Raw genomic sequence first — 57,016 nt, 5'->3', positions numbered from 1 at the left:
GATGAAAGGATTGAACGTTTCCTGATTCGCATCTGTCCACGTGCCATAAGTTTTTCTCCGATCGCCCAATAATTCAGTCCATTCTTCCATTTTACAATGTAGGTTGGTCAATGACACACGCCCTGATTATTCCCAAACAGCTATAGCAGAGAAGGAGTCAGTTAGGACAGTTAGGTTATGGTTTGAGGCAATAGGCAATAGGCACGAATCGCAATAGAAAATGTCCTAAATCTCCTTTTTTCAGCCATAGAAAAATGCCTTCAACCCGATACTTTAGACAGTGAAACGATTTTACCAGGGTTTACCTTAGGGGTGGGCAATATGTGGGCTAAGTCTGATTAAACTCTATGGGTAATGATTCACTATTGATCTGTATTTCCTCTCTCGTCAACCCCTGATATTGACGAGAGAGAAATCATCACTTTAAGTTTAGACCTCTTGCATAATTGTGCAGAAAATAAATGGCAATGGAGTAATCCTGCATTCTTACCCCTATTCCCTATTCCCTATTCCCTATTCCCTGACTTCTGCAAGAAGTCTTTTAAAGAGTAGTAGAAATGGCTTGGACGGGACAAGCAACGATACATTGTTCACAAACGACACAGCGCGATCGCATAAAGGATAGCTTAAATGTCTCTGGATTAAGAGTGAGTGCTTGAGTCGGACAAACTCCAGTACACAGTCCACAATCAACACAGATTTCTTCATTAACAATAATCTCGCTGGTAGCTTGAGAGACTTGAATATTTTGCGATCGCATCCATTCAATTGCATCCTCGAGTTGATCGATGTCTCCAGAGAGTTCTAGCACCAGCTTTCCCACTTGATTGGGAGCCACTTGAGCGCGAATAATATTGGCAGCGACATTAAAATCCTTAGCCAAACGGTAGGTAACTGGCATTCTTACCCAACGCTGGGCAAATGTAAGGGTGACTCGTTTTTTCACTGCTTTACCCCCTAATTTGGTAGAATTTGACTGTTTATATCCGATAACAAATTTTTTTTAACTGTATCATTTCTAATCCCTTATGGCGATCGCAATCGATTTTGGCACTTCTAATACGGTCATTACCCGCTGGAATCCAGTGACTCAAACCCCAGAAATCCTCAAAGTCCCTGGATATTCCCTACAACAGGCTCCCAATCCTCCCCTAATTCCCAGTCTCGTCTATGTGGAAAATGCTGAGTTGGAACAAGTGATTATTGGCCAACCCGTGCGCGATCGCGGTTTAGATCTGGCTCAAGACACTCGATTCTTTAGTCACTTTAAGCGCGGGATTGGAACCCCTATTCAGGGATTTTTACCCCAACTCGATGGAGTGACGATTCAGTTTGAACAAGTGGGCACTTGGTTCCTAACTCATTTGTTTAATCAAATTAATCTGGAAGAGTCTCTAATTGTGACTGCACCAGTCGATGGTTTTGAAACCTATCGTCACTGGTTAGGGCAAGTTTGTCAAACTTGGTCGGTGGATAAAGTCAGGATGATTGATGAACCGACAGCAGCAGCATTAGGCTATGGCGTGGGCGATCGCAATTTAATTTTAGTCATAGACTTTGGCGGCGGCACATTAGATTTATCGCTAGTTCAACTGAATACCAATGGGATTAAAAGTGAAGAAAAAGTGGCGAATCCCCTAGGATTTGTTCTCAAATGGGGGGGGAAATCGTTTGGGGAAAAATCGGGTCAACAGGTGAAAACCGCGCGGGTGATTGCTAAAGCGGGTTTGAATTTAGGGGGTTCAGATTTAGACCATTGGATTACAGATGAATTGATTGCCCAGTATGACTTAGTTCAATCTTTGTCTTTAACTCGATTAGCGGAAAAACTGAAAATTCAATTGTCTTCCCGTACCACAGCAACAGAAGTTTATTTCGATCGGGATTCTCTAGAGAGCTATGAGTTAAAACTGACTCGTAAACAGTTTCAATCGATTTTAGAAGACCGTAAATTCTTTAGTCAACTTAATACGATTATGGCTCAAGTGCTGCAACAAGCAACCCGTGAGGGAGTGAATAAATCCCAAATTGATTCGGTGTTATTGGTGGGTGGAACTTGTCAAATTCCAGCGGTGCAAGATTGGATTAAGGGCTATTTTGAGGAAAAACGGATACGTTGTGATAAACCGTTTGAAGCGATCGCTGAAGGTGCGCTGCAATTGGTTCAGGGAATTGAATTACAGGATTTTCTCTATCATAGTTATGGTATTCGCTATTGGAATCGACGCACAAAAGGTCATGGTTGGCATCCGATTATACCCGAAGGACAGCCCTATCCCATGTCTAAACCGATTGAGTTAATGTTAGGGGCTTCCGCAGAAAATCAACCTAAACTTGAGTTAGTTTTGGGAGAATTAGGCGCACAAACCGGAGGAACAGAGATCTATTTTGATGGAGATCGCCTGATTACCCGCATTTTGACCGGCGATAAGCGCTCGGTAACACCCTTAAATGATACAGAAAATGCCCGTACTATTGCTAACTTGAATCCTCCCGGTATTCCTGGAAGCGATCGGATCAGAGTATTGTTTCAAGTCGATCGAGAGCGATTTTTAAGAATTACGGTGGAAGATTTGCTCACCAATCAAACTTTGCTCAATAATCAAGTTGTGGTTCAATTAAGCTAGATTGGGTAATGGGTTATAGGTAATAGAGGGAATTTCTATCTCATGTCTTTGAACACTTTTCCGGTTGGCGATCGCCAAAAAATCAAACTTTTAGTCTTAGATATTGATGGCACGATCTCCGGGATCTCAAACCAAGTCCGTCAACCGGTGATTGAAGCCATCGCAAAGGTAAAACAACAGGGAATTCCAGTAGCGGTGGCAACAGGACGCATGTTTTGCTCGGCTTTACGCTTTTATAAGGCGATCGGTGCGGGACTTCCTCTGATTTGCTACAATGGAGCCTTAATTCAAGACCCAGAAACGAACAAAGTTCACCACCATTTTCCTATTTCTATTCCCTTAGCGGGACAAATTCTCGACTTTTTAGAACAACCCCAATATCGAGATCAAATGACGGTTCATTTCTATATTGATGATTGTTTGCATGTGCAAGATATGGGAGAAGATACCCGCAAATATCTCGACCGAACTTCTGCACCGATTCGGGTGGTAGACAGCTTAAGAGAACGGCTGACAGTGGAACCGACCAAAATTTTAGCCCTGAGTGAGAATCTGGAGTTAATTGAAGAACTTTCAGCGGATATATGTGCGACTTTTCCTCAAGATAAACTGCATTTTACTAAATCTTCCCCCAATTTTTTCGAGATTACCCATCCCTTAGCCAATAAGGGATTTGCAGTGCAATATTTGGCAGAAACCGTATTGGGATTAAAATCAGAAAATGTGATGGCGATCGGCGATAATTTTAATGACTTAGAAATGATCGAATATGCTGGAATTGGTGTTGCCATGGGAAATGCTCCTGCTCCAATTCAGAGGATTGCAGATTGGATTGCTCCCTCCATAGAAGAGGATGGTGTGGTGACAGCTTTAGCTCAAATAATGAATGGAGGGATCCGGATTGATGGTAGATTAGGGCGCTAAAACGGTTGAAGTTGGACTCTCCGACAAAAGGGGGGCATCAACAATCTGGTCGAGTTCCACTTGAGGATGAGTAAGGATACTTTTCCAATCGGTCGTTGCTTGAGCTTGTTCTTCGCTCGATGTGGTTTGGCGCAACTGAGCTAAAGCCATGAGTAAATCGTACCATACACCCGCTTGGGCATAGATTTTAGCGCGATCGCGATCGGATTTTGCCTCCTCCAATTTGGCTCTTAAGGTGGCTTGTTCTTCTGTATTTGTGGCTACCTGAATCCAGCCCTGGGCATAGTCGCTAAAGGTATTATTACAAACGAGCTGAAAGGCCCACAAATAAATTTTTCCCGCTTCCAGTTTGGGGATCTCAGGATGTTCGCCCAGGGAAACCCCTAAGATTCCTGATTCTTGATTTAGGGATACAGGACTCTTGAATTCAGCTTTCAAAAATTGATCTTGATTGTGATGAGCGAGATTGGCTAAAGTTAAGCCAGATTGAGCTAATTTTTCTTGGTCTAATTCTTGCAAAATCAGTATCCCTTGATCTGTGGTATGCTGAGGCAAATACACAAATAGAGTAGGGGAATCTTTGAGGGTACGACCGATATTAAATTTAGGAATAATGGGTAAGAGTTGACCGCTTTTATCGGTAATACAGGGGCCGCGGGTTCCACCTGCTTGACGGCGGCTCGGTAATCCAATGTCTTCTGGAAGGTCTAAATCTTCTAGGGCTAGACTGGGTAAGGGGAATACCGTCACGCCTAAAGCTAAAAGGGTCGCTAAAGTCCCTTGAAGACGAGGCCAGGAAATGGAAGGTAACCAGGAAAATAGCATAAACAATCGATCCTCATCAGAAAAAAACAAGACGAAAAACCACTATCCGATCTCCTTTTAGTTTAACTTCAGTTTTGGTTAAGCGATCGCTATTGCTTGCGGTTGGAAGTCTCGGATATGGTTCCTTTGCCTTGCGCCTTGTTGGTTAGTCTGCCAAACCTCTCCCGTATTCACATCTAGAGCCGTTAACCATCCTTCACCACAGGCCCAAGTATCGATGCAAATAGCGTGACCTAAATTAACCGGTTGACCATTTTTTTGGCTCGTATGACCGCAGATCATCACCTTACCGGACTGATGGGGACGAGGCGATTTAAACTTTTGCCAGAATAGATTTTCATAAGGTTGTTGATCGAGGGGAAGATCCGGATCGGCAGTTGCGTGGAGGAAGAACCAATCTTCGGTTTCCCAATAGTTTAAGCAAGTTTGGGCTAAAAAGCGGTAGTGGCGATCGGGAATATCTGTGATGTTGATGGGTTCCCCATTCTCTTGAGTGCCATAGGAAGCCAGGGTTTCTGGAGTAATGCGATCTTGAGCAACCTTCTCTTCAGGAAGCGATCGCGCCAATAGGAACATTAAATCATGATTGCCTCGAATCGGCACTAACTGACCCCGTTCGTGAAGCGCAATCAATCGATCTAACACTCCCTTCGTATCCGGACCCTTATTCACGTAATCTCCAAGAGTAACAATTACATCATAATTTTGGAGATGCACCCAATTTAATAAGCTATCCAAAGCAGTGGAGCAGCCATGAATATCACCTATAGCTAAAATTCTCATATCACAATTCCATGAGACAACAGGTTCAACTCAAGCACCTCTATAATTTTATAACAAAAATTCTGAGTAATTTAGTCGTCAAGTGAGTTGATAAGCCAATCCTACTTTTCTGTATTTTTAGGGGCGGGCAAGGTGGGCGAGCGATCGTAGGGCATCGGAATATACTGAACACTGGGTCGCCGATTGGTTGGTTGAGGATACAAATCCATTAACCCATAAATCTCTTTTGGTAACCCCGTCACCACAGGTAACCCCAAGGCTTTCGCTTCGTCTGGGGGGATGGGATAATCATGGGTGACTTTACCCGTGGTTAATTCCTCAATAATCCGATTGATGTTCTCAGGAGCGATCTTTTGCTGGGGAATATCATCTTCTAATAATTCGCGCACAAACCGTTTGACTTGTTGAATGGCTTTACGGGATAAATCCGCCATAATCAACGTTCGATCGTCAATTTCTCCTAAAGGTTTATCTTCTATAACTTTGAGAATACTAGCAGCCGGGAAATTCCCCAGTTGCGGATCGACGGGTCCTAAAACTGCATTTTCATCCATAACAATTTCATCGGAAGCTAAGGCTAACATCGTTCCTCCACTCATGGCATAGTGGGGAATAAAAACTGTAACTTTGGCTTGATGGCGAATCAGGGCGCGGGCAATTTGTTCAGTGGCTAAAACCAAGCCTCCTGGGGTGTGTAAAATTAAGTCAATGGGAACATCAGGAGGCGTTAACCGAATGGCTCGCAGAATTTGTTCTGAGTCTTCAATACTGATATAACGAGACAGGGGAACGCCGAGTAAATTAATCGATTCTTGACGGTGAATCAGCAAGATCGCTCGACTGCCCCGTTGTTGTTCAAAGGCGGTTAGGGTTTGGATCCGCCGGCGGATAATTTGCCGTTGTTGCCAAGCGGGTTGTATGGAAATCAGTAGAAGGACAATGAGGATGATATCGAAGAAGGTGAAGGACATAAATTAGTTAAAAATTAAAAATTAATGATGGTAAGATTCAGTTAAAATTGGGCGCGGACGGTGAAGGTGTAATCACCGCCCGGTTCTAATTGATAATCTCGTTGTTCTAAAAATCGCCCCAGGGGTTCTTGAATGAGAGCGCGTCCTAGGGAGGGTTTAACGAGGAGTTGTCCATGGCGAAAGAGCCATTGAAATTCCCATTGATATCGATCGGCTAAGACTTCTCCTTCTAGTTTGCCTTGTTGCCAAGAGTGGCGCAATACGCGGACGTAAACGGTGGTTTCGGGTAGGCGCTGAGAACTCATATCAATTCAACATTAAAAATTTGATATCGCGATCGCTCTTCACTATGCAGCAAACAGTCGGTTGTTATACAAGTTCATGGCTTTTTCTATCCCTTGTTTGAGGCTGATTTCTACAGCATCGGCTGCTCCTGGAAGTACATCATTGATGATTTTGGCTTCTGATGGGGAAAATTTGCCTAAAACATGGGATACGGTGTCTTTGCTTCCGGTGTCTGGAGATTTGGAGGAGCCGATCCCCACTCGCAGACGCGGGAAGTCTTGGATTCCTAAGTGGGCGATCGCACTTTTCATGCCATTATGACCTCCAGCGGAACCGGATAGGCGCAGCCGTATCCGTCCCACGGGTAGATCCATATCATCATAGACAATGAGGACTGAATTGGGCGGCAGTTTATACCAATCTATGACTGCGCGAATTGATTGCCCGGAGCGGTTCATATAGGTGGAAGGTTTGAGCAGGCGCAATTTCTGCCCGTTGGCAAAGGGCGCTTCAGCAAACCATCCATGAAATTTTTTGTTGGCACTCCCGGAGGCATTCGAGCGCCGGGCTAATTCATCGATGATGTCAAAGCCGATGTTATGGCGAGTGCCATCGTATTGAGTGCCCGGGTTGCCTAAACCGACAATCAGTTGGGGGATCGCAAGAGCCGGTTGCGGTTTGGGATTTGGCGATCGCTCGCTATTCATGGTTCTTCGTTAGCTAGTTGAGGTAGAATTATTACTTGCTGTTGACGTTTCTGGAGGTTCGCTTTCAGGGGTTTTGCTCACTTCAACACTCGGTTGAATGCTAGGTTGTTCTTTTACCGAGGCTTCAATTTGGGCAGCTTCGCGCTTAAATTCCTGTTCAAATTCTTTCGAGGCTTGCTGGAAACTACGGATGGTTTTGGCGATCGCCTTGCCCATTTCTGGTAATTTCTTTGGCCCAAAGATCAACAGAGCGACAACCATGATCACAGCCATTTCCGGTAAACCAATGCCAAAAATATTCATGCTCTTCTGTTCTCCTAAATTAACTCGCGTGAAAAACGGTTTTCCCGTTACCTTTCTGCCGCGCAAAGCGCTGTAAAAAAACCCGGTTTATCAACTAAACCGAGTTTTCAGGAATCACTAAACGTTCTGAGTAAACGTTGGTTACTGTATTATGATTGCCGTATTCTACCGACCGAGAGTTGTCCAGTCTACGTCTAATCCTTCCAGAAGAAGGGATGAGTTGTAGATTTGGAGAATAATCAGCAGAAAGACTAAGAACAGTAGCATAAACACTCCCATTAGGGGGGTTGTTCCCCAGCCGGGGGCTACCTTACCATATTCCGAGTTCAGGGGTCTGAGGATGTCTCCTAAACGGGTACGTTGTGCCATGGGTCTCCTATATTCCGTTTCAATTTTCTGATTTTACACTGGTGTGGGTCTGGCAGAACTGCGAATCCTTAAGGAATCTGGCTCAACCCGATCGCCCCCAAATGTAAATTTTTGTAATACTATATTTAAGGATAGTATATCTTAGTTCAAAAACCTATGGAAACTGCAACGGTTCTTAATATCGGCATTGTAGCGATCGTCTTGGCCTTAACTGGTGTTTCGTTATATACCTCGTTTGGGCCGCCCTCGGAAGCCCTAGACGATCCCTTTGAAGATCATGAAGATTAGGAAGATATAGTTATAGAACCGATTTGAAATCTTGTTAACCAGATGCTTTGGTACAGTTAGAACTGTTCACTCCTGAGAGAAATCTTGGGGGTGTTCTTGTGTCTTGTCATTGGAGACAACACCCTGAGTCATTTAAGCGCCAACCAAGAAACCATTGAACAACAAAAAGATTATCTCTAGTATGGCGACTTCTTTCTGTCCCCTGTCTTTTTCTGGTGCTAAATTGGTTTGGTGCGAGATTATGTGCGAGTTCCCTGCCTTAAAAGCACGATGCGCAGTGGCTGGATTCAGTATTATAAAAGGCTAAAGGTGAATGGGCGGTACCGGGCTCGAACCAGTGACATCCTGCTTGTAAGGCAGGCGCTCTACCAACTGAGCTAACCGCCCCCATTTGACTCACAAGAACCTATTGTAGCAAACTGGATTAGATAACGCAAGCTTTTTGTGAATTAATTTTTATGCCTTCTGGTGCTACCCACGATCGCATTACCCTATGGAGTCTCCCCCTAGTGACTGGAGCAACTTTAGCGATCACCCGCAGTAGTGAGTTAACTCTATGGGTAGCGGGGGGATTTCTGTTTGGAGGATTGATCCTCAGTCCGGATCTGGATTTGCGATCGCGCCCCTTTCGGCGTTGGGGATGGTTTCGCTGGCTGTGGATACCGTATCAAAAGAGCTTACATCATCGCTCGTTTATCTCCCATGGTGTGCTGATTGGAACGGTGGTGCGGGTAATCTATTTGCTCTTTTGGATCGCTGTGTTCGGATTTCTCATTGGGGCGATCGCCGTTCAATTCTCTGCTATCGCTTGGGGTTGGACGGATTTAGGTGAATGGATCTGGAGGACTTTAAAAGAACATCGCTGGTCTGGATTAGCCCTATTTGTGGGATTAGAGCTAGGATCGATTAGCCATATTTTAGGCGATCGTATCGGTTCCACTTACAAACGCTATCAAAAATATGGCTGGTCTGGCCTATGGAAAAAACGCCCCACCCGTAAAAGTGCCCCCCGTCGTCGCTCCACCGCTCGTAAACCGACTAAGAGAAAACGGAAATAGTTTATGGTAGTAGGGGCGGGTTCTCCTAGATTTAGGTAACTCATCAGTTACTTTGGTAAACCCGCCCTAATTCCCATTACCGATTACCGATTACCGATTACCGATTACCCAAACATGAGTAATTCCGAATCATCGACCGCCTCCAGCTTAGAAGCCATGCAACGGCTGATTGAAGTCATTGCCCAGTTGCGATCGCCCTCTGGAGGGTGTCCTTGGGACTTAGCACAAACGCCCCAATCCCTGATTCCCCATGTGATTGAAGAAGCCTATGAAACCGTAGATGCCATTCGGGGAGGAGATCAAAAGGCGATCGCCGAAGAATTGGGGGATTTACTCATGCAAGTGGTTTTGCAAGCCCAAATTGCCCAAGAAAACGGAGACTTTACCTTCAAAGAAGTCGCTGATGGCATTAGTGACAAACTGATCCGTCGCCATCCCCATGTCTTTGCTGATATTGAAGTAGAAAGTGTCGAAGACGTTAGACAAAATTGGGAAGAGATCAAAGCGGCTGAAAAAGGAAAAGCCCCTAGCTTATTGACAAAACTTGAGCGATATGCATCAACTTTACCGCCCCTAACCGCAGGCATGAAAATCTCCAAAAAAGCAGCTTCTGCTGGTTTTGAATGGGATGATATTGAAGGGGTTTGGGGTAAATTTGAGGAAGAACTAGCTGAATTGAAACAGGCTGTCGCCCATGAGGATAAAGCCGCTCAACAAGGAGAACTCGGAGATGTGCTATTTACCCTGATTACTCTCGCTCGTTGGTTAGAGTTAGATCCATCGGAAGCGTTACACGGAACCTATGGCAAGTTTTTGAAACGCTTAACCATCGTTGATGCGATCAGCGATCGCCCCCTATCCGAATATACCCTAGACGAACTAGAGGAACTCTGGCAGCAAGCGAAAAAGAGTGAGGGAATAGGGAATGGGCAATAGGCAATCGGATTGTATCTACTCAAAGGCGGTAGAATAGCTAGAGACCTGTTCACTTTTGGCACTCTAAACTCGATCCCATGGGAGACTTCTTTCAGAACGTATCGCGCTATCCTCGGTACTTAATTACCTTCACGCTAGGCATTTTCTTCTTTTTATTCAAATCTGTCCAGCCACTCTTTCGCACTCCCCTAACGGCGATCGCCACTTTGGGACTTCTAGTTTCCAGCTTAGTCTTCCTAACTCTGACATTACGGGCTATGCTAGGATTAGCTTCGGTGTGAAGATCGCATCAAACAAGATTCGGACTTTAGACCCGAGAAAAAAATAACCGCTAATCACCCCAAAATGTGGAGGAAGTCTTATGGCTAACAGTCGTCGTGTCTCTCGCGTGTCCTCCCAAATTAAACGCGAAGTCGGCCAAATGTTACTTCATGGCATTAAAGATGACCGAGTAGGGGCGGGTATGGTCAGCGTTACCGATGTGGATGTCTCTGGAGATCTGCAACATGCTAAAATTTTCGTCAGTATTTACGGTACGGAAGAAGCAAAAGCCGAAACCATGGAAGGATTGGAGTCTGCAACGCCCTATGTTCGGTATGAACTCGGCCATCGGATGCAGTTACGGCGCACTCCAGAGGTGGTATTTTTAGAAGATACCTCTTTGGAAAGAGGCGATCGCCTTTTGCATCTGATTAACCAGATTTCCCACGAGCATCATCCCCTCGAAGATGAGGACTCAGAAAGGATTGTCTCCGCTGAAGACAATGAGTAAAGCGGTCAGGCAGGTGTAGAGCAATGGTACATTCAACTTATTCTTTTCATCTGCCCGATCCAGCTTCTCTTTCCTTAGAACAACAGGTTGCCCAAATGGTAGTCATTCGGGCAAGTGGCTATTTGTTCGATCATCAAATCCGCTACCCCGATTGGGAACCGCCCAATGACACCCTAAAAGCCTGGATTGCTCAGTGGGGCGTGGGTGGTGTAATTTTAGTCGGTGGAAGTGCGGCGGAACTGCACGATCGCATTAACCGTTTGCAGAGTTGGGCAACGTTTCCCCTATTGGTGGGTGCAGATGTGGAGGAAGGAGTGGGACAACGCTTTAGTGGCGCTACCCATTTTCCGCCTCCCATGGCACTGGGGGCGATCGCCGAAAAATCCCCCCAAGCAGCTCGCCACTATGCCCAACAGATGGGGGAAATGACGGCAAAAGAGGCGATCGCGATCGGCTTAAATTGGCTCTATGCGCCTGTGGTGGATGTGAATAATAATCCCCAAAATCCGGTGATTAATGTGCGAGCGTTTGGGGAAACACCGCAACGGGTGAGTCAATTAGCTGCCGCCTATATTGAAGGAGTTCAACCCTATCCGATTTTAACCACAGCTAAACATTTTCCCGGCCATGGAGATACGGCGGTAGACTCCCATTTAGAACTGCCGGTGCTTCCCCATTCGGAAGGGCGGTTAGTCGAGATTGAGCTACCCCCGTTTCAGGGGGCGATCGCCGCTGGAGTCGATAGTATCATGAGCGCCCATTTGCAGATTCGGGCTTGGGATGAGCAATATCCTGCCACATTATCTCCCACAATTCTCACCCAGAAACTGCGCCAAGAATTAGGCTTTACCGGTTTAATTGTCACCGATGCTCTGGTGATGGGAGCCATTACCAAGCATTATGGCAATAACGAGGCAGCCGTTTTAGCCGTGCAAGCCGGTGCTGATATTCTGCTCATGCCCCACGATCCCCCAGGAGCGATCGCCGCCGTCTGTGCCGCTGTCAGAGCCGGAAAAATTGCCCCTGAGCATATCCAATCCTCCGTAGAACGCATTTTTCAAGCGAAACAAAAGGTTAAACCGAGACCAGATTCTCCGCAATTTCCCCAAACTCTGGGCAACCCAAAAAACCGCCAATTAGTGCAGTGTCTCCTTCGAGATGCCCAGGAAACTGGTGGAAATCTGCCCCCCAATTCCCAAGGAGGATGTAATTTAATTGTTGTCGATGATGCCTTAGATTGTTCCGTATTGGCAAAACCCGCGCCTGCCATTCTGATTCCAGCAGCTAAGGGATATCGGTTGCAACTTGTAGACCGTCATACTCCCAGTTTATCCTCCCAAGGTCAAGAGCCAACCTTGTTACAATTGTTTGTACGTGGTCATCCCTTTCGTGGGAGTTCCACGCTGAATGAAACGGCGATCGCCTGGTTTGAAGCCTTGCTTAAAACCCATCATCTGCAAGCCTTGGTTATTTATGGTAGTCCCTATATCCTGGAAGTTCTGCGTCCCCAACTGCCCGATAATGTACCTTATGTGTTCAGTTACGGACAAATGCCAGACGCACAGGCGATCGCTCTCAAAACCCTAGGCTTTTGAAAGATCCCTCTTTAGCGAAACGGCGAGAAGCCCCGCCCTCTACTCTAGCGAGTAGAGAGTCGGGATGAGAGACGAGAGAAGAAAGGAGTTCGATGCCCCTTATCGAATCCGTAAAGCCATGTACCACAATCCTATTCCCCATTCCCCATTCTCTACCCCAAAGCGCTATGTCGCATGATTACCCAAAACGCTTATTTAGCTTTGTTTACGCAGCTTTGCACCAGCAAACATTAAACCGACGAGAGCTAAACCAGTGAGTGCAGTGGGTTCGGGAACCGGAACAGTAGCGACTTCTTCAAAAATACCTTCTATAGCCATCCCATCATTGGTGCATTCAGCAAACAGATGAGCCACAAACTCACCGAGCATTTCTGGGGTTCTGGTGAAGCTAAAGCCAAAGGTTGTAGCTCCCAGCTTATTGTTACCAACTCCAAAAGCACCCCCAAAGTCTAAGCCTAAACCGCTCAGTTGACTCTGATTCAACAGTTGGAAATTATCGTTTTCGACTTTAGTTCCAGACTTGATGGAGGTGGGAGCGCCACGGTTAGCCGTATAGAAAGAAGTTTCAGAGGCTTCTAGATCGCCGAAAGACTTGATACCCGCATTGCGATCTTGAATATTCTGACTGCGATTTTTGGTCTGATTGTAATGTTTTTGGATGGTTTTCCAACCAGAGTTTCTAGCACTGACATTTTTGGTGGTAATGTCTTTATACAGACCTAGAGGATTGGTTCCCTTCGCAGCATCCTGAGTGGCATTCTTGAGTCCCCGTCCAAAAGAATCGTTGGTTTCGGCGAAGTGAATACCATACTGCTCCCCACCGACGCTGAAGAGAAAGTCGCCCCAACCGATGTTTTTGTCTTTCGCGCCACCATGATATCTTCCATCTAACGCTAGGTTGGCGTTAATTCCAACGGTGATAGTGTCTCCCTCTTGGTGAACTGCCATGCCATGCATTTCATAGCCAGATACTTTGCGCCCATCAACCCATGAATATCCTCCGGTGCCATCATTGGAGTAGTCACGAGCGTAGTTCCAACCGTTGTAGAAGGTTCCCGCTTGGGCAACTCCAGTCATACTCAGCAGACAAGCGGTAGTTGCAGCAGTACCGATAAGAGTTTGAATAGAATTAAGTTTCATGAGGTTTGCTCCTTCTGTTCTGTGTTATCTGGTGTTGCCCACTTAAGCGCCGTCTTTAACATTAATCAAGATGAATGATTATTTTTGCTTCAACAGATGCACGCAAACTTCACGGCGTTTAGTAGGCTTTGTTTTTACCCTATATTCAGCATATGCCAGTTCCTCAGCCATGCCATCGGCAAAGCTGCTGAATTTAGATTGCGTCTAAAATGAAGACTGTGTGAAGAATGCTGTTCTTAACGTGAAGGAAGAGTTAAGAATCGGAAGGGAAAGAGGCAATCTCCCCAAAAAACCGTATTTTTAAGACTAGGCTTTATTTATCTGACTAACAAATAACCAAATCTACGCACGTCCTCACCTGTTTTACCCAGAGGTAGGAAAGGCTGCCTGAAGTGGTCTAGGGTAGCAACACTTTCGTCAGCAGCCATTCCAGAGAGGAGCGAAAGAAACCCGTTTTGTACCAGAAGTTGGCAGATGAACAACAAAGTTGGCCAGAAACCGAGTGTCTAATCAGGTTGGCAAATATTCTAGAAGTTGTTCGCTCTTTTTCCCGTTCCCTGGCGAGTGTTTCTTAGTACAAGTCAGACAATCTGATCCTTTGTTTTTCGGCAACCTGTTTCATCTGTAGTTCAATGTCTGGAATGGCTGGAAATCGCAACCATTCTTCACGCAACAGGAGAACTTTATAGACCTCTACGTCCATATATTTCTCAAGGAATTTCCGGGCTAAATTTGGGATCTCTTGGGTCTAAAAGTAATTATAAAATCTTGCGTAAAGCCAAATTATAGTGAATTCGATTAACAATGAGACATTGTTGTAGAGGCGAAAAATTTTTCGCCCCTACAGATACCTCTGATGATTATTGGGTAATATTATGCCTGTTCTTCCTCCAGGGAGACCAGTTTCTCATCGATCACCAGAGAAGGACGCAGGAGGAAATAGACGACCAGACCAAAAAAGGGAATTAGGCGGGTAATCCACAGCAGAGTAGAATTGTGCCATTGGCGACGAGCCATATCATCATTCACTAGCCAAGATTGAAACAGGGAAAAGAAGAGCAAATCGATCGCAAAGGAATACGCCAGGCGATCGCGACTAATAATCTGCATCAATTCTTGCGATCGTTGCCCAATATCACCAAATTCGGGTCTTGCAAACATCGCCCAACTTATAGAAATCAGGACAATTACACTTAAGAAAATACCCCAACCACGACTTTCTGTAACTTGTTCTAATCGCGATAGGGGGCGATCGCCTAATTCTGGATTCCTGCGTCTAATCCCTAACCAAGGCAAATAAAACACATTCGTCAAAAAGGCAATACCCACTAAAAACGGAAACATCGGCCACCGTTGACCTCGACCATCCACCAGGAAGCCCCATAATAATAAAGCCCAAGCCACAACAATATTAAATAACCCTTCTAAGGTAGGATGTAAAACCGGCGCTTGTTCAGGTAAAACCAGGGGAGTAATAAACCAAAAGTTTAAGCTTAAATCCCAGACTTCTTGCAGTAATTCTGAATTAATATGCAGCAAAGAGGGGCCAGGGGGCAGGTCAGAAAACAAAAGATAAACCACATAAACCAACCAGATTGTCCAAATAAAAATTTTCCCCATCACCATTGCTCGTCTTTGAAACTTTCATTCTTAAAGTCTACCTATTCCCTAGCGTGTAGCGCTATATTAAGCCACCTGATGAGAACATTGACATTTCGGCAACTGATTGAGTAATTCACTGTCAACATCACCGACTGGGGGAAGGGTTTCACCGGGTTCTAAAACTGCCCGATCCGCAGGAATTTGTTTTTCATTCGCTTGGAGCAGCTTTTGTCTAATGGTATTCAAGGCAGCTTGATTATTCACAGGCGATCGCGGTAAGGGTAAGTCTAAATTGGGCCAACTTGATAAACGAATACAAGGACAATTTTTAGTCTCCATGCTACCAATAGTCATAGGAACGGGCATCACACACCGACAGCACAGAATTATGTCCCATTTGGGCGTGAGTAATTCGGCAATAGTCTGATCTGTATCTTCTAAATAACAGTCACCCGATTGATCGGAAAGTAGGGTTTGCCAACAGTCTTCAAAGGCTTTACTATAGCGATTTCCTTCAATGACGGGATGGGGAGAAAGAGTGCGATCGCCATTATGAATATAAATTTTACGCCCTAACTGGAGCCAGTGGGCTAAATATTGTCTAACTTGGTCTGCGGATGCCATAAATAATCTAACCTAAATACAGCTTATGAGTTTTGAAAACAGAGATCATACGTTGAGAGATTGGCTGATCATGCCTAGTGCTAGTCAGTTCACGATCGAGGGGTCTGGAGAAATTGGCGCTCGGCTCTGTCTAAAGATCTTGGTGGTAAGGACAGCAGAAAGGGGAATTGCTTGAGTGCGCTAGTTCCTATTCCCGATCTTCTCCTATTCCTATCTTAACCTCAATCCCCTGTATCTTATCTCCATCAAACACAAGAAATTGAGCGATCAAAGCTTATAAAACTCTAAAGATTGGTGATTGAATTTAAAGGAGTACCTAACTCAGTTAAATTGAGGATATAGCCTCCCGTCACTAAGTACACTGGGTTAGCGATCGCTCCTAAATGACGAACCAAGTTCCCCAGGCGATCGCGAAAGGTTCGTCCCAAAAGATAGGCTGGAACCACCCCCCATCCCGTTTCTTCCGCTACCAAAATCAGATCTGCTTGTGTTCGTTCTACCGCCAATAACAACTCTTGCTCTATCAACTCCCATACTTCTTGATCGTACTCTAGACAGTTCGCTAACCAAGTTCCTAAAGAATCAATTAATAAACACTCCCCTTCCTGTCCCCCATCCAGACATTGGCTCAACTCTTTCGGAACCTCCCTCATTTGCCATTGTGGAGGTCTACGCTGTTGATGTCGTTCAATACGCTGTTGCCATTCTACATCGCTTGGATCGAGTTGCGCTGTAGCAACGTAAACCACTGCCTTTTCCGTCTTTTGGGCTAACCTTTCTGCCCACTCACTTTTTCCCGATCGCGCTGGTCCCGTCACTAATATAACGGTTCCTGGACGAGAAGAATCCGTTCTCATACTCAATTGTTCAATTCCCTATGAAAAAACCAGGTACGTTTAGTGTACCTGGTTAATAGATTTCTGAGCTGTATCTTTTATACGGCTGCGAAGTAAACTTTGGATTTTACAGGATCGGGATTCATGGTTTTTTCACCCGGTTGCCAACCCGCAGGACAAACTTCGTCGGGGTGAGTTTGAACATATTGAATGGCTTGCAGTACGCGCAGAGTTTCATCAACGTTGCGACCAAAGGCTAAGTTGTTGATGGTGGCATGTTGAATGATGCCTTCTTTATCAATGATGAATAGACCCCTCAGAGCAACCCCAGCATCGGGATCGAGGACGTTGTAAGCAGCACTGATTTCTTTTTTGATATCGGAGACTAGAGGATAGTTCAGATCGCCAACACCACCAGATTTACGGTCGGTTTGAATCCAAGCTAAGTGAGAAAATTCACTATCTACAGAAACGCCTAGGACTTCGGTTCCTAACTTCTTGAATTCTTCAAAGCGATCGCTAAAGGCAGTAATTTCAGTCGGACACACAAAGGTGAAGTCTAGGGGATAAAAGAAGATCACCACATACTTACCTTGGTAGTCTGATAGTTTAATCGTCTTAAACTCTTGATCGACCACTGCGGTTGCCGTAAAGTCAGGAGCCGCCTGTCCAACGCGGATACATCCTTCAGATTGAGTCATGTCTGCTTTCTCCGTTACATATTGTTACGAATCATATCATACTCATAGTCGTTATGACTTCTTTTTTCCAACTTTCCCTAATCTTCAGTGGTCAAGGAAATAAAAATCGCCTAGATCTAGGCGATACAGACGGTTTTGGAAACTCTATAAATATTTATATGGCTCGGGGCAGATTTGAACTGCCGACCTTGGGCTTATGAGTCCCCTGCTCTAACCAACTGAGCTACCGAGCCAAAACCACAGCTTCGCCATTGTAACCTAATTTCAATCCAAAAAGCAAGGGAGATCGGAAAACATTTTTCCGATCTCCCTTATTAACCATCCAAATTTAGCGGTTAGGTAAATAAGCCATAGGGTTAACTGCGCCCTGTCCAGCCGGATGAATTTCAAAATGCAGGTGAGGGCCGGTACTGTAACCGGTACTCCCCATTTCAGCAATTTGCTGACCTTGGCGAACTTTTTGCCCCTTGCGGACTAACAGGCGGTTATTGTGGGCGTAGCGAGTCAGACTTCCATCAGGATGACGAATATCCACCAAATAGCCATAACCCCCCGAATTCCAATCCGAATAATCCACGACCCCTGGAGCAGCCGCGAAAATTGGTGTACCAATGGGCCCAGCAATATCAATACCCCGGTGCATTCTGCCCCAGCGCCAACCATATCCAGAGGTGAAAACTCCTTGTGCTGGCCAGATATAGCCATTCATGCGATCGCCAGGAAGATAGCGTTCACTCGGAGCCAATGGCGGCACTTCCGGCGACACCATTTCTCCAATAGGCAACTTACTGGGGTCGTAAGCATCTGGTCCGAGAGGAGCAACCGCTACATTTTGCCCTGCTCCAGAAGCAGGAGTCTGTGGAGTAGAAGGACTTGAAGAGCGGTATTTTTCCTGTAAACGCCGCAAGTCTTCTTCCAAGTTGCCTGTAGAGCTAGAAGTAGAAAACTCAGAATTTACCCGCTCTACAGGTCGAGCTACGGAAGTCACTGGCTGTTGTACTGGGGTTAAGGGTTGAGTCAGGGGTAAAGTCACGCTTGCCGGCTGATTTTGATACTGTTGGCGAAGCTGATTCAGTTCTGTCGTTAACCCTTCCACATAGGTACTATAAGCACTCTCTTCAGTAGGATTAGGGGTAGACTGCTTCTGGGATGACGAGTCATTATTGAAACTGACTAAGGGAACCGGCTGCTGAGAATCAATAGCAGCAGAACTAATCTCGGTGGTATTGATCCCTGGAATTGCGGGAGTTGCCGTTATCGAGTCTAGGCTTTGGCTCTTAGGAATCTTTAAGTTCTGATTGACTTGAATCAAATTGGGATTGGTAATGTGATTCACTCGGATTAACTCAGATCGCGTTACGCCATAGCGACGGGCGATCGAATCTAAGGTTTCCCCTCTTCTAACTTGATGCAGTACGGGTTGAGGAAACACCGAGTCTCTCGGAGAGAACCGAGACGCTACAGAAGTAGAATTCAAGGAAGGCGCGATCGTCAAGCTCGGTAATTCCGGCTCACTCCCACTCATTTCCTTAAGTTGCTCTTTCGGTTGCCCCGATAACTCTTCAACTTCTGTATGAGTAGGTTCGACTAGAGGAGTAGTTTCTTGTAATTCTGGAGCAACTCCTGTTTCAGTTTCAGCTTTCAGAGTTGGGTTGGCTAGAGTCTCTGTTGAGGCAATCTCTGGAGATGGGGTAAATAGTTTCGGGGTGCCATCAAACTCTGGCACAGGTTGTAAGTTTTCCTCTACTTTCCAGGGTAAAGACGGCGCTACCGCAGCAGAGGATATCCCTGATGTGGAATTTTCAAATCGAGTTACTGCCAAGGACTGATCCACTTCCAGTTGATCTGGATTACTCAGTTGATTGGCTTCAATGAGCGCTGATGAGTCCACACCATGGGTTTTGGCAATAGTGTTGACCGTATCTCCCGACTGAACTTGATAAACCTCTAGGGTGATTTTCTTGGGTGTCGCATCCACTTGAGACTCAGTGATTGGCTTAACTGTCCAAGTGGAATTAACGGGTCCTACTCCCTCTGTTTCACTTTGCATCTGCTGCCAAGAAGGTTTAACTGCTGTAACTTCTTCTGCTTTGGTTTCTTTTGGTAGGGTCACAATCACCGATTCTGATGTCACAGGTGATTCCTCTACAGGTGCAGGCAGACTTGGGAACTTGGGGGCAGTTTTTCCAGAGGGCAGAACGGTTAAGGTTCGGGATGACTCTGGGTTGACTGATTCTAATACCGCTACATAGCTAACGGCCTCATCTAAGGCTGCTTGCTCTTGTTCTTTCTGCTGTTGAGCCACCGGTTGGTTTTCATTCAATGCATCAGATGCATCTATGAACTCTGGAGTCAGAATAACTGGAACTTCTGGCTTTATTTCTTGGGTTGAGAGTTCAGAGGTTGAGAGGCTCTTTTCCTCTAAGGCTGTTTTAATTAGCGGAGGCTGTGATGTCAAGAATGGGGATTCTGGGCTTAAGATTTCCGCCCTGGAAAACCCTTCACTTTCTGGCATCACAGGCGAATTTCCCAGAGAAGCAGTTGCTGCATTGAACCCTGGAGAAACTACTGTAGTTGATACTCCCCGACCGGTTAAATTTGATTGGGAGGCTCGGTTGGTAGTTTGAGTGGGGTCAAGCGTTGCTGGTTCTGCTGCTCTAGCCGCTTGCTGACCTTCTGGGAATAATAGGTTTGGTAAACCCATGGAAATCGCAGCCAAGCCAATCATGGCTGCTGATGTACACACCCTACGGTTGCTATCGGGGGAAACCTGCTTCGAGTGACCTAATTCTACATGGAATACAGCGGTGGGAAGCAGAACCGATTGATTATCTTTCTGGGAATTTGCTCGTTTCAAAGAACGACCTCCTAATAGACGAGCGCTTAACAGTGTCTGAGTTAATATAACCTAACTTTCGTGATTGGAAACACTGAAGTTCATAGATCAAGATCACAGACTGTTAATAGGCTTAGGCAAGACTACCTTGCTTTTCCAATTCTGACAAGCGTTAATTTTTGTTTCAATGATTTTAGCTCTGACTCTTCAAATTGTCATCTTCTTCTACTACCTAGATTATCTGGGGTTTTCAGGAGGTTTGATGGGGATCAATCCACTTCTGATAGAAATTTCTTATTTTTGATCGCGATAAAGACTATCGATTAGGGTTTTAAAGTTGATCGAGTTTTCCGAGTTGCCGACAGGCTTCAAAGAGACCCAAGGCTGTACTGACTGAGAGATTCAGGCTACGGACTCCGGGTTGAACCATGGGGATTTTGACCACACAATCACAGGAATCGAGGGCTTCCGAGGGCAGGCCTTGGGTTTCACTACCAAATAGGAGCCAATCATTGTGACCGAAGGCAAAATCGATATAGTTGGTTGTGCCCGAGGTACTAAAGCCGATGCATCGCCCTCCTTGGTTTTGTTGATGGGTGGTAAAGGTTTCCCAATCTAGATGATAAGTCAGATCGACAAATGGCCAGTAATCCAGCCCGGCCCGTTTCAGATAGCGATCGCTAATTTCAAAGCCTAGGGGCCCCACCAAATGTAGGGGAGTAGAGCTTGCTGCACAGGTTCGAGCAATATTTCCGGTATTTGGAGGAATTTGGGGATGAACCAGAACCACCCTAACCATAAACTTTAATAATATCAGAAATTTTAATCAAATCTAGCCCTCGGATTGCTTCAACTGAGATGATTATTTGCTGAGCGAAGACTAAGCGACTAAGGGATGACAGAGCTGCTCGGCCATCTCTCGTTCTTCTTGTTCGGTGGCAGCGATCGCCTTTTGCATGACCTTTTCTAGATTACCATGGACTTGATAATCCTTTAACCATCGTAAACTTTCATTTCCCTGGCGCAAAATCTTTTTCACGGGGGAGAGGAAACAACTAAAGCCTTTTTCTTTGGCTATAGGCAAAACCCGATCGTAGAGTTCTTCTATCCACTCCCTTGCCAAAATAGAGCGTCCATCTTGCCAATGGGTTAATCGAGCATCCAAACTCGACTGAGCTGCTGCTTGTTCATTTTCAGCCGTTAAATGCAGCAATTTTTGAGGATCTCCCCTATATATATGTAGGGGGTCTAACCCTCGATCGCTCATCAATTGCCATAAACGAGCCTCTAACAGCGCTGTGATCGCCAAAAGGGAGATCGCATCAGTGACCAGATCGCAAATTCTCAATTCTAAACGATTCAGGTTATAGGGACGGCGATCGCCATTGGGACGCACAGATGTCCACAAATGACGCACATTTTGCATAGTTCCTTGGGCCAACTGTTCCTGAGTCCAATCAATATAATGGCGATGACTTTCAAACAAGGGCACAAACTCAGGCGTTTGGGGAAACACTTGCCAGCGAGTCGAATGGGAACCCGTTACCTGACCATTAAAAAAGGGAGAAGACGCACTTAATGCTAGATATAAGGGGGCTTCCAGGCGCACCAAACGACAAGCCTGCATTAACACTCCTGGATCGGCAATGCCGATATTAATATGAATACTGGCAGTAACCACCTTCGTGCCATAAGTTTTTTCGATATATCCATGGTAAGGATTCTTGGGGTCAGAGCGATAAAAGCGATCGCCTCCACCTAACGATAAAGTGCTGCCAGGAATTAAGGTATAATCGCCTAGCTCCTTGAGATATTGGCGCAACCGTTGTCGAGGCTGAAGCAGTTCGCACAACAAACTCTCGTAACGACATAAAGGAGCGGTGGTATACTCCACATTACGGCTATCGGGTTCGCGGACAAAACCATTCAGATCGGCCACAATGCGATCGGAAAGACCGACAATCTCACCTTGGGGAGTGCCGGTGTACATTTCAATTTCAAAGCCTTTGGAGAGGAGCATAGCTATTCCTCAAGTATTCTAGTTCTAGCTTATAGCGCTTGAGATCCCTAGGCAAAAGTAGGGGCGAAAAAATAGTGAGGATTCATGAGGATTCATATTCATATAGAATAAAATCCGGTTTTCTGGTATTCCCTATTCCCTATTCTCTTGATTTCCCCAAACTGCTCCAGAAGAGAGTTTCACCCGCCATAACTGATCGAGTTGGCTGGCTGGCATCGTCAAATACAAAACATCTCCAGGGGTTAACGTCGCCTCTAGTAACTCCCAGCTATGCATCACCTGATGATAGGTCGTCTCTAAATATAGGGGCACAAAATCCGCTTGCATGGCTGCATCTTCAACCCGTTGACCACAAAAGGGATGACTGGGGGTAATCAAAGCGGCTAGAGCTACCCATAAACTTCCACCCGTCATACCATTGCCCAAGATTCTACCTCCTAGGGCAGCAGCGGCAAAGGAAGGAGCCGCTAAATCAATAGGACTGAGAACCGAGTCAAGATCAAAGACTTGTTGGAATAACTTGGCAAAATGAGGGTCTTGGTTGCGGACAATAACCCGTAATTTCGGGACTAATCCCTTGCTGCTGAGGGCGATTTCCAGGTTAATCGTATCATTGCTGGTCACGGCAAATAGGCTCTCTGCTTGTTGGATATTGGCACTCTCTAGGGTGGTTGCTAAACAGGCATCACTGACAATGACGGGGACTTTGAGAGAATAGGCGGTATTCAAAAACCGACACTTAGGATCGGATTCAATAATCACCACATCATAGCCTTTGGCATGGAGTTGACGGACGGTTTCCATACCGATACCGCCTAAACCACAAACAATATAGTGATGGCGTTGAGGAATGGGGGCAGTTTCTAGGAGTTGGCGGAAACGAGTCCCTAACACCCAATCATTGAGCAATGCGTAGCCAATACCAACAATGCCTGCACCAATGAGCATCATAAAGGCGGTAAATAGTTTAATGGCAGCAGGAGCTTTTTCAGCAACTTCTTCTTGTCCTCCTGCACCGGTAATCATACCCACGGAAAAATAGAGGGCATCAACGATGGGAATTTCCCAGTTAATGGTGGTATAGGTAAAGGTGGCAATCAGAATGGTCAGACAAAGGAAAAGAGTGACTAGCACCGAGGATTGGAAGTGTTGTTGAAATTGGCGCAAATAGGTAAGTTCGTTCGGAGAGAGCAAGAGATTGAGAGCAACTAAGCTAAATCAAAGAGCAGAAATTCTGAGGATTCTTCGGCTTGTAGATTTAAGGTTTGGGTGTTGGAGATCGCGGCTCCATCTCCAGTTTCTAGTACCATACCATTGACGGATAGTTTCCCGCGAACCATTTGTATCCATCCATAACGCTCTGGTGCAAAATCATAGGACACCTGCACCTGTGGATCTAAAATCGACGCAAATAATTTTGCATCTTGATGAATCACTACCGAACCCCCCTCACCATCGGGAGAAACTAACAATCGCAGTTGATTTTGTTTGGATTCTGGACTAAAATATTCTTGTTGATAGCCTGGCTTCAGACCTTTTTGATTGGGTACAATCCAGATTTGTAAAAAATGGGTCGTATCCTCTTGATTATGGTTATACTCGCTATGGGTTACTCCGGTTCCAGCGCTCATAATCTGGACATCTCCGGGATTAATCACCGACCCATTGCCCATGCTATCTTTATGTTCTAACGCACCGTTAATTACATAAGAAATGATTTCCATATCTCGGTGCGGATGGGTTCCAAATCTAGAACCGCCTTGAATTCGGTCCTCATTAATCACTAAAAGATGGCGAAAGCCTTGATATTTTGGATCGTAATAACCGGCAAATGAAAAGGTATGATTCGACTTTAACCATCCATGGTTTGCCTGTCCTCGTTCTGAGGATTTACGAAGCACAATTTGTGGTGTTTTTAAGGGTGTGTTAACCATAACAGAAAGACCCAACTCAACTCTTAATCATTAGTTTAGTTCAGCTCAACTGAGCCTGTAAAGACGGTACTTCAAAGTGCCATAGTACCCAAAAAGTAACGATGCACAGTCCAATTGAGTCCTCAACTCGCCTAACCTGCGCCGTAGAAACCACGATCAAAGTGATTGGGGGACGGTGGAAAGTTCTGATTTTGCGCGAACTTTTCTCTGGGGTGAAACGCTTTGGGGAACTGCAACGGGCAATTTCTGGAGTAACGCAGAAAATGCTGACTCAACAACTGCGAGAAATGGAACAGGATGGACTCATCGATCGCGTTGTTTACTCTCAAGTGCCCCCTAAAGTGGAGTATTCCCTCACTCCCACTGGACGCAGCTTAGAGCCAGTCTTGACTGCGATGCACAATTGGGCGATTCAATACAACGCTTCGCGCGGTAAAGGTTAATCCATTCCCTATCCACAAACCCCTCGATCGCCCTCTTCCACATTCAGACTATTGACCAAATAATCCCGAACCCAATCACAGCCTAAATCCAGGGGATTAGCGGTGAGGATATCATCCATATTCCAAACAATAACCTTGCGATCGCTGCTTCTAGACATCAATAACTGACCATCTGGGCTAAATTGTAAGGCAGTGATAGCCCCTTCATGGCCGCTGAGAATATGCGATTGCCGGCCTTCGAGATCCCAAAGTTCAACCGTATGATCCAACGTCCCCACTGCTATCAAGCGACTATCCGGACTTAAATCTACACTATTTAAACCGCGATTGGCTTGGAAAACTTGCGCTTCAAACGTCTCTAAATTCCACAAGCGAATGGTTTGATCTTGACTCACGGACACAAGAAATTCACCATCAGGGCTAAACGCCACATCAAACACACTCGCTTGATGTCCCTCCAAAGTTTTTAATACTGCCAATGATCGAGGGTTTCAGTCAAATCCAGTAACGGTAATTGTTGGCTATCCTGACTAATCAGAGTCTGGTTTTGGCGATCGCTTTCCATAAAAATTGTTTGTAAAGGATGGGACAGTCGCCATAATTTCACCCTTGTATCTGCACTTCCAGAAGCCAGAATCTGACCATCGGGACTAAAATCTAGGGCCCTGACTCGACTGTTATGCCCGACTAAGGTCGTTATCTCTGTACCTTCTACTGTCCAAATTTTCACGGTGCGATCGTCGCTAGCCGAGGCTAAGATCTGACCCTGGGGACTAAAGCGCAGATTCCAGACTTCTCCCTGATGTCCTTCTAAGGTTCTCAGTTCTTGAGGGTGAGGACTGGCTAAGTTCCAGAGTTTGATCGTCTGGTCTAAGCTAGAAGAAGCTAGGGTTTGGCCATCGGGACTGAAAACGATATCAGTGATGGCATTCTGGTGACCTTTGAGGGTCGCTTGGAGTTTTCCATCTAACATCCATAAAGTAATCGTGCGATCTTCACTCCCAGAAGCGAGGATTTGCCCATCTGGACTAAACCTCACCGTTCGCACTCCACTCTCGTGGGGCAATGTTTTGAGTAATTGACCCTCCAGAGTCCAGAGTTTAACTGTGCCATCCCTAGATGCGGATGCCAGGGTTTGGCCGTCAGGACTAAAGGCAATGCCAAAGATAATGTTGGTATGGCCGGTGAAAGTCTTGAGTAATTCACCCTCCCTTGTCCAGAGTTTAAGGGTATTGTCCATTGCAGCAGAGGCAATGATTTGACTATTGGGGCTAAAGGTAACGGCAATGACGGGCGCTTGATGACCTTGGAGGGTTTTCAGGAACTGTCCCTCTGATGTCCAGAGTTTAAGGGTATTATCGGCGATCGCCGTAGCAATCAATTGCCCATCTGGACTAAAATCCAATTCAGGAATCCCGGCTTGATTCCCCGATAAAATATTGGCTTCAACAATTTCATAGATTCCCTGTTCTAGGATTCTATCCACCTGTTGGGTTAAGGTTGAGGAACTATTATTCAGACTGTGTAGGCGACGTTTGGCTTTAATTCCTTCAACTAAAGCCAGCAATTTTTTATCAGCAATCAGGAGTCCCCTAGAGGAGGAAACCAGCGCTCTAATTTCACTCATTCTGGCTTGTTGTTTGCTCAGTCTCGCTTGTCGAAATTGCCAAAAGGCCAGAATTCCCAATCCACTCGCAATCAGTAGGGCAAGACTGAGAACCCAGAGAAATTGGCGTTGTAAGTGAGCGAGATGTTGTTCTTGTTTTAACCGTGCTTCTACCTCTTTAGTGCGATCGGCTTCGAGGGCAGTTTGCACCGCTTGCCGATCCACCTCAACCGATGCCGATAGAAACTGATAATCCTCATTGCTTAAACGTTTTCCTTGGGCCCAAACTTGGGCATCCTGAAGCGCTTGTCCTCGCAATAATCGGGACGTATCGGTTTGACCACCGATCGACCAAGCCTGTAACATTTGGGAGTAAGGGCGCAGATCATTTAATTGCTCTCTCACCCAGTCTTGATTAAAAATTTGCTCATAAATCCGAGTTTTAACCCGTAATACCCCCTTTTCCTTGATCGCCAAACCAGATAAGATCAGTTCAATCTGTTCCCAACTATCGTCATTGTGAACTCTCTCTCCTTGGAGGATACGCTGGTAAACACTCAAGAGTCGGGCACTGTGCTGGGGATTGTCGAGCAGGCGATCGCGGATCGTTTTTAAGTGTTCTGGTTCATCTTGAGATTGCCATTGATCGAGAATTTTTTCCTGGACAACTTGCTCGACCCAAAACTCTTCATTTCCAGCCAATAATTTTGCTGATTTTCCATCGATCTCTTCACTCACTTGAGCGAGAATTTTAAACAATTTTTGGCTCAGAAAAGGCTGTCCATTTGTCCAATACAAAACCCGCTCAATCATTCGATCCAGATTCAGGCGCTTGGCTGATAATTCCTGAGCTAAGGGTTGCATCTCAGAAAACGTAAACCCATTCAATTTTATGGCTGTGCCAATATTGAAAGGAGTTCGGGATGGATCGGCAATTAAATCAGAGGGAGTCGCCACCCCAAAAATGGCAAATGTTAATCGATTATAATTCGGTTCTAAAGCGCGTTGATTGTAGCAAAATCGAATAAAAGCGAAAAAATCATTAATCGGGAAAGGCAGACTTAAAATACTATCAATCTCATCAATGAAAATGACTAGATTTTCTTGCTCAAATGTGGCGAACAAAATATCATAGATGAATTGGGTTAAGCGCTGAGTGATGGACAAACTCTCTTGAGTTTTCCACCATTCCTTTAAATTAAATGTCTTAAATAACTTAAATCCTCGTCTTAATTCACTTACGATCCCTTTATACCATTGTTCGGGAGTGATATGTTCACTGCCAATACTGGTTAAATCAACTGTGGCACATTTCCATCCTTCCTGCTCTAATTGATATCGAGTTCTTACCAGTAGGGAAGATTTGCCCATTTGTCGGGAATTTAAAACATAACAAAATTCACCCTTCTTCAACGCATTATATAACTGAGTGTCAGCCTGTCTTTGAATATAACTTGATGAATCTTTTCTTAAGCTACCACCAACCTGATAGATGGACATAATATGAATTGAAAATTACTTTAAAGTGACTTGATCCCTACCTTTTTCCTTGGATTGGTAAAGGGCTTGATCAGCTCGCTTGAATAGGTCATCCGGATGATCTTTGATGTAAGGAATGATACTAGCAATTCCCAAGCTAATCGTAACAATTTTAGACCCAACTTTAGAATTGATATTCTCAATTTTTAAGCTTTTGACTGCCTCCATAATATCTTCAGCCAGGTTCAGGGTAACAATCGGATTTTTCCCTGACAAAATGATGGCAAACTCTTCGCCACCATAGCGAGCCAGCAGATGATCGGTATGGTTGAGGCATTGGGCTATCTTTCGTGCTACTTTTTGTAGGCAGCGATCGCCTTCCTGATGTCCATAAGTATCATTATACTCTTTAAAGCAGTCAATATCAACCAAAACCAAGGAAATAAATAGCGTTTCTTTTAAGCATCGATTCCATTCATTTTCCAGGTAACTATCAAAGAGGCGACGATTAGCAACCTGAGTTAAACTATCCGTGTGAATCAATTGTTTTAGCTTTTGATTTTCCTGCTCTAGTTGTTCCAGATGCTGATTGGATGGAGAAGGAGTAATAAAGGCATGGTTCAAGAAAAAATCGCGATAAAGTTCACAGGAAACTTGAGCGCGATCGCCCACAATATTGACTAATCCCAGACTCTCCAACTTATAAGCAACTCTTGGTTCTAAAACCAATCCTTCTTCTTCAGAGACTAACTCTTGAAATTGCTTAAATAGCTCGGTATCTTGCTGTAAAATTCCCCATTTTTTTTGTAAATGACGCTTGAAAATTTTCGTTTTCAACACATCATTATCTAGAAAATCTTTTAAGCATAAACTAGATCGACAAAGAGAGTAAAAGAGCAAGCGAACCAAATAGGGATGACCGCCTGTTACTTTCATCACATACACCAGATCCGATGGATCGACTAAAGTCAATTTATGTCGCCTTAATAATTGTTCAACTTGTTCTATAGTAAAGGGGGGAAGTTGGATCGGAATGCCTACATTAAACGGAGATTGATTCAAATTGAACTTAACATAATTTTCCGTAGAATGGACAACAATCCATCGAAATCGATCGAACTCACTAACTTGTCTAGATTGTTCATACCAAAACCGCAACAAAGACAAAAAATCTTGGGCTAAACTTGGATAATCAAAGATTCGATTTACTTCATTGAGACTTAAGACAATCGGCGAGTCTAAATGCTGTAAAATATATTCTTCTAAATATAACGTGCTACTGGCTTTAGATCCGATTTCTTGATCCCAATACTCATCTAATTCATTGGGCAATTTGAGAGCCAAAGTTACTTTAATACAAAACCAACGCAAAAACCTATTTAAATTCGTATAAATAGATTCATCAATTTCCTGGAAATCAATGGTAACGGTTGGATAACCAATAGATTGAGCATGGGCAATAATCCGAATTAAGAGAGAACTTTTACCCATTTTATGAGGGGCTTTAATCCGAATCAGACTGCCCGGTTTTTCTAACTCAGTACAAACTTCTTCTTCGATAGGGAACCGTTCAATATAAAAGGGAGAGCCAATAGGAACTGGGGAATATGGAGCTTCTATAGACCAGATTTGTTCAGAAGAAAAATTCATTGACTCACCCTCATTATAGGTAATGGGTAATGGGTAATGGTCAACTGTTTTTCGTTTTTTATACAGACTGACTCCGATTGGCTCCTCATTACTGCCATACTCTATAGGATAGCAGATGTATGAGACGTGTTTATCATGGCATGGCTTCTAATACTGGCAGTACAGACTTAGGTAATAATTTATTCTTAAACCAGACGATTGGGATAGGACACTCTTCTATCTTAACCCCAGCTTTTTCTAAATTCAAGCGGTCAGAGATGGCTAGAATTAAAGCTTTATCATCAATTTGTTTCACTTGATAAAACTTTTTCTGTAAATAACTCGGTCGCCAATAGCCCACAATTTCTAACAAAACTGACCGCCCATCGGGATGAACAAAGCGAAAATCCGGAATCATCACACTCCCAGGAATGGGGATTAAATCGACTTCTCGCTCTAAGACCCAATCGGTTTTCTGTTTGGCCCAGCGATCGGCAAAAGCGGATTCGAGCATACTATCATAGGATTTACCAGGGGGATAATGACTGACTAATTGACATTGGGAATCTAAAGAAAACTTACCTTGTTTGGGTGCCCCAGTATAGAAATCACGAGTTTGTAAATTAGCTTCTATGCTCCATTTTGTAACATGCAGGAGAGCGGGAATTAACTTAGCTAAAGCGAGTCCATAGCGGGTACTCACCCGTAGTAAACTGGATGGCCCGTCAATAGTAATGGTAAATCCATGGTCAGCATCTCCTTCAATATAAGACATCAGTTGAAAGAGTTTTAAATAGCGGAATAAGAGCTTATATTCTCCAGGAACATTGCGATGGGCATTAATTTTAATATGGGTGGCGCGATAAAAGATTCCTTGGACTTGGGAAAGATTATAACGGTGGAGGAGTGGCTCAGGTTCTGGAGGATCGAATTGGGTGAAGATGCGATTTTCGATTAAATCAGAATAAAGCCCTTGACGCAATTGATCAATAGCGACTTCTCGTTTCAGTTCTTGGCTCAAACTTTGGGCAACTTGATTTAAGGTTTGTTCTGTCCAGTCCTTTCCTGGCCGACCTTGGGCTGCTTCAGCAAAGATGCGTTGTCTGAGCAGGGGAGGATCGAGGGGGCTGATGGTTTCAAAGGTAGAAAAGCTGCTTTTCAATATATGAGCGAGTCCGCGCTTAATGCGAAAATCGGGACTTTCGCCTTCAAATTCCTGTAAGCTGCGATCGAGTTTTTTTTGGGGTTGACTGATATGATCTTGAAAACAGGCAATTAAGTCGGTGGCGATGCCTATCCAATAGCGGTCTAATTTTAATCGTTTGGGAATGATGGTTTCACCGCTATAGCGATAAATGAGTAATTCGCTCGGCAGCATGATTAATTAACAATTAAAAATCAATAATGGGTCTAGTAAATCATTGTAGTGGACTGTTTTACCTAAAATAGGGCTTTGTTTGGTGTAAGCACGAAGAGTGCTTAAAAGCCTAGCTGGAGAGGGTTTTAACCCTCACTACAAACAAAATCTAATGTAGTTTGGGTTGAGGAACGTTTCGCTTCGCGACATGTTCATGTCCGCTTTGCGGAAACATGTCGGCTTTGCCGAAAACCCAACCCTATTCCCTATTCCCTGATGTAAGAATCCAATTTACGCCATCAGCTAAATCTGTGGCGATATAATCGGGTCGGGTATGGTGTTGATAGTCTCCGGAAAGTACCCGCGAACCATAACCGGTTTGGACTAAAATGCCTTGACATCCGGCATTATGGGCCATATCAATATCGGTGGCTTTATCGCCCACCATAAAACTAGCACTGAGGTCTAAATCATGTTCCCATGCGGCCGCGACTAACATGCCTGTATTGGGTTTGCGCCAGGTACTCCAACGGGCAAATTCCGGGTGAGTTCCGCCTTCTGGGGGGCTGAGATAGGGGCACACGAAGAGGGCATCTAAGACGGCTCCGGCTTCGGTTTCTAGGAGGTTACAGAGGCGCTGATGGAGGGCATGAACATGATCCATACCATAATAAGATCGCGCCGGCCCCGATTGATTGGTGACTAAACAACAGAATAAGTTGCGATCGTTTAAACGACGTACAGCTTGAGCAACACCGGGAATGAGATTGAGGTCTTCTACTCGATGGATATAGCCGACTTCCTGGTTAAGGACTCCATCGCGGTCTAGAAATACGGCGGGTTTGCTCATGGGATAGGGGAATGGGGAAATGGGGGAATAAATTAACCTTACCAAGGCGTACCAATCATCGTAAATGCAGCCGAATAATATAGCGCTGCGCGCTAGGGAATAGGGAATAGGTGATGGTAGCTAGGTTTCACTCTTGAACCATGTCCTCACCAACTCTTTCTCTGCTATAGGAGTGAGGCCCGACTGTGTTTGGTTAGAGCCAGAAGCGGTTCTGGAAGTGCGGGAAGGGCTAATATCAAATCCTTAAATGGTTGCTACAAGTAGAGACATGGTGGAGGAGGGCGGGTTTACTTGCAATAGTTGTTAGTCTACAAGATTTGGGTATAACCCGCCCCTACAGATCTCTGTAGCGTAAATAAATAGATTTGATATAATAACGTTTGAAGAATAATTCAACCCAACGCTCGAAGATCGCCCCCTGGCGTTTCCAGAAGGTAAAATAGATACAGCATACTAGGAGCTAGACATGACACTCAACGAACTCTTGCTAGCCCCAGAACTTCAACCCGAAAACTTTCAAAACGAGGGCCAGTGGCTCATCGCCGTCTGTGAGCGGCACTTCAGCGGGATCGAACCGGGGGAAATTCCTATAGAGCCACGGGAACCCATCCGAGTTGACGAAACCCTGTTTAACGAACCATGAAAATTATTCTCGATAGCTTGTTCGATATCAAATAGGACTTACGCAACGACTTCATATAGCAGAGAAAGATTCGGTTAGGACTCCGGTTCAATACTAAAACCTAGCTACCATAACCTATTCCCTATTCCCTATTCCCTGGCGCGAAGCGCCTCTGCCCTCTCCCTTAGGCTTGGCTCGGGCAGCGCCTGCGGGAGAAGCGTCGCCCTGCTTGTCCTGAGCATAGCCGAAGGGAGCGAAGCAGAAGGGGGACTGGAGGATGAGGGCAAAGAATAGAGAGCTAACTGCCGAGAATTTTCTCCAGCACCATTTGGGAGGTGATATCTGCCATTTTGCCCGTAGGGGAGGAAATACCGATATATTTATCGCTGGCAGGGAGTAATTTTTTCGGGTCTGTGGGGCCAAATAGGGCAATGGTAAATGTTTTCACGGCCACAGACAAATGCATGGGGGCACTATCGGTACAAAGCATTAAGTTGGCATTGGCAATCATGGCTGCCAGTTTACCAATATCTGGTGGAGAGGTGACCTTCAAGTTGGGATTTCCTTGTAGGAGTTGGTTAACCAGAGCTTCATCTTCAGGGCCTTTCAATACCACTATGGGTAAATCTGGCTGTTGCTGGTTGAGGGTTTGGACAATTTCTTGCCATTTTGCCACCGGATAGATTTTATCAATGCCTTTGGTTTGGGCCAATTGGCTAGACCCACCGTGAATTAAGAGATAGCCCCCTTCACCGATACCTAGGTCTTGCTGCTGCTTTTCGGCCCATTCAATGTCTTTTTTGGGCACATTGATGGAGAGTTCGGGACAGGGGCTGGTGATGTCGAGACCTTGAAGCAGGTCATAATACATATGAACCGCGTATTGCTCGGTTTTCAGGGGAATGGGGTTAGAGAGGAAAAGTGACCCCAGGCCTTGGTAACTGATGCGGGTAGGAATACCCGTGAGCCAGAGGAGTAGTCCAACTGTCCAGCGTTGACCGAGGGAGAGGGCAATTTCATATTCGCGATCGCGTAAAATGCCCAATAGGTTTCCCCAGTCTGCTGGAGAGTTGCGGTCTTTGAAGTCAAAGGCAAACACATCGTTGACGGACTGACTGACGCGATATGCTCCTTTTGACCGAGGTTCAACAATGACATCGATTTCAGCTTTCGGATAGGACTGTTTCAGGCGATCGAGAGTCGGGAAAAATAAGATTTGATCCCCAATGCCACCCGGAACAAGGGCTACTACTTTCATGACCTTCTGTAGAATGTATGAACGCTTGCATTGTATCCGTTGTCTTAGCCCCACAGAGCAATTTTTATTGAAATGACTCGTCAACCCCACGATCAATTTGCCAAAGCATACCTAAAAGAACTGCTCGAACCCCTAGGAACTGTGGAAATTAGCCGCGAAATTCCAGGGGAAACCTTGCACATTGATCTCTTTTTCCAACCTTCCCCAGAACCTCCCTGCAATCCTCCACCCTTGGGTTTACTGGCTCAACTGGCTTCTAAGCCTTGCCTGTGGGAACCCTTTCGCAACTGTCCCAGTAAACGAGAAATTAGCAGTTGTGTACTTAAACTGCTGTACATCCATGGAGAATTCTACCGTCAAGCCAAGCGAGATACACAACCGATAGAGACCCAAACCTTACCTACTCTGTGGATTTTAACCCCCACCGTATCGGAAAGAGTCTTAGATCTCTGTGGCGCTCACTCAGATGCAAAAAACTGGTGTACAGGAATTTACCGGTTTGCTGAGATTTTCCACACCAGAATCATCGCGATTAACCAACTCCCAGAAATCCCAGAAACCCTCTGGTTAAGACTGTTGGGAAAAGGGGGAACCCAAAAAAGAGCCATCCAACAAGTGCTAGACCTGCCAGAAAATGATCCGCAACGGCGTAATATACTAGAACTGATTGGGGTATGGCGAATTAATGTACAAGCTAAGATAGATCTCAATCCCGAAGACCAGGAGTTAGTTATGGAATTATCACCGGCTTACTTAAAATGGCGAGAAGATACAGTACGAGAAGGTGTTCGACAAGGAATACAAGAAGGTGTTCGACAAGGAATACAAGAAGGTGTTCAACAGGCTAAACGAGTAACGATTGAAACGTTATTGAGAACACGGTTTGGTTCCTTGGATGAGGAGTTAGGAGGAATGATTGACAGCATGATGGAACGGTCTCTAGAAGAGTTCATTCCTATTTGTATGCAGGCTTCTCGTGAGGAGTTGTTAGCCCGGTTTAGTCGCGAGAATTAATCCCCTTGTGTTCCCAGAAGCCTGGTTTCTTGAAGAAACCAGGCTTCTAGCTTGCGTATCGTAGATGGTAAACTACAGAGACACAGAGAAGGAGGGTGGGTTTAGGGAATTGACTCGTAGGTATTCTAGTTAATGGTAAAACCCGCCCCTACAAATCCATTGTTTCGGCTGTCGCCGACATGAAAATTATTAATTGTTAATTGTGAATTCATAACGACCATGCATGTATTGATTCCAGCAGCAGGGATGGGTAAGCGGATGGGGAGCGATCGCAATAAGCTCTTATTAACTGTATTGGGAGATCCTTTACTCGCTTGGACGCTACGAGCAGCAGAAGCAGCGGAAACTGTTGAATGGATTGGCATTATGGGACAACCGACTGATTTTCCAGCGTTTGAGGAGATTATCGGTGGCTTAGACCTACAAAAACCCGTCCATTTGATTGTGGGGGGTTCAACACGCCAAAAATCGGTTTACAACGGCTTACAGGCTCTTCCAGAAGGCGCTGAGGGGGTTTTGATCCATGATGGGGCCCGGTGTTTGGTGACTCCAGAGTTGTTTGACCGGTGTGCGATCGCCCTTCAAGAATGCCAGGGGTTAATTGCGGCGGTGCCTGTCAAAGATACCATTAAGGTGGTCAATACTGAGCATTGGATTGAAAGTACTCCCAACCGCGCCGATCTTTGGGCTGCCCAAACACCCCAAGGGTTTGCGGTAGACACAATTAAAGATTGCCATGAAAAGGGAAGAGCTAATGGCTGGGAAGTTACCGATGATGCGGCTTTATTTGAGCAATGCCAGTTACCGGTAAAAATTGTCAGGGGAGAAGAAACGAATATTAAAGTAACAACCCCCATTGATTTGGCGATCGCCGAGCGTATTCTGCAACAGCGATCGACCGATCTCTAACGACTAGGATCGGGAGAAAAAAGAGACTCTTACCCCATCAAAATCACGGTATCTATCACATGGATAATGCCATTGCTCGCTTCAATATCTGGGGCTAAAACCGTGGCATTTTTAACTTCAAAAATTTCACCACAGTGAATGGGAATGGGGGAACCTTCCAGAGAGGTTAAACTTTCCAAATCCTTTAGTTCATCAGTTGTATAGCGTCCAGCAACTACATGATAGGTCAGGATACGCTGAAGTTGGGGAATATTCTGTACCAAACTCTCTACGGTTCCCGGTAATAATTTGGCAAAAGCATCATCATTAGGGGCAAAAACCGTGAGGGGACCAGGTTGTTGGAGCGCCTCAACTAACCCAGCCACTTTAACGGCTGTGACGAGGGTGGAGAAGGCCTCATTACTGACTGCAATTTCAACAATGTTGGGCATTTTTTAGGGAATAGGGAATAGGGAATAGGCACAAGGCACAAGGCAAGAGGAAAAAGGAAAACCCAGTTTCTAGGTATTCTTTGAATCAACGATAATCTTGGCTTTGGATATCGGATAAACGAGCTTCTGGGCGGAGGAAGCGATCCATTTGGGCTTCAAAGAATTGGCGATTTTTTAATAAGTGTTCGGGGTTGGGATCGTCTAAGGGATAGAGTAGGGCAACTCTTAAGGCTTGAATAACCGCAGAGGTGACATTATACATCGATCGCTGGAAGGTAATTCCCAACTGAATCAGCATATCATCTTCACCTCGACAGTATTTTTGGTAATACTCTTCTAAATAAGGAGGGAGGAAATGGAGCATATCTTGCATTAAAAGAGTTGGGGGAATGCCTGCGGTTCCCACCGGGAAAACATCGGCGTAGAGAATGCCATAGTGAAAGTCTTTTTGCTCTTCGGGAACTTGTTTAGCTTGGGCGTTGTAGGACTTGGTTCCTCGGAAGGGCGCAGTACGGTAAAATACAGCTTCCACATAGGGCAGGGCAGCTTCATAGAGCCACATAAACCCTTTAGATTTGGGAATAATTTCATAACATTCATCACCAACATAAACATGGTGATAAATAGGTCGTCCGGCGGCAATGAAAATACCATTAACTAGAAAATTCATGGCATCGGGGACAGTTTTGAACTCTCCGGCATCATAAAGATCGCTCATTTCAAAGAACACGGGAGCCATGACTTCCCAGAATAAGCCGAGGTTAGCGTAGTAGGAGAGTTCGCGCACCTTCTCGTAGAACATTTGTGGGAAGAGCTTATAGAGTCCCAACATCAAGGGATTGCCCTTAAAATAAGCTTTAATTGCCTTATCGCAGTTGGCGATATATTCCTCACTCTCCAGGTAGTCATAAAACTGACCCCCCATTCCCTGATGCCAGAGCATGGCACGCATACAGGCTTCAGCAAACTCCATGTTGACGCGATCGTGCCAAAGATGATGGAATAATTTCGGCAGTTTTTTCTTGAGTTCTCCCTTATCCATAAATTCCAATAATTCCGGGTGAGCGCTGGCTTCTCCTTTTTGCCAAACTCGAAAATCTGCGGTGTCTCCAGCATAGTGGTTCGGCAGATCTAAATATTCTTGGGGTAAGAAGTATTTAAAGAAGGGTAAAGGGTCAAGAAAAACCTGCTCGGCAATATAAAGTAAATCCCGCCAATAGAAATCCATGGGAACGGCATAGGCTTTATAAATGCCGATAATTTGCATCAGGTTTTCTGGGGTGTCCGGCAACATGGAACCACCGGCTTCTAAGCGATGGATAACTTCGGCGTATTTGTGAGTTGAAGGAGGCAGTTTTGTGGTTAATGACTCTAAAGTTTCAGGCATGGTTTTACGTGCTTCGCGCTAGAGAATGGAGCATAGAACATCATACTAGGTTCGGCAGGAAAAGGGTGTTGAATGTTGAACCCTATGGCTGCTTTTTCCTGCCTACTGTACCTAACTAACGATCGTAGTTTTCCCACTGTTCTTCATCATCGTGATACTGAATATCTACCACTGTACCATCGGCATAGGTGAGGGAAAAGGCATCAAATTCTCCATCATCAAATTCCCCAGTAACAGCAATTGTGTCTCCGATATTCAGATTCAGGTCTTGCGACCAACGGGGGCCTGCATCTACGACTATAGTTCCGGTGGAATCTTGGAGGATAAATTCGTTTTCATCGGCTTCTCCCCAACCAATAATTGTGCCAGAAATAGTGGTATTTTCCTCTCGATTTAAGTTACTAATGGAGGTATTTTGAGCCTGAGTTACTCCAGAGATAGTGAGGGAAATGGGGAGGGCTAAAATAGCCGCCGTTAATGTTCCTAAAGTTGTTAATTTCATGGTCGAGATCTCCTCTATATGGGTAAGTTTTGGGCAATTTCAATTTTGGCAGGTTGATGCAGTTCAGCGACGATGCGGTTGGTGGTTGGTTCCATCCAGCGCAATAGGAAATTGGGTTGAATGCCTAAAAAGAGGATAATGGCAGTTAGCACGAAGGCTGGCCATTGTTCGCTCAGGGTAACGCGGGCATAATAAGCGCGAGAATTGTCTAATTTACCGAAACAAGTGCGGTTAATTAAGATGACAAAATAGACGGCTGTTAATCCTGAAGAAAAAATGCACAGTAGGGTGGGGATGGGGAAGGTAGCAAAACTGCCTTGAAAAACGATAAATTCAGCGGCAAATCCCACTAAACCAGGGATACCAGCGCTAGCCATTCCGGCTAAAATCAGGAGGGCACTGGTGAGAGGTAGACCGCGAATGGGGTTCATTAAGCCGTTAAGAACGTCGAGATCGCGGGTTCCGGTGGTTTGTTCGACGATACCGACGAGGAAGAAGAGGAGGGCAAGAATTAAGCCGTGGGCAATCATTTGGGCGATCGCTCCTAACACGCTCAGTTCAGTCCCCGCCGCTGCTGCCACCAGGATATACCCCATGTGACCAATCGAACTATAGGCGACCATGCGTTTAATGTCCCGTTGGGCGATCGCACTTAAGGCTCCATAAATCACGCTGACTGTCCCAATAATGGCTAACCCTGGGGCAATGGTTTCCCAACCGACAGGAAACAGTTGCAGTCCAAAGCGCAATAAGCCATAGGTTCCTAACTTAGAGAAAATCCCACCGAGCAGTACCGTGGTACTGGGGGAGGCTTCGACATAAGTATCTGGCATCCAGGTATGCAGGGGAACGAGGGGGGTTTTAATCCCAAATCCAATCAGTAGCGCAGCTAAGAGAAGGAGTTGGGTAATCAGATCGAGGCTATTGATGTCTAGATCGCTAAACTCAAAACTACCTGAGTCACCCAGGAACACAAGTCCTAAGAATCCTACGATCACCATTAAGCCGGAAACGGCTGTATAGAGGAGAAACTTGGTTGAAGCATAACCCCGTTTTTCTCCTCCCCAAATGGCAATTAGCAGGTAAAAAGGAATCAGTTCTAATTCATAAAAGATGATAAATAAGAGCAGGTTTTGCGCCATTAGAGCGCCGGCAATTCCACCGTTAATCAGTAAGATCAGGCTGTCATGAAGACGAGAGCGTTCGAGATCTTTACGGTTGGTGTAGAGGGAAATGAGGGTTAAAAGTCCATTGAGAACCAGAAGAGGTAAGGAAAGACCATCAACACCAACACTATAGTTTAGACCTAGGGGTTGAATCCAAGTATGGAATTCACTAAACTGGACTGCGCTCAGTTCTGATGGGTTGAGGTCAAATAATTTGAGTAGATACAGACTCCAACCGAAACTGGCAAGACTGGCAATAGTGGCGATCGCCCGGCTCGATTGGGGCTTAGGATAAAGGAAAATGGCGATCGCGCCTAATAGGGGAATCAGGAGTAAGGCAGATAGCATAGGGAGGGTTGATTAAGGGAAAGCAGAAATTAGGGGATAAACGAGTAATAATCCAAAGAGAATGGTGCCCATAAGGATCGAGAGGGCATAAAACTGCACTTGTCCTGTGGTGTTGTATTTTAAGCCTTCACCACTGGCGATGGTGAACAGACCGATCAAATTCACTGCACCATCGACTAAGATGCGATCGAACCAATCAATAAATTTGGCCAGAAATCCCACAATAGCGATGACCGTTACTTTATAGAGTTGGGCAGTGTAGAAATCGTAGGCAAAGAAATCTTGAATCCCTGGAACAGGGAGTGTAATGGGTTTGGGTATTCTGTCGCCAACATAGAGGAATAAGGCAACCCCAGCACCGATTACAGTCGAGCCAATTAGCAATAAGGAGGGGGGTTGTGTCACTAAACTCAGAGCTGGTAATAGTCCTAAAACAGCTAATAATTGGGGTAAATGGAGGGCAACACCGAGTAAAACCATCATCGGTAAAACGAGTGCCCATAATCCTTCTGGCGATCGCTTTGTCCAATCTGTAATTGACCCCGTAAATAGTTGTCCGAACACCCGCGCTAAACTACAGGCGGTTAATCCATTCACCAATAACAAAACAGTTAATAAAGTTGGGGATAACCCATTGGCAATTTCTGCAAGTCCCCAGAAACATCCGAAGGGAGGAAGTGCCACTAATGAGAGAGCGCCGACTACATAGCAAATACCAGAAATGGGACGACGAGACCACAATCCACCCAGTTGAGTAATATCTTGGGCAATATTGTTCAGGATAATACCGCCTACCGCCATCAACATCAGCGCCATGGCGATCGCATAAGTCAACAGCAGCATTAACGCTCCTTGACTGTTTCCAGTCCCCACCGCGATAAACACAATGCCTAAATAACTACTGGTGGCATAAGAAAAGACACGCTTAATATCCACTTGGGCTAAGGCGATCGCCGCACAACTCAGAGCAGTGAACGCCCCTACAAAGATTTCTGTATTCACCACAAAGGGGGATAACTCCAAAACCGGATGCATCTTAATTAACACCCAAGCCCCGGTAGAAACTACGACTGCATTTCGGAGTACCGTTGCTGGCATCGGCCCTTCCATTGCCTCATCCAACCACAGTTGTAGGGGAAATTGGGCACATTTCCCCAACGGTCCAGCCAGCAGTGCTAAACCCAATAACGTGGCGACTGTCGGATTCAGCTCTACTGTATTTGCCCAAACGGTTAATTCATCATAATTCCAGGTTCCAGCCAGGGGGTAAAGAGCCACGACACCCATGAGTAAAACTAAGTCGCCGACTCGCTTGGTCAGAAATCCATCTCTTGCACCCGTCACTACCAGAGACTGATTAAACCAGAAGCCAATCAGCAGGTAAGTTCCCAAGGTGAGGATTTCCAACATCACATAGCTGAAAAATAGGGAGTTGGCAAGCATGAGAACCGCCATCCCTGCCTCAAAGACAGCCAGCAGAGCATAGAATCGAGGCCAACCCCAATCCATTTCCATATAGCCAATGGCATAGATTTGGGTGAGAATATTCAAGCCCAAAATCACCACTAATGCGCCGACCGTGGTGGCTGAAACTTCAACATCAAAAGTAATATCCAGATTAGCGGCATGGAGCCAATTGAGGGAATAGTGAGCAGGCGCACCCCACACTTCCCGTAAACCGAGGAGACTATGGATAAAAGCCGTTAATGTCATTAATAAATTAATATAACCAGCCGGTCGAGGGCCGGTTCGCCGAATCAAACCCGGTGACCAAGGAATTGTCATTAATACACCGAGGATGGCATAAGCCGGGACTAACCAAATCGTTTGACTAAAGGTGTTCATGGGTGAGTCGATCATCCATTGGGGAGGAAAAGAGGAGCTAGACTAAAGCCATCCTACTTGGATTGCTTCTTACCTCATTATTTTAGATGTTGCATTGCTAAAAGTCTATACCTTAAGCTGGATTGTAAAATGTTCTCGATCAAAAAACAAATGCGATCGCCATAGCTCGATCGCCCTGTTCATCAGAAGTAAGAATGCTTATTGGCGATCGGTAGCAGATTTATCTTGTACTGAGAAGCGGGAAAACCTAGTTTCCCTATTCCCTATTCCCTAGCTGGCTAAGGATTTTCCCATAACCTTAACGTTTCCTCGTTTTACTCCTCTTAAGATGCGACAAGCTGCTTTGTATTCTTCGGTTCCGACTCCAAAGGTTTGGGACATGACTTGCAGGAAGAACAATTCTTCGGCAGAGATCGCATTCATGGCTCCGACTGAAGCGAACAGATGTGAGATGTAGTCAGATAGTCTTTCTTTCGTGGATAGCATGGTATTCTTCCTCATTTCTTATGTTTTTATTGTCTTCAAAATTTTCTATTTAATGGGTGACACCCCTCATCGTGAAGGATGATCTTCTACGAGCTAAACTGTGATGGTCATTGAGCAGCCTTGGCGACGCAGATCACTGTCAGGCGATCGCGTTGCGTCTGTGTCTCAGTTGGTCACCAAATCAGAGCTATAGCGATAAGCTGTGAATGAAATCTTCCGGTTTGTGAGTATGCGTACACTAAGTCTCATTGCGTTGGGCCTATCATTGAGTCTAGGATTTGCCCTTAGTCCCCTTATGCCCCAACCCTCAGCAACAGCCCAAAACAGAACGGCTAGAGGTCTGGTAATTAAGCCGAGTTCCTATAGCGTCGAAGAAACAGAGATACGCTTTATTCAAGTCCTTGAATCGAATGGGTTGAATGTTTTTACGACTGTCGATCATACCCAAAACGCTGCGAATGCTAATTTAGAGCTACCGCCTACCCGTGTGGTGATTTTCGGTAACCCCATGGCTGGAACGCCACTCATGCAGTGTCAGCAAAGCATCGGTATTGACTTGCCGCAGAAGCTGCTCATTTTTCAAGATGAGCAGGGCGTAAAAATTGCTTATAACGATCCGCACTACCTCAGCCAACGACATAGCCTAGAGGGTTGTGGGGCGCAGGTCATTAATAAGATTGCTGAAGTACTCAATGGACTAACAGAACAAGCAATTAACCCCTAGATGTAGGCGATCGCCATCACGGTAGAGACAAGGTGTGCCTTGTCTCTACAGCTTGTAATTATAGCGCTGCGCGGTATGGTACTTACAAGTTATAGCGATTCTCTCTTCTATGGAGTACAGCTTGAAGCCTTAGAGCCTAAGTAATACAAGCTATCGCCATTCGTGCCTATTCCCTATTCCCTATTCCCTATTCCCTAGCGCGCAGCGCTATAATTCAACGGACTTGATATCACCGTCACGACCAGTGATTTGTTGGAAGTTAAAAATTCTCTTTTATCCACATAAACATGACTTCGTCATTTGGACTCCATGATGCCAATGCATGGAAACCATCATTGCCGCGATTTTTATCAGGAAACTCAGGAGTCGAATAGACCATAGATCCTTCATAAATCTTGGGTTCCCACCAATACGGGCCTTGTAGAAAAAAATTACTTTCCTCAGTTAATCCGGTTTTTGGCTCTAGACCTAAGTCTGACATCAATGAAAAAAATTGTTCTTCATCCAATTTTGCTTTCCAGAGCCATTCTGAGTCTATAAAAGATGCTTTATAATAGTATTTTGAATCTTCAATCGGTGAGTTTTTTTTAACTGCTTTCTCCACATAATATAATTCTGGAATCCCGCTCCTTTTGGGTGGAAAATCCACTAACCTAGAAACTCCAAGAGACAAAGCCACCACCACAAAAGATATCCAGCAGATCTTAGCAATTCGGCTACGGGTAGTTGAGCAGAGTAAGTCGATTGGTGTCCGGAATTTCGATCTGCCAACCAAGTTGTAGAGCACAATCGTGATGCCCGTCGTTACAAGAGGCCACCATAATACACCAGAGGGTGCAGCAACAATAAAAAAAGACCAGGGTTGTAGAAGAAGGGCAGGAAGAGATATAGAACCTATTGCCGCCCCTAAAAAAACATCTCTGTAGATTATTCCCATCAGGAAACCCAACTGAAAAACAAATGCCGCCAAGTAATTGATCGCTAGCAGCAAAATTATTTTTCCCGCTATTTTTTTCATTCCTTTCTTTTAACTATTGTTTCATCTAAAATAGTGCATTAGCTGCAATTCGTTGTAGGGGTTTAGCCCTAAAATGTTTGGAGCGCTAAAGTGCAATCACGGAGGAAATCTAATGCATGAGGGTATGGGTTTATTTCTCCCCCTCTCCCCTATTCCCTCACCTTCTGCAAGAAGTCTATGACTCAACGACCACTATGCCCCCACAAGGCTAACCCACCGCCCCGTCCGCGAGCGGCAATCAAGTTATCTTGGACTAAAAAATAGTTGAAAAACGCCAGTTCGCGGATGGGCGCACCATAAAATCGGGCATTGCGATTTTCTCCGTTGCGAATCAGAGTAGAAAACAAGACTTTATCGAAGAACTTGATTTGCATGGTGGTAAAGTCAAAAGCTAGCAGGGAATTAGACTTTAACCGTTTAGCCGGCCCAAAAACCACTAGAGTAAACAAACCAATTTGAATCCGGTTCTCTACTTCCCCCGCTTCAAATTTCTCTCGATCGATACCTTCTAAATCAGCCAACGGACGATACACCAATTGAATCGGAATCAATCGCAGTAAGGTCTGCGCTAACCTCATCTGCGTTAAATTGAGCGATCGCCCCTGTTTTTCCCCCGCGATCCAACATAAGCGCCAAGCTCCGCTCAGTTGCTCGAAGCCATAGGGCATTTTCTCCCTTTTCGCCAACTTTTCCCAAGCTAACAGTTCCTCCACTACTTCCCCCGCAGGAGGAGCCACCACTTGGGGATTAAACATAGATGCTACTGTTTGTTCCAATACCGCCAAATTCGCCATGTTCATCACCCGGTTTATCAATCCAATCTTATAAAGCCTTTCTCTTTTATGGCAAACTGAAGAAAAGCCTGCTAAATCAATCGATCCATCCCCTAGGCAAATATAGCGCTTCGCGCTAGGGAATAGGAAATAGGGAATAGGGAATAGGGTTGTGGTACATGGCTTTGAGCCTTTGAGGCTGTACACCATAACAGCGCTTCGCGCTGTATCACCAGGAGATCTCGTAGACTGATGAGCCAAAAACCAATCCTTCTTTGGTATCGTAACGATCTACGATCGCACGATCATGAACCCCTAAACCAAGCCCTGAAAACCGGCGCTGTGGTGATTCCTGTCTATTGTTTTGACTCTCGTTGGTTACAGAACACGTCTTTTGGGTTTCCCAAGATGGGGGTTTTTCGAGCTAAGTTTCTCCTGGAAAGTGTTGCTAATTTGCGCCAAACCTTAAGAGATCTAGGGAGCGATCTGATTATCCGTCAAGGCTTACCGGAAAACATAATTGCCCAGTTAGCTATAACCCTAAACATCAGTGCCCTTTATTATCATCAGGAAGTCACGGCAGAAGAAAAATTAGTAGAAACTCAACTCAATAAAGCCTTAAGTCAACATCAGATTAGTACCCAGGGCTTTTGGGGGTCTACATTGTATCACCCTCAAGACTTACCTTGGGCGATCGCCGATATCCCCGAAGCCTTTACCCCCTATCGGAAACCCGTTGAAAAAAGCTCTAGGGTACGTCCTACCCTTCCGACTCCTGATGCTCTTCCACCCTTACCGAATTCCCTGAACGTCGATCGGGGAACTCTCCCCAGCCTAGAAGAATGGGGACTCGAACACCCCCGCTCCGATCCACGAGCCGTTTTATTTTTCAGGGGTGGAGAAAAAGCCGGACTACAACGGATACAAGATTATATTTGGCAGGGCAATCATTTAGAACATTATAAAAAAACTCGCAATCAAATGTTAGGGGCAGATGGCTCTTCTAAATTTTCTCCCTGGTTAACCTTCGGTTGTCTATCTCCTCGTTTGATTTATGAAGAAGTGCAAAACTATGAATCGGAACGAATCAAAAATGAATCCACTTATTGGCTGATTTTTGAACTCATGTGGCGCGATTATTTTCGCTTCATTTGTGCTAAACATGGGAATAAAATTTTTTACGCCTCTGGACTGCAAGGATTATCTTTACCCTGGAAACAGGATTGGAAACAATTTGAGCGCTGGCAACAGGGAATTACAGGATTTCCTTTAGTGGATGCCAATATGAGAGAACTATCCACCACTGGGTTTATGTCGAATCGAGGTCGGCAAAATGTTGCCAGTTTTCTGACCAAAAATTTGGGTATGGATTGGCGTATGGGGGCGGAATGGTTTGAATCGTGTTTAATCGATTATGACCCCTGTAGCAATTGGGGAAATTGGAATTATTTGGCGGGAGTTGGCAATGATGGGCGCGGATTCCGCTATTTTAATATTGCTAAACAATCTCAAGAGTATGACCCTAAAGGACAATATGTCAAGCATTGGTTGCCTGAATTAGCCCATGTTCCACCGACTAAAATTCATCAACCTTGGAAGTTGTTAGCAGTGGAACAAAAACGGTTTGGCGTGCAGATGGGGGTGGATTATCCTTTACCGATGGTCGATTTAAGTGAATCGATGCAAATGAATCGCCATATTTATGAGATTACTAAATCTTAGGGAATAGGGAGTAATAGAATTGCCTTCATCTGCGTGTCTGGAGTTGCCCGCGTCTGGAGCGTCCCCCTATCCCCGTATCAACCCTTACTCAAGATAGTGGAGAGTATATCTTTCATAAATCTTTGATTAAAAACCCGTATTTCTACAGGATAAATTAATTACATGATAGAATCCCCCTATACGCTTCAAGTTTCTTTCAACCTCAATTCAGTATTATCGACAATTTACGGAAATGAATGATTTAAATTATTCTGAGAGATACGTGTGCTTCTAAAGGATATCATCCCGCTCCTCATGAGATGGTGATATCAAAAAAGACAAACAACAACAGACAGAGTTTTAGCAGAATTAATCATGACCTACAAGACAACAACTCAGTTCCTCGGAACATTAACGACTCTCGGTTTAGCCACACTCTTTACCTCCCCTGCACAAGCAGCCTCTTTAGGAGGAACGTTTAGCGTTTTCCTCGATTGTAATAATGATGGCATGGCCCACCAGAGAAACCAAAACATCAATGGTTGGCAATTCACCCAAGATGCAGTTGGAGATAATACAGACGGCCCGCTATACGACATGCGAGGAATGGCTACTACGGTAACCAACGATGGTAAAGTCGTTGTGGTGATGACTGGGAATACAAGTATTAATGGAGAAGGACGCGATCGCAGCAGCAACGCGATCGCCTGGGGTGACCTCTTCTTCACTTCTGGTAAGAAAACCTTTGAAGAAGCTCAAAACTCCGGTAAGCTCTTTGCGATTAACTTCTCCCAAGCCAATGATTCTAATGCTCCTGGAGTCGGTGTTTACAATAGTGTGACCGCTCAAGGGGTGGGGATGCACAACTTTGGTCACCGCACCTATGGTAACTACATGGATTTGGTGGACACTAATGTAAGCAACTTCTTTGGAGATATCCAATCCGATGAACTGGGTGGGAACAACCCCTACTACAACCTCACTGGGCCAGGATACAATGTGATGGCTCAAGGAACTCGCGCCTACAATGATGGATTTTCCTTTGTTGACAGCACTCGTTTGAGTGATTTAGGATTTGATGCTTCTGGATTTGATCGTGCAGGAGAACACCTGATTGCCTTTGAATTCAATCTCAAGGCTTTAACTCAACCGCTCCCCCTAGATGAGCAAGCCGAACAACTAGGTGTGGAATGGATTTGGGATGATGATTTCCAGACCATCAATGATGAGTATAATCGTCTCCAGGCTGAACAAAAGCGGATCTGGAATGAAGAAATTAAAGACCATTGGAACGAGAACAAAGAGATTCGGAAAGGAACTCCTGGTTTCAATGAAATCTGGGCTAATCGACAAGCAGCTTTAAACGTCAGAAATGCAGCGAATAAAATTCAAAAGCAGGTTAAGTTTATCACTAAAACAGAAGGGCAGATTGCCGAGTTGAATGAGAGAGAAGCCAACGATCCCACCTGGAACACCAAAGACGAGAAATACCGCAAGTTCCTCCAGGATGAGATTAAGAACGCCAACAAGGAAATCCAGAAGATTGAGAATAAGCACGGAACTGAGGCTTTAGCCACAGCTCAGGATGACTGGAAAACGGCAAACCGCGCTTATGACAACCTGATTAATCAAATCCGTGCAGATAACCCTAGATATGTAGACAATGAAGAAGCGATCGTAGAACCGACAGCACGTCGCAAAACAGCGATCGCTCAACGCAATGTGCAAAAACAAAAGCGTAAAGATTTAGAGCGGGAGATTCAAGACATTCTTGCCAATACGCGCCAAGAGGTTGTTGCACAAGCTGAAGCGAAAGAACAGGCTTTGGAGGAAAAATATGGAGTACGGACTTCAGCGAGCGATCGCACAGCTACTAACCTCTCTGAGTTTGAAGAACCCGTTGACGTACCCGAACCCTCTGCTCTAGCTGGTTTAATGTTACTCGGTTTGGGTGCTACTCAACTGCGTAGAAAGAATAATGGCTAAGGAGTCAGGTGTGGGGAGTCGGAAGGAATTTCCTCATCCCCTTACCTCTCTATCTCTCTTATAGGGGGTGTAGCTATAGTATTTAGGTCGAGAATCGAGGCGAATATGGAGCCAGGGAACCCCCATGCCAGCAGTATTTAACCAAATGGGGGAAACTGGCGATCGCGTCAATTGAGCCACCATTTCTCTACCTATAGTTGCCCATAATTCCTGCTGTTGAGACTCTGGAGCCTCCCGCACAAAGGAAGCGAAATGAACATAACTCGAGTCCGAGACAATGGGACAAGGCACAATTAAACGGGCATCCCTGCTCAAATTGGGAAAACTAACCACTGTTTCCCCAACAGAGACTGAATCAAAATAGGTCTTAAAGGCATCCGGATCGGGAGAACGACATAAACTCGGTTGATTAATCAGCACATATTCAAAGATGCGATCCAGAGTTTGGGAAGTACAAGGAGGCGTTTCCCAGCGAAAGGCAGAAAAGCAACAATCAGCAAGTATGCGATTGTAAAATAAGCGAAAATTACGGTTATCTTGCCAAAGTTGAAAGACTTCTTGAACGTGCAGATAATCCTTGCCGGTACGGATACAGCGCTTCGCGCTGTCATGAAGTACGCAATCAGCCCGCCATCGCTGGAACTGCTGGATTGATGTTGTACCTCATAGCAGAGGAAAGTGCTGTATAATATTGGACAATCCGACCCACTGGTATTTCCTTAGATTCAATTTCCCATATTATGCGATTCTCTCATTAAGTTACTTGTTTAGAGGATTTGATGAATACTCTCAACAACTTGTTCAATAAAATCAACTGCATCATTAACCGTTATTGCATCAATCGGCCAACGATTACCGATCCCAAAACTCGGATCGATATCTGCTTCATGGGCAATTTTATTGCGTCGATCCACAATTAAGCTGAGTTGTTGTTTAACATCTTTTGCCGATCGCCCTAATTTAACTGAAACCTCATCCCATAGCTTTTTATCTGAAATTAGTCTAATCGCATCCGCAATCTTTTCCGATTGCTGATAACTTTGGTAACTGAGTTTCTGGCGAATTTCATCTTCTAGCCAAGAACTACTATTCAGTTTGTTGACAAGAGTATTCGATAGTATAGGAAGTAAGGATGATACGGTATGAGATTGCTGCAAAAATGATGAACCTTGACTTTGCTGGATTTCATTCTCTAACCAAGATGCAATATCATTGATGATTAATCGTTCTTGTCTTGCCCTGCCCAAGGATACCTGAAACCGTGAAAAGGTAGACTGGGAAGTATTCGGTGGGACTTGTGGCTCAGCACGTTGCCCTTGATGAATCTGTATCATGCCTAGGGTGACCACTTCATGAATATAATAGTCTAAAGCACTCACTGTCAACACTAAGGCAGCTCTCAAAATATCGGATAAATCTAGAGCAGCAGTGGATTGAGCGCTAACAGAATTATGAAGGGCAATCAAATCTCGAACACGAGCAATGCTAATCCGGAATTGATCAAGAGCTGATTGCATGGACAGAAGAAGTACGAGTAATAATTTGATCGGCTAATTCAGAAAAAATCGCCTTAAATTGAGCCTGTTTTTCTTTAGCTTGTCCCACAACCTTTCCATACCAGCGAGCAGATTTTAGCTGTTCCTCTGTTAAGGCATAAACCGGTTTCTGGTGTTCTTGAGATAAGGCAATCAAACTATTAAAATCCGGTATTTTTGTCAGTATGAAGTCGTGTGATTTGTTATTTATTTTTCCTGAATCGATCATATGATTATAGTCTAAAACTGGAATCATTTTTTCGGAAACACTTTGTTCTATTTTTTCGATCCAGGTTTGAAAAGCGGCTGTTTCCTTACCTCTAATAATCCGATAGTTTTGCACAATAATTCCTAAAAATTTCAGCTTCACTTCTGGAAATGGATAAACAGCTTCTTTGAGAACAGGAAGAGAGCTTGCAGTCTTAGCCCAACTATACCATTTAGGTAAAACCTTAGCTAATGAATCAATCGCCATGACGGAAAAGAAATCGGCTGTTGTCGGAATAATAAAAAAATCGCTAGTCATGAGTAGGTTCTGATTGATCGATCCTAAACTGGGACTCATGTCAATCAAAATGTAATCAGCTTGATACTTTTCTGCGGTCTTGTTTAATAACTCTGTAATCGATCCGGGTAAATTTTTTAGAGCTTGAATTGAACCACTTAGCTCTTGGGCAATACCTAACGTTACTTCATATTCAGCCAAGCCAACATGACCGGGTAATAAAAATAATCTTTCTCGATCTTTCACTGTAATACAATCGACCGCTTCAATCGGTTTAGGTTGGGATTCAAAAGCGGGGGCTAAAGCAGTTTTTATATTTGAATCGGTTTGGTAAATAGCGGCAATTCTCTCTTGATCGTCTTCGGTTTCTTCTCCCAAAACCATACCGGTCAAGTTACATTGGGGATCGGTATCGACAAGGATTACAGTTTTCCCTTTCTCAGCCAGCATCCAACCTAGATTAAATGTGGTGGTGGTTTTGCTGACTCCACCTTTATGATTAAAGAGAGCGATTTTTTGAACCATTCTATTCAGTCTATTTTGAGGGACAAAAATTGAGAATATACAATATTATTATAGCTTTTGTGAGAAACTAGAATTCCAACTCTTGTAAGCTTAAGATTTTCTTGTTTTTTGAAAAAAAGCTTTCCTGCGATCGCCCCAACCCTTATCATTAACGGGTCGGTCTAGAAAAAATTGACATGCCTAACGCTAATCCTCGTCAAGTTGCATTTTCAATTCTCAAGGAGATCGATCGCCGCGATACTTATACCGATGTAGCCTTAAATCGGGGCTTGAATGGGGCACAACTGGCAGGGGTAGACCGGGGTTTGGTCACAGAATTGGTGTATGGGGTTGTGCGGCGCAGGCGATCGCTCGATGCGCTGATCGGTCAATTTGCTCGTAAACCGATTGAGCAGCAACCGGCGGATTTACGGTTGATTTTCTATTTAGGCTTGTATCAACTGCGGTATCTGAATCAAATTCCAGCTCCTGCGGTGGTGCATACGACGGTGGAATTGGCAAAAAATAATGGTTTACGAGGCTTGTCTGGAGTGGTAAATGGAGTATTGCGACAGTATACGAGGTTACCTGGCGATCCGCTGAAGTTACCCGATCCAGTTGCCCAACGTTTGGGGATTCTCCATAGTTATCCCAACTGGATTGTGGAAAAATGGTTAACCCAACTCGGGGAAACGGAAACGGAACAGTTATGTGAGTGGTTTAACCATCCTCCCCATCTGGATCTGCGGGTGAATATTCATAAAACTTCGGTGGAAGCAGTCGAAAAGGCTTTCCAGGAGTCGGATATTCCGGTGGAGCGACTGCCCTATTCTCCCCAAGGGTTGAGATTATTGAAAAAAGTAGGAGCACTGCAGCAGTTACCTGGTTTTGAGCAAGGATGGTGGAGCATCCAAGATGGTAGCGCCCAACTGGTGGGGTATTTGCTCGATCCACAACCGGGAGAAGTGGCGATCGATGGGTGTGCTGCTCCTGGAGGCAAAACGACCCATTTAGCCGAATTAATGGGCGATCGCGGCACAATTTGGGGATGCGATCGCCAAGGTTCGCGCTTGAAAAAGGTCAGCCAAAATGCCCAACGTCTGGATTTACACTCGATTAAAACCCGTGTAGGGGATCTGCGCGAGATTGAGGAGTTTTCCAAAAAGGGCGATCGCGTATTAGTCGATGTCCCCTGTTCCGGTTTAGGGACACTCCACCGTCATGCCGATGCCCGGTGGCGACAGTCTCCAGAGTCGATTAAACAGCTATCGATGCTACAGCAGGAACTATTGACAAAAGCCTCATCTTGGGTGAAACCCGGGGGAATTTTGGTCTACTCCACTTGTACCCTCGACCCCCAGGAAAATGAGCAGGTAATTAGCCGCTTTTTAGACCAGAATCCCCAATGGAGGATTTCTCCCGTGCGATCGCCAGAACCCTTAGCTCATTTGTCTACCCCTGAAGGCTGGATTAAGATTTGGCCTCACCGTCATCAGATGGATGGCTTTTTTATGGTGCGCCTCCAACTCATGTAGAGCGCTACGCTAGAGGAGAAAAAGCTTTAAGAGTCTGTTTTGTCTTTATTCATGTCTGGAATATAATCGGGTTTTTCTGCATCTTCCCATCCTGCGGGGCGCTTAGAGTTGTACCAGGCGATCGAACCGATCGCCACCGCAGCAATAAATCCAACCACATAAACCAAGGTAAAGGCGAGAGGAAAAGATCCAGCTTCCATGAGGATGAACATACGATGAAGTCCTGTTTTAAAAGTCATCTTTCAGGATATAGCGGTTTCGGCAATTGATCGTCCAAACTGCTAATTTATAGTCCTTTCAACTATCCATCAGACCGGATTGTAAGAGCGAACAGCCGTTCACTCTTACAGCTATCGCAGTGAATGAGTTGGTTAGGACAGTTAGGTTATGGTTTTAGGCAATAGGCAATAGGCAATAGGCAATAGAAAATGTCCTAACTCTCCTTTTTTCTGCTATATCATAAGCTACCTGATAACCCGAAGTACCAAAAGCTATTGCCTTGTCCCTCTTGCGTTTATCGAGTAGTCCCACACGAGATAGGCCTTAAATTGCGTTTATTTCCCTCAAACCCATCCGAAACCCAACCGGAGACTGGGGAAATGATAGAAACCCAAGATCGCCCGGTACTATCCATTCGAGCTGTTGTCGATCGCAGCATTACCAGAGTTCCTGGGGTTAAAGTGTCAACAACCGTCCCTGCTTCCGTAGGTACAGAGCGCACATTGAGACCATCATCAACTAAAGGGGTGACTCGATGACACAAACTCGTGCTGGGTTGAGCCAGAGCAGTTGAGGTACGACTCGGTAGAGCAGGAACTCTTGAAGAGGACTCTTCACACTCCTTTAAACGCCCTTGTTGAATAAATCCCGGACGGGGTTCTAGTACCGTACGCCATCCATCCACTAACTCTGTTGTCATCACAACAGATTCATTAGGAAGAACACTTCTAATCGGTTTAGATCCGGTAGAAGGGTCTTGATAAATAAATGTACCCACACTAGCACAGAGGGTAATTTTTTCCGTTGTACAGAGTTTGAGGTCTCTAGTACGGACAAAACCTACAGTTGGCTCAGTGATAGCTATCCATCCATCTTGTTCGTTTCCTCCTAAGATCATTCGATCGTTGACTTGAAGGGCACGAATTTTGCCCGAATCATCACTAGGTTCGTAGTGGATGAAAGTTCCCCGACCAGCCGCCCGACATTCTCCGGTAATATCTTCAGCCTGGGACACATAGGATGGTATGGGAGAGGCAATCGCTGGTAGCGATCGACCGGGAAAATGAGCCATCATTAATCCGAAAACGACTAACCCATGAAGGCCGTATTTCATACTGCTGTACTCCTCAAGTAATCTGAATCCTGAGCAAGCTATGACCCACTGCTGTTGGAGTGCGATCTTCTGCCCTTTAGTCTTTTTAGTTAAGGATATATCATCAAATCCCCTTTGATCCGGTTCTTTATTCCGGAGTCAGAAATGGTAAAGTAGAACCTGAACTAGCATAGTAAGTTGTCCACCTTTGTATTTTTTTTGTCTAGCTTCAGTTATCCCAAATACTCCTATGAAGCTCAAATCTACAGTTACAGCCTTGATGTTGTCCTTATTGGCGGTTGGGGCAACCGCCCAAATCAAGAGCAATCAAACTCAAACCTTTGCTTGTGGCGCTTCCCGTGATGGTATTCCCACAACCCTTGCTCTCGTTCCTAGAGGGAATATTCCCATTATTCGCTGGGTTTCTGAATATTTTACGCCTTTTGGCTACGATCCTCAGACTCGATGCGAACAAGTTTCCAATCGCCTACAAAACTACCAGGAACAGGGAATTGCTAATTTTATCACTACGGGTATTCAAGATGGTCTGGATGTCATTTGTGTCTCTAGTGTCTTGGGAGGGCCCTGTACAGGACTCCTGTTTACCCTCCAACCAGGAGAGAGTGCAAGTCGCGTCATTCAGGATTTATTTGATGTCGGTCAATATGGTTTAAATCCTCTATTACAAGGGTCAAATACGGATCAAATCTATATTGATTTAAACCAACTCATGGATCGAGCTCCCGTAGAAAATAATTCAGTAAATTCTCGTTAGTCAGAGCCAAAAAATAGGTTTAGGAACCGCTCTCGGTTCTTTTTTTGTCTTTTCTATATTGAACTCACTCCCTAATTTTTGTTCGCAAACTTGAATGGAGCCATTTTTCTCGCTACACTAATTAATAGACGCAACACAACCGTAGCTAGTGTTTAAACTGCCCTTGTGTTAAGTGTTCTTTCTTCCTCACTACTGTTGTTCACTTACTCAATTGGCTCAGTGTTTTTTTATACTCAATAATTCAATTAAATGATACAAAACACCTAAATCAACCTTGATGGGTGATTTAGCTTCAATCCTTCGGTTTCAAGGGAGCAATATGTACTTTTTCCTGCCCAAAAATGGAGATTGCTAGAAGAATAATTCGCGAGTAATGCTCTGATGATCCGGACAATTGACTGAACTGAATGAACTACAAAATAGTCTTTCTGATTAATCTCTCTCTTTTAAGTTCCTACTGTTCTTTCTGTTGGACTGTTTTTCTAGTGCCACTTATTGGCATAAATTTGGATACTCACTTTTGTAGAGGGGTGGGAAGCTACCTCAAATTTCATACAAGGGGTTTTACCCCTATTCCCATAAACGGTATTATGTGATATGGAGGAGTGCATTTTAGTAAGCCAAGCCCATCAGAATAGAGGTGGGATGAGGGTAATTCATAGATTGGGAGTGGATTAACAATGAAACGCCTCGTGATAGTGTTGGTGGCTGGTCTAAGCAGTTTATCCCTAGGGCTATCCTTAAAACTGCTTCATGAGCAAGTGTCTTATCCTCTCTGTAACCATACTCCTAGTGGAACTAGCTTATCATATACAGAAATAAAAAACATAGCTCAGACAATTACAGTTAAGGTAAATACTGGAACCACTGGGGGTTCAGGAACCTTAATTCACCGAGATGGAGCAATTTATACGGTTTTAACGACTCGTCATGTCATTGCGACAGGAGACTCTTATCAGATCGAAATGCCTGATGGTCGGGTTTATCAAGCTAGGGTTCTCCAAGATTTACCTCTGAATCAGCAAGATGTAGAACTCCTACAATTCCAATCATCAGAGGATTATCAAGTTGCTCAACTGGGATCATCGGCGACGTTAATGATCAATGAAAAAGTTATAGCAGCAGGATTTTCAGATGAGACACAAACCTTGAATTTAACCAAAGGCGAAATTACGCTGATTCCCGATCAATCCCTACAACAAGGATATCAGATCGGATATACCAACGATATTTATAAAGGGATGAGTGGTGGCCCAGTCCTAAATTCGAGGGGAGAACTGATGAGTATTAATGGCATGATGCCTTACCCTCTCTGGGGCAATCCCTATGTTTTTGAGGATGGATCTCGACCCAAGCTTCCCTTGCAACATCAAATGAGAGAAGTGGCTTGGGGTATTCCCATACACCGAATCGCTGAAGCGGTTCCAGAATGGGTTAATCTGAACTTAGTTCACCAAGTGGATGCGATCGCCCAAAAAACAACAGTCTTGATTGCTAACTCTAAAAGTATCGGCTCCGGGATCATCATTGGCCAGAATAATTCAACCTATTATGCCTTAACCGCCGAGCATGTCATCCGTAACCCAACTGATTATCACCTGGTGGCTCCAGATGGTCAGTGTTACCCCATCAACCCAGAACAAATACGACCTCTAAAAGGTGTAGATTTAGCTATTGTAGAATTTGAAAGTCATCGACCGTATCAAGTCGCAACGTTAGGAAACTATGATTGGCGTAGCTCCGAGAGCTTAAATTATGTCTTTGTATCGGGTTGGCCAGTATCTTCTCTAAAACGAACCTCCCATCCTCCCACACGTCTCTTAAGTACTGGGCGGTTGCTCAGTCAGGATGCCCAGATCCAAAGTGCCCTAGAAGTAACCCAAAGGCAACCGGGAATTGAGACTTTATCTCTAACCTATGGCTATGAAATGGTTTACTCTAATTTAACTGCTCCAGGAATGAGTGGAGGATTAATATTAGATACTCAAGGCCATGTGATTGGGGTTCATGGTCGGGGTTCGGGGGAAATTAAAGAAGATGAAGAGGGAGAAATTCGTCCCCTGAAGTTGGGCTATGGAGTGGGAATTCCCATTGAAACCTTTTTGGACTTAGCCTCTTCTGTAGAGATTGATCCGGCTTGGCTAAAGTTAGACTCTAATCCTCCCCCGCAGTTACACGCCACTGGACTTGAGCATATCCGGGATTCTCTGTTGAGACATTTGGAAATACCAGAGAGTAGTACGGATAAGATTGCCTGGTTTAATTATGGTATGAACCTCTGGCAATTGGAGCAGTACGAAGAAGCGATGCTGGCCTTTAATTGGTCTATTCAGCAGGATCAATCTTTCTATCAAGCTTGGTACGGTTTAGGGATGATGTTGCGCTTTCAAAAGCGCTACAACGAGGCATTAGCTGCGTTTGAAGAAGCCATTACTGAAAGTGAGGGAAGGTTTGCACCTGCTTGGCGAGCGCGAGCAGAAGAGCTAGTCTGGTTGAATCGATATGATGATGCTCTGAAATCCATTGAACAGGCGATTACGTTAGTTCCTCATGATATTCATCTCCGAGAGCTGCAAGGTCATTTATTACAAAGACTCCAGCGCTACTCAGAGGCGATTCAAGTGTATGAAGAAGCTTTGAAATTATGGCATAGAGATCAAGGGGTTTCTCTTTCAGCTCAGATCGCCGATCAGGAGGGGATTGGACATCAGGCTTTATGGGATCGTTCATCTCTGTTGAATTTACCAGAAAATATGGCGATGATCTATGAAAATCGGGGAGATATCAGAGGAGCAGTGACAGGAAAATTACGGGTGATTTCCCATGGGGATTCCCAGAACGTGACCTTAATGTTAAATTTAGCTCTGGCTTATCTCAATCGAGGCAATCGCTATGCTGGGAAAGAACAATGGCAAGATGCGATCGCCGATTATAGTCGAGCGCTAGAACTTGAACCTCAGAATGCTTTTACCTACGGAAACCGGGGGTTAGCCCGGTCTCGAATTGGAGATCAGGAAGGGGCGATCTCTGATTTACAACAAGCTGCCGCGCTTTTTGATACTCAAGCAGATGTTACAAATTTTCAACGTGCCCTGGACGCTTTGAAGCAATTGGGCAGTTGATGGTGATGGAGGAATGAGGGAATGGGGAGATGGGGAGACACGGAGATAGGGATATTCC

54 protein-coding genes, 2 tRNA genes and 1 pseudogene are annotated in these 57,016 nt (G+C 44.9%); 18 read left to right on the top strand and 39 right to left on the bottom strand.

Going from position 1 to position 57,016, the window contains the following annotated elements:
• Positions 1-541 precede the first annotated feature (541 nt).
• Positions 542-946: an NIL domain-containing protein gene (locus tag AC3A14_RS02390; protein ID WP_318731537.1), complete on the bottom strand. Its 405-nt coding sequence runs from the start codon at positions 944-946 to the stop codon at positions 542-544.
• Between the two features lie 82 nt (positions 947-1,028).
• Between AC3A14_RS02390 and AC3A14_RS02385 the strand changes: the two genes are divergently transcribed.
• Both AC3A14_RS02385 and AC3A14_RS02380 read left to right on the top strand, forming a co-directional pair.
• Positions 1,029-2,627, top strand: a complete 1,599-nt coding sequence (locus AC3A14_RS02385; RefSeq protein WP_318731536.1) for an Hsp70 family protein — start codon at positions 1,029-1,031, stop codon at positions 2,625-2,627.
• Positions 2,628-2,669: 42 nt separating this feature from the next.
• A complete protein-coding gene (locus AC3A14_RS02380) occupies positions 2,670-3,551 on the top strand; it encodes a Cof-type HAD-IIB family hydrolase (RefSeq protein ID WP_318731535.1) in 882 nt (293 codons plus the stop codon).
• Here AC3A14_RS02380 and AC3A14_RS02375 read toward each other — a convergent pair.
• The 7 genes from AC3A14_RS02375 to psbH form a co-directional block, all read right to left on the bottom strand.
• The gene (locus AC3A14_RS02375) at positions 3,540-4,376 is read right to left on the bottom strand and encodes a DUF928 domain-containing protein (protein ID WP_318698713.1); all 837 of its coding nucleotides are present in this window, start codon (positions 4,374-4,376) and stop codon (positions 3,540-3,542) included. The two genes, AC3A14_RS02380 and AC3A14_RS02375, sit on opposite strands and share 12 nt — an antisense overlap.
• A 78-nt stretch (positions 4,377-4,454) precedes the next feature.
• Positions 4,455-5,159, bottom strand: a complete 705-nt coding sequence (locus AC3A14_RS02370) for a metallophosphoesterase (protein ID WP_318731534.1) — start codon at positions 5,157-5,159, stop codon at positions 4,455-4,457.
• Between the two features lie 101 nt (positions 5,160-5,260).
• Positions 5,261-6,130 (bottom strand): SDH family Clp fold serine proteinase, encoded by an 870-nt coding sequence (locus AC3A14_RS02365; protein ID WP_318731533.1) that lies wholly within the window; start codon positions 6,128-6,130, stop codon positions 5,261-5,263.
• Between the two features lie 41 nt (positions 6,131-6,171).
• Positions 6,172-6,435 carry a DUF3146 family protein gene (locus AC3A14_RS02360; protein WP_318698710.1) on the bottom strand — a complete coding sequence of 88 codons (264 nt, stop codon included), beginning with the start codon at positions 6,433-6,435 and terminating at the stop codon, positions 6,172-6,174.
• Positions 6,436-6,477: 42 nt separating this feature from the next.
• Positions 6,478-7,122, bottom strand: coding sequence for an aminoacyl-tRNA hydrolase (gene pth / locus AC3A14_RS02355; protein ID WP_318731532.1), 645 nt, complete (start codon positions 7,120-7,122; stop codon positions 6,478-6,480).
• A gap of 9 nt (positions 7,123-7,131) precedes the next feature.
• On the bottom strand, positions 7,132-7,425 hold the full coding sequence (locus AC3A14_RS02350; RefSeq protein WP_318698708.1) for a TatA/E family twin arginine-targeting protein translocase: 294 nt from the start codon (positions 7,423-7,425) through the stop codon (positions 7,132-7,134).
• 165 nt (positions 7,426-7,590) lie between these two features.
• Complete coding sequence (psbH, locus tag AC3A14_RS02345) at positions 7,591-7,794, bottom strand: photosystem II reaction center phosphoprotein PsbH (RefSeq protein ID WP_283760581.1); 204 nt, start codon at positions 7,792-7,794, stop codon at positions 7,591-7,593.
• A gap of 156 nt (positions 7,795-7,950) precedes the next feature.
• On the opposite strand from psbH, the gene psbN reads away from it, so the two are divergent.
• Entirely contained in the window at positions 7,951-8,082 is a 132-nt protein-coding gene (gene psbN / locus AC3A14_RS02340) for a photosystem II reaction center protein PsbN (protein ID WP_271937363.1), read from the top strand.
• A gap of 314 nt (positions 8,083-8,396) precedes the next feature.
• Here psbN and AC3A14_RS02335 read toward each other — a convergent pair.
• A tRNA-Val gene (locus AC3A14_RS02335) sits at positions 8,397-8,469 on the bottom strand.
• Between the two features lie 71 nt (positions 8,470-8,540).
• On the opposite strand from AC3A14_RS02335, the gene AC3A14_RS02330 reads away from it, so the two are divergent.
• The 5 genes from AC3A14_RS02330 (at position 8,541) to AC3A14_RS02310 (ending at position 12,443) form a co-directional block, all read left to right on the top strand.
• Complete coding sequence (locus AC3A14_RS02330) at positions 8,541-9,140, top strand: metal-binding protein (RefSeq protein ID WP_318701982.1); 600 nt, start codon at positions 8,541-8,543, stop codon at positions 9,138-9,140.
• 114 nt (positions 9,141-9,254) lie between these two features.
• Positions 9,255-10,076, top strand: coding sequence for a nucleoside triphosphate pyrophosphohydrolase (gene mazG, locus AC3A14_RS02325; RefSeq protein WP_318731531.1), 822 nt, complete (start codon positions 9,255-9,257; stop codon positions 10,074-10,076).
• A gap of 77 nt (positions 10,077-10,153) precedes the next feature.
• Entirely contained in the window at positions 10,154-10,357 is a 204-nt protein-coding gene (locus AC3A14_RS02320) for a DUF751 family protein (protein WP_318701984.1), read from the top strand.
• 80 nt (positions 10,358-10,437) lie between these two features.
• Complete coding sequence (rbfA, locus tag AC3A14_RS02315) at positions 10,438-10,848, top strand: 30S ribosome-binding factor RbfA (protein WP_318701985.1); 411 nt, start codon at positions 10,438-10,440, stop codon at positions 10,846-10,848.
• Positions 10,849-10,871: 23 nt separating this feature from the next.
• Positions 10,872-12,443 (top strand): glycoside hydrolase family 3 N-terminal domain-containing protein, encoded by a 1,572-nt coding sequence (locus tag AC3A14_RS02310; protein ID WP_318731530.1) that lies wholly within the window; start codon positions 10,872-10,874, stop codon positions 12,441-12,443.
• Between the two features lie 195 nt (positions 12,444-12,638).
• Here the strand turns inward: AC3A14_RS02310 and AC3A14_RS02305 are convergent, their stop codons facing one another.
• From AC3A14_RS02305 to AC3A14_RS02255, 11 genes and pseudogenes are all read right to left on the bottom strand, one after another.
• Complete coding sequence (locus AC3A14_RS02305; RefSeq protein ID WP_318731529.1) at positions 12,639-13,583, bottom strand: XDD3 family exosortase-dependent surface protein; 945 nt, start codon at positions 13,581-13,583, stop codon at positions 12,639-12,641.
• Positions 13,584-14,456: 873 nt separating this feature from the next.
• Complete coding sequence (locus AC3A14_RS02300; protein ID WP_318731528.1) at positions 14,457-15,203, bottom strand: hypothetical protein; 747 nt, start codon at positions 15,201-15,203, stop codon at positions 14,457-14,459.
• Between the two features lie 66 nt (positions 15,204-15,269).
• Positions 15,270-15,809 carry a hypothetical protein gene (locus AC3A14_RS02295; RefSeq protein WP_318701390.1) on the bottom strand — a complete coding sequence of 180 codons (540 nt, stop codon included), beginning with the start codon at positions 15,807-15,809 and terminating at the stop codon, positions 15,270-15,272.
• Positions 15,810-16,093: 284 nt separating this feature from the next.
• Positions 16,094-16,666 carry a bifunctional adenosylcobinamide kinase/adenosylcobinamide-phosphate guanylyltransferase gene (gene cobU, locus AC3A14_RS02290; protein WP_318731527.1) on the bottom strand — a complete coding sequence of 191 codons (573 nt, stop codon included), beginning with the start codon at positions 16,664-16,666 and terminating at the stop codon, positions 16,094-16,096.
• A gap of 77 nt (positions 16,667-16,743) precedes the next feature.
• The gene (locus tag AC3A14_RS02285) at positions 16,744-17,346 is read right to left on the bottom strand and encodes a peroxiredoxin (RefSeq protein WP_318701388.1); all 603 of its coding nucleotides are present in this window, start codon (positions 17,344-17,346) and stop codon (positions 16,744-16,746) included.
• A 159-nt stretch (positions 17,347-17,505) separates the two neighbouring features.
• Positions 17,506-17,579 (bottom strand) — tRNA-Met (locus AC3A14_RS02280).
• 95 nt (positions 17,580-17,674) lie between these two features.
• The gene (locus tag AC3A14_RS02275; RefSeq protein WP_318731526.1) at positions 17,675-20,203 is read right to left on the bottom strand and encodes a peptidoglycan DD-metalloendopeptidase family protein; all 2,529 of its coding nucleotides are present in this window, start codon (positions 20,201-20,203) and stop codon (positions 17,675-17,677) included.
• A gap of 310 nt (positions 20,204-20,513) precedes the next feature.
• Positions 20,514-20,981, bottom strand: a complete 468-nt coding sequence (locus tag AC3A14_RS02270) for a tRNA (cytidine(34)-2'-O)-methyltransferase (protein WP_318731525.1) — start codon at positions 20,979-20,981, stop codon at positions 20,514-20,516.
• Positions 20,982-21,062: 81 nt separating this feature from the next.
• Positions 21,063-22,202, bottom strand: a complete 1,140-nt coding sequence (gene gshA, locus AC3A14_RS02265) for a glutamate--cysteine ligase (protein ID WP_318731524.1) — start codon at positions 22,200-22,202, stop codon at positions 21,063-21,065.
• A gap of 132 nt (positions 22,203-22,334) precedes the next feature.
• Positions 22,335-23,378 (bottom strand): annotated as a pseudogene (locus AC3A14_RS02260) (potassium channel family protein); the annotation flags it as partial.
• A gap of 32 nt (positions 23,379-23,410) precedes the next feature.
• A complete protein-coding gene (locus AC3A14_RS02255; protein WP_318731522.1) occupies positions 23,411-24,136 on the bottom strand; it encodes a pirin family protein in 726 nt (241 codons plus the stop codon).
• A 101-nt stretch (positions 24,137-24,237) separates the two neighbouring features.
• On the opposite strand from AC3A14_RS02255, the gene AC3A14_RS02250 reads away from it, so the two are divergent.
• Positions 24,238-24,579, top strand: a complete 342-nt coding sequence (locus AC3A14_RS02250) for a winged helix-turn-helix transcriptional regulator (RefSeq protein ID WP_271940009.1) — start codon at positions 24,238-24,240, stop codon at positions 24,577-24,579.
• 8 nt (positions 24,580-24,587) lie between these two features.
• Here AC3A14_RS02250 and AC3A14_RS02245 read toward each other — a convergent pair whose 3' ends face one another.
• From AC3A14_RS02245 to AC3A14_RS02225, 5 genes are all read right to left on the bottom strand, one after another.
• Entirely contained in the window at positions 24,588-25,058 is a 471-nt protein-coding gene (locus tag AC3A14_RS02245; RefSeq protein ID WP_318731521.1) for a WD40 repeat domain-containing protein, read from the bottom strand.
• Complete coding sequence (locus tag AC3A14_RS02240) at positions 25,046-27,685, bottom strand: AAA-like domain-containing protein (protein WP_318731520.1); 2,640 nt, start codon at positions 27,683-27,685, stop codon at positions 25,046-25,048. The genes AC3A14_RS02245 and AC3A14_RS02240 overlap by 13 nt, the downstream gene beginning before the upstream one ends.
• Positions 27,686-27,700: 15 nt before the next feature.
• Positions 27,701-29,314: an AAA-like domain-containing protein gene (locus AC3A14_RS02235; protein ID WP_318731519.1), complete on the bottom strand. Its 1,614-nt coding sequence runs from the start codon at positions 29,312-29,314 to the stop codon at positions 27,701-27,703.
• A gap of 133 nt (positions 29,315-29,447) precedes the next feature.
• Complete coding sequence (locus AC3A14_RS02230; protein ID WP_318731518.1) at positions 29,448-30,671, bottom strand: DUF790 family protein; 1,224 nt, start codon at positions 30,669-30,671, stop codon at positions 29,448-29,450.
• 238 nt (positions 30,672-30,909) lie between these two features.
• Entirely contained in the window at positions 30,910-31,500 is a 591-nt protein-coding gene (locus AC3A14_RS02225) for a D-glycero-alpha-D-manno-heptose-1,7-bisphosphate 7-phosphatase (protein WP_318731517.1), read from the bottom strand.
• A 466-nt stretch (positions 31,501-31,966) separates the two neighbouring features.
• On the opposite strand from AC3A14_RS02225, the gene AC3A14_RS02220 reads away from it, so the two are divergent.
• Positions 31,967-32,143 carry a hypothetical protein gene (locus tag AC3A14_RS02220; RefSeq protein WP_318731516.1) on the top strand — a complete coding sequence of 59 codons (177 nt, stop codon included), beginning with the start codon at positions 31,967-31,969 and terminating at the stop codon, positions 32,141-32,143.
• 277 nt (positions 32,144-32,420) lie between these two features.
• Here AC3A14_RS02220 and AC3A14_RS02215 read toward each other — a convergent pair whose 3' ends face one another.
• Positions 32,421-33,380, bottom strand: a complete 960-nt coding sequence (locus AC3A14_RS02215) for a glycosyltransferase family 9 protein (protein WP_318700327.1) — start codon at positions 33,378-33,380, stop codon at positions 32,421-32,423.
• Positions 33,381-33,452: 72 nt separating this feature from the next.
• Between AC3A14_RS02215 and AC3A14_RS02210 the strand changes: the two genes are divergently transcribed.
• Together AC3A14_RS02210 and ispD are read left to right on the top strand one after the other, a co-directional pair.
• Positions 33,453-34,394 carry an RpnC/YadD family protein gene (locus AC3A14_RS02210; protein WP_318731515.1) on the top strand — a complete coding sequence of 314 codons (942 nt, stop codon included), beginning with the start codon at positions 33,453-33,455 and terminating at the stop codon, positions 34,392-34,394.
• 219 nt (positions 34,395-34,613) lie between these two features.
• Positions 34,614-35,303, top strand: a complete 690-nt coding sequence (gene ispD / locus AC3A14_RS02205) for a 2-C-methyl-D-erythritol 4-phosphate cytidylyltransferase (RefSeq protein WP_318700325.1) — start codon at positions 34,614-34,616, stop codon at positions 35,301-35,303.
• A gap of 29 nt (positions 35,304-35,332) precedes the next feature.
• Here ispD and AC3A14_RS02200 read toward each other — a convergent pair whose 3' ends face one another.
• From AC3A14_RS02200 to AC3A14_RS02175, 6 genes are all read right to left on the bottom strand, one after another.
• On the bottom strand, positions 35,333-35,734 hold the full coding sequence (locus tag AC3A14_RS02200; RefSeq protein WP_318700324.1) for a fasciclin domain-containing protein: 402 nt from the start codon (positions 35,732-35,734) through the stop codon (positions 35,333-35,335).
• An 85-nt stretch (positions 35,735-35,819) separates the two neighbouring features.
• A complete protein-coding gene (locus AC3A14_RS02195) occupies positions 35,820-37,121 on the bottom strand; it encodes a CO2 hydration protein (protein WP_318700323.1) in 1,302 nt (433 codons plus the stop codon).
• Positions 37,122-37,236: 115 nt separating this feature from the next.
• Positions 37,237-37,623, bottom strand: a complete 387-nt coding sequence (locus AC3A14_RS02190) for a hypothetical protein (protein ID WP_318731514.1) — start codon at positions 37,621-37,623, stop codon at positions 37,237-37,239.
• Between the two features lie 14 nt (positions 37,624-37,637).
• The gene (locus AC3A14_RS02185; RefSeq protein ID WP_318731513.1) at positions 37,638-39,137 is read right to left on the bottom strand and encodes an NADH-quinone oxidoreductase subunit M; all 1,500 of its coding nucleotides are present in this window, start codon (positions 39,135-39,137) and stop codon (positions 37,638-37,640) included.
• Positions 39,138-39,149: 12 nt separating this feature from the next.
• Entirely contained in the window at positions 39,150-40,982 is a 1,833-nt protein-coding gene (locus AC3A14_RS02180; RefSeq protein ID WP_318731512.1) for an NAD(P)H-quinone oxidoreductase subunit F, read from the bottom strand.
• 270 nt (positions 40,983-41,252) lie between these two features.
• Complete coding sequence (locus tag AC3A14_RS02175; RefSeq protein ID WP_318731511.1) at positions 41,253-41,468, bottom strand: hypothetical protein; 216 nt, start codon at positions 41,466-41,468, stop codon at positions 41,253-41,255.
• Positions 41,469-41,763: 295 nt separating this feature from the next.
• On the opposite strand from AC3A14_RS02175, the gene AC3A14_RS02170 reads away from it, so the two are divergent.
• A complete protein-coding gene (locus tag AC3A14_RS02170) occupies positions 41,764-42,192 on the top strand; it encodes a DUF302 domain-containing protein (protein WP_318731510.1) in 429 nt (142 codons plus the stop codon).
• Between the two features lie 259 nt (positions 42,193-42,451).
• Here AC3A14_RS02170 and AC3A14_RS02165 read toward each other — a convergent pair whose 3' ends face one another.
• Together AC3A14_RS02165 and AC3A14_RS02160 are read right to left on the bottom strand one after the other, a co-directional pair.
• A complete protein-coding gene (locus tag AC3A14_RS02165) occupies positions 42,452-43,210 on the bottom strand; it encodes a hypothetical protein (protein ID WP_318731509.1) in 759 nt (252 codons plus the stop codon).
• 182 nt (positions 43,211-43,392) lie between these two features.
• The gene (locus tag AC3A14_RS02160) at positions 43,393-44,010 is read right to left on the bottom strand and encodes a hypothetical protein (RefSeq protein WP_318731508.1); all 618 of its coding nucleotides are present in this window, start codon (positions 44,008-44,010) and stop codon (positions 43,393-43,395) included.
• Between the two features lie 225 nt (positions 44,011-44,235).
• Here AC3A14_RS02160 and AC3A14_RS02155 point away from each other — a divergent pair, with 225 nt between their 5' ends.
• Entirely contained in the window at positions 44,236-45,705 is a 1,470-nt protein-coding gene (locus tag AC3A14_RS02155; protein ID WP_318731507.1) for a DASH family cryptochrome, read from the top strand.
• Positions 45,706-46,059: 354 nt separating this feature from the next.
• Complete coding sequence (locus AC3A14_RS02150) at positions 46,060-47,670, top strand: XDD3 family exosortase-dependent surface protein (protein WP_318731506.1); 1,611 nt, start codon at positions 46,060-46,062, stop codon at positions 47,668-47,670.
• Between the two features lie 33 nt (positions 47,671-47,703).
• Here the strand turns inward: AC3A14_RS02150 and AC3A14_RS02145 are convergent, their stop codons facing one another.
• From AC3A14_RS02145 to AC3A14_RS02135, 3 genes are all read right to left on the bottom strand, one after another.
• Entirely contained in the window at positions 47,704-48,240 is a 537-nt protein-coding gene (locus AC3A14_RS02145; protein ID WP_413039062.1) for a DUF6940 family protein, read from the bottom strand.
• A 197-nt stretch (positions 48,241-48,437) separates the two neighbouring features.
• The gene (locus AC3A14_RS02140) at positions 48,438-49,187 is read right to left on the bottom strand and encodes a HEPN domain-containing protein (protein WP_318731504.1); all 750 of its coding nucleotides are present in this window, start codon (positions 49,185-49,187) and stop codon (positions 48,438-48,440) included.
• Positions 49,171-50,235, bottom strand: a complete 1,065-nt coding sequence (locus tag AC3A14_RS02135) for a ParA family protein (protein ID WP_318731503.1) — start codon at positions 50,233-50,235, stop codon at positions 49,171-49,173. The genes AC3A14_RS02140 and AC3A14_RS02135 overlap by 17 nt, the downstream gene beginning before the upstream one ends.
• A gap of 176 nt (positions 50,236-50,411) precedes the next feature.
• Here AC3A14_RS02135 and AC3A14_RS02130 point away from each other — a divergent pair, with 176 nt between their 5' ends.
• On the top strand, positions 50,412-51,749 hold the full coding sequence (locus AC3A14_RS02130; RefSeq protein WP_318731502.1) for a 16S rRNA (cytosine(967)-C(5))-methyltransferase: 1,338 nt from the start codon (positions 50,412-50,414) through the stop codon (positions 51,747-51,749).
• Positions 51,750-51,775: 26 nt separating this feature from the next.
• Here AC3A14_RS02130 and psb35 read toward each other — a convergent pair whose 3' ends face one another.
• Together psb35 and AC3A14_RS02120 are read right to left on the bottom strand one after the other, a co-directional pair.
• On the bottom strand, positions 51,776-51,961 hold the full coding sequence (gene psb35 / locus AC3A14_RS02125) for a photosystem II assembly protein Psb35 (protein ID WP_413038609.1): 186 nt from the start codon (positions 51,959-51,961) through the stop codon (positions 51,776-51,778).
• A 302-nt stretch (positions 51,962-52,263) separates the two neighbouring features.
• On the bottom strand, positions 52,264-53,082 hold the full coding sequence (locus AC3A14_RS02120; RefSeq protein WP_318731501.1) for an SH3 domain-containing protein: 819 nt from the start codon (positions 53,080-53,082) through the stop codon (positions 52,264-52,266).
• A gap of 229 nt (positions 53,083-53,311) precedes the next feature.
• Here AC3A14_RS02120 and AC3A14_RS02115 point away from each other — a divergent pair, with 229 nt between their 5' ends.
• Complete coding sequence (locus AC3A14_RS02115) at positions 53,312-53,836, top strand: COP23 domain-containing protein (RefSeq protein WP_318731500.1); 525 nt, start codon at positions 53,312-53,314, stop codon at positions 53,834-53,836.
• Positions 53,837-54,516: 680 nt separating this feature from the next.
• A complete protein-coding gene (locus tag AC3A14_RS02110; protein ID WP_318731499.1) occupies positions 54,517-56,958 on the top strand; it encodes a tetratricopeptide repeat-containing S1 family peptidase in 2,442 nt (813 codons plus the stop codon).
• The last annotated feature ends 58 nt before the right edge of the window (positions 56,959-57,016 follow it).

The sequence above is a fragment of the Roseofilum sp. genome (assembly GCF_982964205.1).
The sequence above is the reverse complement of the archived record's forward strand: the minus strand, read 5'-3'. Positions and strand labels throughout refer to the sequence as shown.

Bases quoted from the DNA above. Each gene is read 5' to 3' on its own strand.
- AC3A14_RS02385 (WP_318731536.1), top strand. From the start codon at position 1,029: ATGGCGATCGCAATCGATTTTGGCACTTCTAATACGGTCATTACCCGC.
- AC3A14_RS02380 (WP_318731535.1), top strand. From the start codon at position 2,670: ATGTCTTTGAACACTTTTCCGGTTGGCGATCGCCAAAAAATCAAACTT.
- AC3A14_RS02375 (WP_318698713.1), bottom strand. From the start codon at position 4,376: ATGCTATTTTCCTGGTTACCTTCCATTTCCTGGCCTCGTCTTCAAGGG.
- AC3A14_RS02370 (WP_318731534.1), bottom strand. From the start codon at position 5,159: ATGAGAATTTTAGCTATAGGTGATATTCATGGCTGCTCCACTGCTTTG.
- AC3A14_RS02365 (WP_318731533.1), bottom strand. From the start codon at position 6,130: ATGTCCTTCACCTTCTTCGATATCATCCTCATTGTCCTTCTACTGATT.
- AC3A14_RS02360 (WP_318698710.1), bottom strand. From the start codon at position 6,435: ATGAGTTCTCAGCGCCTACCCGAAACCACCGTTTACGTCCGCGTATTG.
- pth (WP_318731532.1), bottom strand. From the start codon at position 7,122: ATGAATAGCGAGCGATCGCCAAATCCCAAACCGCAACCGGCTCTTGCG.
- AC3A14_RS02350 (WP_318698708.1), bottom strand. From the start codon at position 7,425: ATGAATATTTTTGGCATTGGTTTACCGGAAATGGCTGTGATCATGGTT.
- psbH (WP_283760581.1), bottom strand. From the start codon at position 7,794: ATGGCACAACGTACCCGTTTAGGAGACATCCTCAGACCCCTGAACTCG.
- psbN (WP_271937363.1), top strand. From the start codon at position 7,951: ATGGAAACTGCAACGGTTCTTAATATCGGCATTGTAGCGATCGTCTTG.
- AC3A14_RS02330 (WP_318701982.1), top strand. From the start codon at position 8,541: ATGCCTTCTGGTGCTACCCACGATCGCATTACCCTATGGAGTCTCCCC.
- mazG (WP_318731531.1), top strand. From the start codon at position 9,255: ATGAGTAATTCCGAATCATCGACCGCCTCCAGCTTAGAAGCCATGCAA.
- AC3A14_RS02320 (WP_318701984.1), top strand. From the start codon at position 10,154: ATGGGAGACTTCTTTCAGAACGTATCGCGCTATCCTCGGTACTTAATT.
- rbfA (WP_318701985.1), top strand. From the start codon at position 10,438: ATGGCTAACAGTCGTCGTGTCTCTCGCGTGTCCTCCCAAATTAAACGC.
- AC3A14_RS02310 (WP_318731530.1), top strand. From the start codon at position 10,872: ATGGTACATTCAACTTATTCTTTTCATCTGCCCGATCCAGCTTCTCTT.
- AC3A14_RS02305 (WP_318731529.1), bottom strand. From the start codon at position 13,583: ATGAAACTTAATTCTATTCAAACTCTTATCGGTACTGCTGCAACTACC.
- AC3A14_RS02300 (WP_318731528.1), bottom strand. From the start codon at position 15,203: ATGGGGAAAATTTTTATTTGGACAATCTGGTTGGTTTATGTGGTTTAT.
- AC3A14_RS02295 (WP_318701390.1), bottom strand. From the start codon at position 15,809: ATGGCATCCGCAGACCAAGTTAGACAATATTTAGCCCACTGGCTCCAG.
- cobU (WP_318731527.1), bottom strand. From the start codon at position 16,666: ATGAGAACGGATTCTTCTCGTCCAGGAACCGTTATATTAGTGACGGGA.
- AC3A14_RS02285 (WP_318701388.1), bottom strand. From the start codon at position 17,346: ATGACTCAATCTGAAGGATGTATCCGCGTTGGACAGGCGGCTCCTGAC.
- AC3A14_RS02270 (WP_318731525.1), bottom strand. From the start codon at position 20,981: ATGGTTAGGGTGGTTCTGGTTCATCCCCAAATTCCTCCAAATACCGGA.
- gshA (WP_318731524.1), bottom strand. From the start codon at position 22,202: ATGCTCCTCTCCAAAGGCTTTGAAATTGAAATGTACACCGGCACTCCC.
- AC3A14_RS02255 (WP_318731522.1), bottom strand. From the start codon at position 24,136: ATGGTTAACACACCCTTAAAAACACCACAAATTGTGCTTCGTAAATCC.
- AC3A14_RS02250 (WP_271940009.1), top strand. From the start codon at position 24,238: ATGCACAGTCCAATTGAGTCCTCAACTCGCCTAACCTGCGCCGTAGAA.
- AC3A14_RS02240 (WP_318731520.1), bottom strand. From the start codon at position 27,685: ATGTCCATCTATCAGGTTGGTGGTAGCTTAAGAAAAGATTCATCAAGT.
- AC3A14_RS02235 (WP_318731519.1), bottom strand. From the start codon at position 29,314: ATGAATTTTTCTTCTGAACAAATCTGGTCTATAGAAGCTCCATATTCC.
- AC3A14_RS02230 (WP_318731518.1), bottom strand. From the start codon at position 30,671: ATGCTGCCGAGCGAATTACTCATTTATCGCTATAGCGGTGAAACCATC.
- AC3A14_RS02225 (WP_318731517.1), bottom strand. From the start codon at position 31,500: ATGAGCAAACCCGCCGTATTTCTAGACCGCGATGGAGTCCTTAACCAG.
- AC3A14_RS02220 (WP_318731516.1), top strand. From the start codon at position 31,967: ATGACACTCAACGAACTCTTGCTAGCCCCAGAACTTCAACCCGAAAAC.
- AC3A14_RS02215 (WP_318700327.1), bottom strand. From the start codon at position 33,380: ATGAAAGTAGTAGCCCTTGTTCCGGGTGGCATTGGGGATCAAATCTTA.
- AC3A14_RS02210 (WP_318731515.1), top strand. From the start codon at position 33,453: ATGACTCGTCAACCCCACGATCAATTTGCCAAAGCATACCTAAAAGAA.
- ispD (WP_318700325.1), top strand. From the start codon at position 34,614: ATGCATGTATTGATTCCAGCAGCAGGGATGGGTAAGCGGATGGGGAGC.
- AC3A14_RS02200 (WP_318700324.1), bottom strand. From the start codon at position 35,734: ATGCCCAACATTGTTGAAATTGCAGTCAGTAATGAGGCCTTCTCCACC.
- AC3A14_RS02195 (WP_318700323.1), bottom strand. From the start codon at position 37,121: ATGCCTGAAACTTTAGAGTCATTAACCACAAAACTGCCTCCTTCAACT.
- AC3A14_RS02190 (WP_318731514.1), bottom strand. From the start codon at position 37,623: ATGAAATTAACAACTTTAGGAACATTAACGGCGGCTATTTTAGCCCTC.
- AC3A14_RS02185 (WP_318731513.1), bottom strand. From the start codon at position 39,137: ATGCTATCTGCCTTACTCCTGATTCCCCTATTAGGCGCGATCGCCATT.
- AC3A14_RS02180 (WP_318731512.1), bottom strand. From the start codon at position 40,982: ATGAACACCTTTAGTCAAACGATTTGGTTAGTCCCGGCTTATGCCATC.
- AC3A14_RS02175 (WP_318731511.1), bottom strand. From the start codon at position 41,468: ATGCTATCCACGAAAGAAAGACTATCTGACTACATCTCACATCTGTTC.
- AC3A14_RS02170 (WP_318731510.1), top strand. From the start codon at position 41,764: ATGCCCCAACCCTCAGCAACAGCCCAAAACAGAACGGCTAGAGGTCTG.
- AC3A14_RS02165 (WP_318731509.1), bottom strand. From the start codon at position 43,210: ATGAAAAAAATAGCGGGAAAAATAATTTTGCTGCTAGCGATCAATTAC.
- AC3A14_RS02160 (WP_318731508.1), bottom strand. From the start codon at position 44,010: ATGAACATGGCGAATTTGGCGGTATTGGAACAAACAGTAGCATCTATG.
- AC3A14_RS02155 (WP_318731507.1), top strand. From the start codon at position 44,236: ATGAGCCAAAAACCAATCCTTCTTTGGTATCGTAACGATCTACGATCG.
- AC3A14_RS02150 (WP_318731506.1), top strand. From the start codon at position 46,060: ATGACCTACAAGACAACAACTCAGTTCCTCGGAACATTAACGACTCTC.
- AC3A14_RS02140 (WP_318731504.1), bottom strand. From the start codon at position 49,187: ATGCAATCAGCTCTTGATCAATTCCGGATTAGCATTGCTCGTGTTCGA.
- AC3A14_RS02135 (WP_318731503.1), bottom strand. From the start codon at position 50,235: ATGGTTCAAAAAATCGCTCTCTTTAATCATAAAGGTGGAGTCAGCAAA.
- AC3A14_RS02130 (WP_318731502.1), top strand. From the start codon at position 50,412: ATGCCTAACGCTAATCCTCGTCAAGTTGCATTTTCAATTCTCAAGGAG.
- psb35 (WP_413038609.1), bottom strand. From the start codon at position 51,961: ATGTTCATCCTCATGGAAGCTGGATCTTTTCCTCTCGCCTTTACCTTG.
- AC3A14_RS02120 (WP_318731501.1), bottom strand. From the start codon at position 53,082: ATGAAATACGGCCTTCATGGGTTAGTCGTTTTCGGATTAATGATGGCT.
- AC3A14_RS02115 (WP_318731500.1), top strand. From the start codon at position 53,312: ATGAAGCTCAAATCTACAGTTACAGCCTTGATGTTGTCCTTATTGGCG.
- AC3A14_RS02110 (WP_318731499.1), top strand. From the start codon at position 54,517: ATGAAACGCCTCGTGATAGTGTTGGTGGCTGGTCTAAGCAGTTTATCC.